Origin of the sequence: Prevotella merdae (genome assembly GCF_900290275.1) — a bacterium.
In the GTDB taxonomy this organism is placed as follows: domain Bacteria; phylum Bacteroidota; class Bacteroidia; order Bacteroidales; family Bacteroidaceae; genus Prevotella; species Prevotella merdae.
This window is the reverse complement of record NZ_LT985326.1, coordinates 288,357-346,027: the sequence shown is the minus strand read 5'-3', so window position 1 is coordinate 346,027 and position 57,671 is coordinate 288,357. Positions and strand designations below refer to the sequence as shown.

The window sequence follows — 57,671 nt, the reverse complement described above, 5'->3', positions numbered from 1 at the left end:
TGCCTCAAAGAACTTGTTGCATGCTCCAAGGAATTCGTTCCAAAGCTGGTCGCCAAGTTTCTTTGGCACCATGCCTATAGTCTTCCATTCCTTCTGCAATGCAATGAGCTTGTCGCTTGTCGACTTCCATTCTGTAGAGTCGGCCAGTTCCTTAGCCTTTTCAACAAGAGCGCGCTTCTTGTCAGCATTCTCTGCAAATGTCTTCTTCATCTCCTTGAAGTATTCGGCTTTACGGCCAAAGAAGTCGTCACAGGCAGCACGGAAGCGTTCGAATATCTTTACATTCATCTTCTGTGGTGCAAAACCTATGGTCTTCCATTCATTCTGCAATTCGATAATCTCCTTAGAGCGCGACTCCCAATCGCTGGCTGTCTTGTTCTCCACTTTACCCAGCTCTTCAACCTTCTCGCATAGAGCTGTCTTGCGTGCAAGATTCTCGTCTTCCTTAGCGCGAATCTGCTCGAAGTGCTGCTGATGGCGCTTGTTGATAACTGTAGAAGCAGCCTTAAAGCGTGTCCATATCTGCTCGCGAAGCTCCTTTGCTACCGGACCTATTTCGCGATATTGCTGGTGCAACTCCTGCAACTGATGGAATGCGCTGATAACATCCTCCTCATTGGCAAGGTTTTCTGCAGCCTCACACAGCTTGGTCTTAAGCTCAAGGTTCTTCTTGAAATCATATTCGCGAGCCTCTGAGTTTAGCTTCAGCAAGTCGTAGAACTGCTCTACATACAGCTGATAATTGCGCCAAAGCTCATTTGCCTTGTCGGCTGGTACGGCCTTGATGTCCTTCCACTGCTGCTGCAGTTCCTTGAATTCATTATATGATTTGTTGGCTTCATCGGGCGATGTAGCCATAGCCTTTATCTTTTCTATTATCTCGAGTTTCTTTTCGAGATTAGCCTGTTTTTCAGCCTCTTGCTCTTGGAACACCTTTTGTCTTTTTTCGCGTACGATAGCCATTTCTGCCTTGAATGCTTCTTCATCTTCATCAGGCAGAATCTGATAGGTTGCAGGGTCGCCGCCACCATCAATGTATTCCTTAAGTTTGGCTTCACGCTCTGTGATGTGCAGTTTGTAGAACACGGTCTTTAGAAGGTCTATCTCGTCCTTGTTAGGATTCTCGTCGCTTGCGGCGATTTCCTTAAGGCGTTCAACCACCTCTTTCTTGTTCTTGTACACTTTGGCGTTCTCTACTTTTTGAGCGTCAGCAGCCTGTGTGGTCTGCTCTACGTTCTGTTCTTCTTGTGCACCTTGCAACAGGGCGTTTTCTTGAGAGTCCATCATTTAACTGTTTTAAGTTTATGATACGGGTAATTCAAATACACAACACTTAGCCATCAATATTGATATTGTTTTGTTGTTTGTGGTTAACGGCTTCGTGTTATTTCACGTTTAAATAGGTTGCAAACTTAATAAAAAAAATTGAATATAAGCGAAAAAAGTAATTTTTTTTCGCTTATATCCTATAGTACGCTCGGCATGAGCATTGTCTAACGGGTGAAAGTCCCGAGCAAGCCCTAATAGCGGGAATTGCATAGTCAAAGGCAAGGGTGTTCATCGCGAGATGAAATCTGAAGGAAGCCCAAGACAAACATCTGACCTAACGGACAGAAACTTCATATAAGGCATGTGACCGTGGGTGAGGTTGCTATTCAAACCAAAGCCCAATAGCTATTCGGAACGGTCGGTGTAAATGAAGTAGGTATAAGATGGAAAGACAACGCCCTTATCCGAGGAGGTCTCACGGACGCTTCAAATAGTTGTTTTTACGAAAGAAGTGGAGTAAAGCTTGCCGTGAGAAGTCAGCAGACGTCATAGTAGTGCAACAATCGATAACGTTGCACGAAGGGCTGAACCTAACAATTAAACGATAGTAATTGAAACATACCTTATGAAGGAAAGAATGCAGAAAACATTATCCCAAGTTAATGGCTGCCCCCAAAGAAATAGGTCGGAAACCGAATGGTATGGGGGAGTGCAGACCTTCATGTGGATGTGTGAAGACAACATCGTGGAAGTACCATTCGACAAGGAACACCTTTTCGAGCAAATTCTTAGTCCCACAAATCTCAATCGAGCATACAAAGCAGTTATGAGAAACAAGGGCTGTGGTGGTATCGACAAGATGTCGTGCGAGCAATTGTTCCCATGGCTCCTGACCAATAAGGATGAACTCACCCGTTCCTTGATGGACGGTTCTTACCGTCCGAACCCAGTAAAAAGGGTAGAAATACCCAAGGACAATGGCAAGATGCGCCTGTTGGGAATACCTACAGTAGTAGACCGTCTGGTGCAACAAGCCATCAACCAAGTATTGACTCCCATCTATGAGAACCAATTCTCCAAGACGAGCTACGGCTTCCGTCCGAGAAGAGGATGCCATGACGCACTACGAGGAGCGCGAAGGATAGTCAACGAAGGCTACATATATGTAGTCGACCTTGACCTTGAACGCTTCTTCGACACGGTGAGCCATAGCAAACTCATAGAAATCCTCAGCCGTACGATAAAAGACGGCAGAGTGGTCAGTCTTATACACAAATATCTCCGAAGTGGTGTAATGAACAAAGGTTTGTTTGAAGCGAGCGAGGAAGGAACTCCCCAAGGCGGTCCGCTAAGTCCATTGTTGAGTAACATAATGCTCAACGAATTGGACAAGGAACTTGAACGCAGAGAACTCCCCTTTGTGCGCTATGCCGATGACTCGATGATATTCTGCAAGTCCAAAAGGGCTGCAATGCGAGTGAAGGAGTCTATAACCCGATTTATAGAGAATACTCTATATCTCAAAGTCAACAAGGAAAAGACCGTAGTGTCGTATGTGCGCGGAGTGAAATACCTCGGCTACTCCTTTTATGTGATGAAAGGCGAATGCCAACTCACGGTGCACCCAAAGTCCAAAGCCAAGATGAAGTCAAGGTTGAAAGAACTGACAAACCGCAGCAATGGATGGGGATATGCCAAGAGAAAGCAGAAGCTGAAAGAATACATACGAGGTTGGGTCGGCTATTATCACTTTGCCAATATGAAGCGTCTCTTGCTTGTAACAGACGAATGGTTAAGACGTAGAATACGCATGTGTATATGGAAAGCTTGGAAGAAAGTCAAGACAAAAGTGGCAAACCTCATTAGATGCGGTATCAATAAATACCAAGCATACGAATGGGGTAACACTCGCAAGGGCTATTGGCGAATAGCTGACAGCCCTGTTCTAAAAAGGGCGATAGATAACAATAAACTACGCTCCGCAGGGTATGCTACTTTAATGGAGGCGTATCTCGAATGGTATCCAAAATAGGAACCGCCGTATGCGGAACCGCACGTACGGTGGTGTGAGAGGTCGGAAAACGAAAGTAGGAAGAAAACTGCTTCGTTTTCCTCCTACTCGATTAAACAAGCTTTATAGCAGTCGTTTGTGGCGTAGTATGACCCACGACAGCACCGATACCACAACAGATATGATTAGTGCTACGGGGAATCCCCAACGATAATCTTCCATGCCGTTGATTAGGTTCATACCAAAGAGTGATGATATTAGCGTAGGCAACATCATCACGATAGACACTGACGTGAGGGTACGCATCACGGTATTCATGTTGTTGTTGATGATGCTCGAGTAGGTGTCCATTGTCGATTCAAGGATGTCCGAGTATATGCTTGTTGTTTCTCTTGCCTGCGACATCTCGATGTTTACGTCCTCGATAAGGTCGGCATCAAGCTCGTCCACTTGCAACTTAAACTTCAGTTTGGCAAGCAATGTCTCGTTGCCTCGGATGGATGTTGTAAAGTATGTAAGCGAGTCTTGCAGTCGCGACAATGCTATAAGCGACTCGTTGTTCACGTTATGGTCGAGGTTGTGCTTGGCCTTCTCTATAAGTGTGTTGATTTGCTTCAATCGCTTAAGGTACCAAACAGCCGATGATAGGAACAGTCTGAAGATCATGTCCACATAGTCGGTAAATCCCTCTCCGCGCTTTTGATGGTACGACACAAAGTCAATCATCATGTTGGTCTCGTAATAACACACAGTGATGGTTACATCACGCTTGTGTATTATACCGAGAGGTACAGTGGTGTATGGCGTACGCGAGCGTATCTCCTTGACGTATGGTATACGCAAGATGATAAGCATCCATCCGTCGTCGTACTCATAACGGGCACGTTCGTCGGCGTCGCTGATATCGGATAAGAAATAGTCGGGTATATTGAATCGTTCTTCCAACAGTTGCTGGTCTTCGTCAGTTGGACATGTTACTTGAATCCAGCAGTTGGGCTGCCATTCCTCGATTTGCTTGAGTGTAGAGTTGGTGTTCCAAAATGTTCTCATAAAGATAATCTCCATGGGTTTAATAATGCGGGGAGACCAGCTTTATGATGCCGTCCTCCTGCACTACAAGTTCATATTTTCCGCGTGATAATCGTCCATAAAATGTTATGATTTGATTTTTCGACTGCAAAGGTACGCAAAATCGTTTACATATTATTATAAGTTTTCGTATTTCTTTCGGTTTTTAACAGGATTGCAACAAATAACTACAGCACGTAATGGCTGTGGCATTGGCGCTGGCTTTTATAAAATAACTGAAGTTTCGCAAGTGAAAGTAGTTAAGAAGTTAAGGAGTTGTCGCACCCTATGGTCACTAAGGAGTTAAGTCATTAGCTTTTTACTTTATTTATAGCACTAAAAGCATTTGGCTTAACTTCTTAACTCCTTTAACTACTGAATTCTCTGAACTTGCGAAAGTTCAGTAAAATAAATAAAAACAAGCTTGTTTGTTTTGTATTGTCTTTGAATTCCATTAACTTTGTACTTAATAATTTAAATTTATAATATAGCAAGAATTTGGAACTAAAGAAGACCATAAACAATACGCTTAAGGTAAGTCTCTCGCTGCTGCTTGGCGGACTGATTCTGTACTGGATGTATCGCGGTTTCGACTTCGGTAAGGTTGAGCAGGTGTTGCTGCACGACATGAACTGGATGTGGATGTTGCTTTCATTCCCGTTTGGCATACTTGCACAGATGTTCCGTGGTTGGCGATGGCACCTTACACTTGAACCAGTTGGCGAACATCCGCGCACTTCTACCAGTATCAACTCTATATTTCTTTCTTATGCCGTTAGCCTGCTGGTTCCTCGCATAGGCGAGTTTGCGCGTTGCGGTATATTAAGACGTTACGATGGAGTTTCTTTCCCTAAAGCTTTGGGTACCGTAGTGATGGAGCGTGCTATCGACTCGCTGCTTGTAATGCTTATTGCCTTGCTCACATTCATCTTCCAAATTAAGATATTCAATATCTTCTTCAATCGCACCGGTACCAATATCGATACCATACTTGCCGGATTCTCCACAACCGGCTATATCGTTACTGCCGTGTGTGGCATTGCGGTGTGTGTGCTGTTATGGTATATCATGCGTAGGTTTGCTATATATAATAAGGTGAAGTCTACTGTCAAGGGAATATGGCAGGGAGTGATGTCTATACGCAATGTCAAGCACCCTGTTCTCTTTGTGGCTTTTACCCTTGCTATATGGGGCAGCTACTTTCTTCACTATTATCTTACGTTCTTCTGCTTCGAGTCTACAGCCCATCTTGGTATGGCTTGCGCTCTCGTTACCTTTATCGTGGGTAGTATTGCTGTTATTGTGCCTACTCCTAATGGTGCTGGTCCGTGGCATTTTGCCGTTAAGACTATGCTTATACTGTATGGTGTAGCCGATACCGACGCTCTTAACTTTGTGCTTATTGTACATAGTGTGCAAACTCTGCTTGTTGTGGCTTTGGGTGTTTATGCCTGGGCTGCATTGGCTCTTACCAAGAAGAGAATTACGAATTAGGAGTTACGAATGACGAATTATAGATTTTTTTAATACATATTACTATGAGTGAAATCAAAAACCTAAACCCCGAGTGTATTTGGCGCAACTTTGATGCACTGACACAGGTGCCGCGCCCATCTGGACATCTTGAGAAAGTACAGCAGTTCTTGCTCGACTTTGCCGCACGTGTTGGAGTGGAGGCATTCAAGGATGCTGCCGGAAACATTGTTATGCGCAAACCTGCTTCTCCGGGTATGGAGAACCGTAAGGGTATTATTCTTCAGGGACACATGGATATGGTGCCACAGAAGACAAAGGAGTCGACCCATAACTTCGAGACCGACCCTATTGAGACATATATAGATGGCGATTGGGTACGTGCCAAGGGTACTACACTTGGTTCCGATAACGGTATGGGTGTTGCTGCTATTATGGCTGTTATGGAAGACAAGACATTGGTACATGGTCCTATCGAAGGTCTTATCACAGCCGATGAGGAGACAGGCATGTTCGGTGCTAACGACCTTCCTGCCGACGAGCTTAATGGCGATATACTCCTTAATCTCGACTCGGAGACTTGGGGCAAGTTTGTTATCGGCTCGGCTGGCGGTATAGATATTACTGCTACTCTCGCCTATAAGGAAGTGGCTACCGACAAGGAGGACGCTGCTGTAAAGGTCGTTATCAAGGGCTTGAAGGGTGGTCACTCTGGTCTTGAGATACACGAGGGACGTGGCAACGCCAACAAGCTTATGGCTCGCTTCGTTCGTGAGGCTATCGCCGAGTATGGCGCACGTCTTGCTACATGGCATGGTGGCAATATGCGTAATGCCATTCCTTTTGAGTGCGAGGTAGTGCTCACATTGCCTAAGGAGAATGTTGAGGCTTTGAAGGAGAATGTTGAGGAATGGTGCAAACTGTTCAACCACGAGTATCGCACAATCGAGGAGAATATCCAGTTCTTTGCCGAGGATGTTGCTACTCCAGAGAACGAGACTCCTGAGGAAATTCAGGACAACCTCTTGGACGCTATCTATGGTTGCCACAACGGTGTACTGCGTATGATTCCGGTGTTCCCAACTGTTGTAGAGACATCATCCAACCTTGCTATTATCGATATCGAGGGTGGACATGCCTACTTCAAGCTGCTTGCCCGTTCGGCTAACGAGAGCATGCGCGACTATATTGCCAAAACTCTTGAGTCGACATTCTCTATGGCTGGCATGAAGGTTGAGTTTAGCGGAGCATACGGTGGATGGGATCCTAACACCGACAGCGAAATTTTGCACCTGCTTGAAAAGAACTATCTTGAGCTGTTTGGCGAGGAGGCTATCGAGCAGGTAGACCATGCTGGTCTTGAGTGCTCGGTTATCCTTGAGAAGTATCCGCACCTCGATGTTGTGTCTCTTGGTCCGACGCTTCGCTCACCGCACACCACTATTGAGCGTTGCAACATCTCTACAGTTGCTCCTTTCTGGGAACTGTTGAAGAAGACTATGGAGACAGTGCCAGTTAAGTAATTTCGCTTGCGAATTTTGAACACCTTATTACATATACAACAAAAAGCCCAGAGCATCAATGCTCTGGGCTTTTTGTTAGCATCTTAGAAGATGCCCCATTTTTTCTTGCGTTTGGGTTGTTCGTGTTGAGTCTCAAACGAACCTTCGTTTATAATGTCTTCCCACGTTTGGCGTTTCTGTATCATGCGATATATCTGTCCCCAGTCGGGTAAACCTCCCAGGTTGCGGTCGTCAATAAATAAGTCTGCCTTTAGCTTGCGCGAGAAGTGGTTGTTGTTGTCAAGCGTCTCTTCTGGATAGTCCTTGTTGACAGCATAAAACTCAACACCACGATCCTTGCACCATTTAACGGCATCGTCAAGCAACTTACCCTCTCTTACACTCCACATTATCAGCTTGTGGTTCTGCTTCATAAGCATTTTCAGTGTCTCGGTGGCAAATGGAATCTCGCGTCCTATTGCTGGGTATTTGTGTTCAACGATAGTGCCGTCAAAGTCAACAGCTATAATCATATTCTTTTGTTATTGTTACTGTTTAAAAGAGTTATTACTTCTTTAACGAGTTGTCGTTCTTGTTGCCGTAGCCACTGCTTGTGTAAGTTCCGTATGTGCCATACGAACCATATGAAGCCATCTGGCGGTTGTTGCTATGTCCGTATGTGCCATATTTGCCATATTTGCCATACTTGCCGTAGCCATAGTAGTAGCCATACTTCTTCTTCGACATGTCGATGCCGTTGATTACGATGCACATGTTAGGCAACTTCTTCTGCTGGTTGAAACCATTAATAAGATCGAAGCTTGACTTTGCTGTGTAGTCGGCACGACACATATATATAGTAATATCGGCGCAACGACCTATCTGTATGGTGTCTGTTACAAGACCTGCAGGTGCGGTATCCATGAGTATGTAGTCGTAGTCTTCCTTCAGCAAGTCGATAATCTGCTGCAATGCCGGACGCGATACAAGCTCTGCCGGGTTTGGAGGAATAGGACCTGCCATAAGAAGGTCAAGATTGTCGTTAGCACCCGACTTTACAATCTGCTCTCTGATATCCTCCTTTGTAGGATTGCCATGTACAAGCAGGTTGGTGATGCCATGCTTGCGGTCCTTAAGGTCGAACAACTGAGCCAGACGAGGCTTACGTATATCCAAACCGATAAGTATAACCTTCTTGCCCAGCAATGCAAAGCTCATGGCAAGGTTGGATGTGATAAATGTCTTACCCTCGCCCGATGTTGTAGAAGTGGTCATAATAACCTTCTGTCCGTCCTTCAGCATAAACTGGATGTTTGTGCGTATAGAGCGGAATATCTCCTCCATAATGTTGTTGGTGTTCTCGTGTACCACGATACCAGCCTTCGACTTAACCTCTTCGCTTGCAATAGCCACATCGCCAATGATAGGCAGATTGGTAAGTGTCTCTACATCGTCGTGTCCCTCAATCTTATAACGGAAGAAGTTGATGAGGAACAGCACACCTATAGGCAGTGCAAGTCCAAGAACAAGCGCCATAAGCAAGATGATAGAGGTCTTTGGGCTTGTCTTGCCCATAACCAATGGATCGTCTATAAGCTTGCCCTTGTCTGCTGTAGCTGCCAGAGAAATAGAGTTCTCCTCGCGCTTCTGCAGCAACATAAGGTACAGACCCGACTTAACCTCTTGCTGACGTCCAATCTGTGTAAGCACGCGCTCCTGCTCTGGACTAGATGATATCTGTCCTGCGTATGTGTTATACTGCTGTTGTATGCTGTTGCGCTGTATGTCTGCGTTGCGTTGAGCCTGGCTCATGGCGCGGCGTATGCTGCTTATAAGGTCGTCGAGTTGTGCTGTAAGTGGAGTTACAGCAGGCGAGTTCTCACTTGCGCTACGCAATAGGCGGTTGCGCTCAATAGCGATGTCGTTGTACTTGTTTATAAGAGCCGAGGCTGTAGGATCGGTCAAGCCCACGTTGGTAGGCAGAGTCTGATACTTGTTTACAGGCTCGTTCATATAGTCGTCGATACTTCTCAGAAGCTCAATCTGCATATTTGTCTCGGCCAACTTCTGTGTGTAAACATCCGAGCTGGCTATAGTCTGAGCCGAGTTGATCTTCGGGTCGATGATGTTGTAGCGACGCTTTGTCGACTCAAGATCGCCCTCTGTAGCACCCAATTCATTGTTTATCTTCTCAAGACGCGAGTTGATAAACTGCTCTGTGCGCATTGCTATCTCGTTCTTATCCTCGTTGGCTTGGCGGTTGTAGCAAACCGACAGCTGGCGCAGATAGTCTACGGCACGCATAGGCACAGCGTCTTTCAATACAAGTTCGGCTATTGTTGTGGTCTTTGATGTCTGGCTTACCGCCATTGACTTGGCATATATCTTACCAGCCATCTTAGGTGATACGATGACAGCCTTAAGCGAGCGATCCTCTGGCATCTGGTACCCAGGGTTTGCATTAAAGCTTATAATACCCACGCTGGTGTTGATGCTGAAAGGTAGGCGCGCTGTGGTGCGGTCTATCTTGTGCTTAATAGGCAATTTGTCGGGGTCGTTAGGCACATACACGTAGGTACCAGTGATGTGATACTGACCTTTCTCAAGCTTGATGTTAAGCTTGATAGGCATCTTCAGGTTTTCAAGACTGTTTGCATCCAAGTCTACATTCACCGGCTGAGTGCGGTAGATGATGTGGTCCTTTATACGTCCTGATATCCAATAGTTTACGTATAGCTTGAGGTCTTTTACAGTCTCGCTTGCAAGGTTTGACGATCCAAGAATAACCATCTCGTTGTCTATTCCAGCCGAGTTGGTCATAATGCCAAGTGTAGACGAGGCAAGCAACTGGCTCTTTCCGGCATATCCTCTGTTAGAGTTGCTTTGGTCTTCCTTAATCAGCAGCTTCACGTTGGCCTGATATATAGGTGTGGCTAACTTAAGGTATACCATAGCCAAGCTAAGGCAAACGATGAGCGACAATACGAACCACTTCCAGTTGAGCACAACCATTGTGTAAAGCGTCCTAATGTCGAACGACGACTTCTCGGTTTCGTTTTCTTGCTGGACATTGTACAATCCTGCGGTTTTGTTTTCTTCCATTTTTTATTATCAGCAATAATTTGTTTGCACTTAATAGTCTAAGTGTTTATGTTATGTTTCTTGTTATATAAATCAGCTTTTCTTACTTCTTCTCGCCCTCAGCCAGTTGCAGCAGATACTTACCGTAGTTGTTCTTGCACATAGGTTGAGCTATGGTCTTAAGCTTCTCGCTGTCAATCCATCCCTTCTTGTAAGCTATCTCCTCAAGGCATGCCACCTTTAGTCCCTGTCTCTTCTCAATTACCTCTATAAAGGTGCTTGCCTCCGACAGGCTGTCGTGTGTGCCAGTATCAAGCCATGCAAATCCGCGTTGCAAGGTCTTTACCTTTAGGTCTCCCTTGGCAAGATATTCCTGGTTTACGGTTGTTATCTCCAGTTCGCCACGCTTGCTTGGCTTTATATGGTTGGCTATATCTACCACACTGTTAGGGTAGAAGTATAGTCCCACCACGGCATAATTGCTTTTTGGATGCTCTGGTTTCTCCTCTATGCTAAGGCAGTTGCCGTTGCTGTCAAACTCAGCCACGCCATATCGTTCGGGGTCGTTAACATAGTAGCCGAATACCGTAGCCTTGCCTTCCTTTTCAACATTCTGCACACTCTCATGCAGCAACTGTGTAAATCCGGCTCCGTAGAATATGTTGTCGCCCAATACAAGGCATGCCGAATCGCCGTTAAGGAAGTCGGCTCCTATGATAAAGGCTTGTGCCAAACCGCCCGGATATGGTTGCTCGGCATATTCAAACTTCACCCCCAAGTCGCTGCCGTCGCCCAACAGTCGCTTGAATGATGGCAGATCGTCTGGAGTTGATATAATGAGTATATCCCTAATATCCGCCAACATGAGCACGGAGATAGGATAGTATATCATTGGCTTGTCAAATATAGGGATAAGCTGCTTGCTTATACCCTTTGTGATGGGGTAAAGTCGAGTACCCGAACCACCCGCTAAAACAATTCCTTTCATAGTCGTGAGGTGTGTTGTACTAATTAATGATTCGAAAACGCATAAATGCGTACAAAGATACTAATAATTGTTGGAATAAGCCCATATGCAGACCTAAAAAATGCCTGTTATTATATTATTGTCAAATATTTATGCGTATACCTCCAAAACTTTTGCGAGATTGGAATAGTTTTATTAATTTTGCATATGATAGGCTTTGCCCTCCGTTCGCCTAAATACATGGAGACGACATTATGGCGCGAAGCCTTTCCTCAAGGTTAAATTTAAAATATAAACATTACACAAACATGGGATTCTTATCAAAACTTTTCAACAGAAAGGACGATAATAACAAGACAGGCGGAATGGAAGACTACATGCAGCTTGTGCGTGTTTACTTCCAGGCTTCTATAGCCGCAAACGTTGGTATTACCAATCTTGCCATGCTACCCGATCTGCGTGTGTTCAAGTCTACGCTTCATGTGCAGACTGTCAACAACAAGCTGGGACTTGGCGAAAAGAGCGCATGCCGCAAGATGTTAAAGGATATCTATGGCACCGACGACCTATTTTTCAAGGAGGTAGATCAAAGTATTCGCAAAAACTGCCGCAAGATGCAGGACGTCCAGGTTTATCTCATTCAGTTCCAGGGATTCACACAGGACATAATGATGCTTATGGGCAACCTTATGAAGTTTAAGTTGCGTCTGCCTTCTATCTTCAAAAGTGCTTTGTACAAGATGACAGAGAAGACCGTTGCCGAACTATTTACCAAGAACGACTATACCGACCCTGCCGTGCTTAAGGCTGTTGTGGCTATACGCCAGTACAATAATCGACTTGGTTTCTCGCAGAAGTGGATATCCGACTTTGTATATCAGGTGGTGATGCTTGCCAAGAAAGAACCTAAGCCAACCGACGACCAAGAGGCAAAGAAATAAGCTAACGACTCAAAAAACTGTTACATTTTTTTGTGCCGTTCACAGAAATAACTTAATTTTGTAATCAAATAGTAGCATAATGGAAGCTGATGCCAAATCTATCGACCTTTTCACTACCCGTGTCAGGCAGATGATTCTTCAGTACGAAGAATTAAGGGGGCATAATGCCGCGCTTAATGCAACAATCGAACAGCAAAAAGCTCGCATTAGTCAACTTGAGGCACATGTCATTCAGCTACAAAACGATTACAAGAGTCTGAAAGTAGCACGTATGGTCGAGATTGCCAATGGCGATATGGAGGCTGCCCAAAAGCTTCTTGCCAAACTGATAAGAGACGTAGACAAGTGTATTACGCTTGTAAGCGAGGGCAAGTCGACTGAATAACACTTCAATATTATGGCAGAAGAAAATCAAGACAAGTTGCGCATCAGGCTTCATGTTTACGACACCGAGATACCAGTCAACGTGCGTCCTGAGGACGAACCCTTCTATCGCGATGCCGCACAGCTCATTACGAGTACCGTTAATGCCTATGCCTCGAGATACAAAGGGCCAAAGAACGAGAAAGAACTGCTCTATATGGCGCTTATCGATATTGCCTTGCGCTATCAGATGGAACTGTCGCGCAACGATACTAAGCCTTATAAGGACATCATCGGCAAACTGACACAGGAAATTGAGGATGTGCTGAAGAAGGAGTAAGCCACCAAACCCAAAATTGTGAACAATTACGTATATAACAAATAATGTATAATAAAATATAATAATGTTAGGTATCATAATTAGTGCCGTGCTCGCCCTCATAATAGGCGCAGCAGCAGGCTATACTATTTTCCGCTACGTAATACAGGGAAAATATAATGAGATGATTGCAGCCGCCAACAAGGAGGCTGAGGTTATAAAGGAGAAGAAGCTCCTTGAGGTCAAGGAGAAGTTCCTCAACAAGAAGGCTGAGCTTGAAAAGGAGGTGCAATCGCGCAACCAGAAGATACAGCAGAGCGAAAACCGCTTGAAGCAACGCGAGATTTCGCTCAATCAGCGTCAGGAGGAACTTGGCCGACGCAAGCAGGAATGCGACCAGAGTGCTCAACGCATAGAGAACGAGAAGAAACTTATTGCGCTTAAGCAGGAGGAACTTGAGAAAATGCAGATTAAGGAGCGCGAGAAACTCGAGGAACTCTCAGGTCTTAGCGCCGACGAGGCTAAGAATCGTCTCGTTGAAAGCCTTAAGGACGAGGCCCGCACCGATGCTGCTTCTTACGTTAACGAGATTATGGATGAGGCTAAGCTCAATGCCAACACTCAGGCCAAGAAGATTGTTATCCAGACTATACAGCGTGTGGCTACCGAGACAGCCATCGAAAACTCTGTATCTGTATTCCATATCGAGAACGACGAGGTTAAGGGACGTATCATCGGACGCGAGGGTCGCAACATTCGCGCACTTGAGGCAGCTACCGGAGTTGAGATCGTTGTAGACGATACCCCAGAGGCTATCGTTATATCTGCATTCGACCCCGTTCGTCGTGAGGTATGTCGCCTTGCTTTACATCAGCTTGTTGCCGATGGACGTATACATCCGGCACGTATCGAGGAAGTAGTGGCCAAGGTTAAGAAGCAGCTCGACAACGAGATAATCGAGACTGGCAAGCGCACAGCTATCGACCTTGGTATCCATGGCTTGCATCCTGAACTTATCCGTATCATCGGTAAGATGAAGTATCGTTCGTCTTACGGACAGAATCTATTGCAGCATGCACGCGAGACAGCTAACCTTTGCGCCGTTATGGCAGCCGAGCTTGGCTTGAACCCAAAGAAGGCTAAACGTGCCGGACTATTGCATGATATAGGCAAGGTACCAGATGAGGAGAGCGAATTGCCACACGCTCTCTATGGTGCCAAGATTGCCGAGAAGTACAAGGAAAAACCAGATATCTGCAATGCTATCGGCGCTCACCACGACGAGATGGAGATGAACACTCTCCTTGCTCCTATTGTACAGGTGTGCGATGCTATATCTGGCGCACGTCCTGGTGCTCGCCGCGAGATAGTAGAGGCCTATATCAAGCGTCTTAACGACCTTGAAGCTATCGCAATGTCTTATCCTGGCGTTACAAAGACTTACGCTATTCAGGCTGGTCGCGAGTTGCGTGTCATCGTCGGAGCAGACAAGATGGACGATAAGGAGACCGAGAGCTTGTCGGGCGAGATTGCAAACAAGATTCAGACTGAGATGACTTATCCGGGTCAGGTTAAGATTACCGTTATTCGCGAGACTCGCTCGGTTGCATACGCTAAATAAGCAATTTGTATCTTATATCAATATAAAGAAAAGTCCCCAAGAAGCAACCGCTTCTTGGGGACTTTTCTTTCTGTTTTTATCAACTTGTGTTTCTACTTTGTTATCTCTCCACAAAGGTTTGTATTCATCAAATTGCGTATGGTGTGGCAGTCGGAATACCTTGCCTGTAAGAACATCAACTTGGTTACGGCACTCTCTACAGTAGAGTCGTAACCGCTTACTATTCCGGCATCCTTTAGCTGATAGCTTGCCTCATAGCGTCCCATCTTTACGTTGCCTGCCACACATTGTGTAATGTTTACCACAGTTACGCCACGCTTTGTAGCGTCCATAAGCAGCTGCCTAATCCATGGTTTTTGCGGAGCGTTGCCACTACCGAACGAGCGCATAACGATACCACGCAACTCAGGAGCCTCAAGCACATGGCGCACAATATTCTGTTGAATGCCTGGGAAGAGCGAGAACACCACTACGTTAGGGTCCATGGCATAGTGCGGAATCATCGGACGACTATAGTCGGGCTTCAATATAAAGTGAGGGTTAAACTGAAACTCTACACCGGCCTCGCATAGATGCGGATAGTTGAATGTATTGAAAGCGTTGAAACCATCGGCACTTTCCTTGGTACTGCGGTTTCCTCTAAGCAGTCGACCACCAAAGAAAATGCACACTTCAGGTACCATTGGACGACCATTGTCATCGTAAGCCGAAGCCAACTCAATACTTGTTACCAGATTCTCCTTGCCGTCTGTACGCAACTGCCCAATAGGCAACTGTGAGCCAGTAAGTATTACAGGCTTCGTAAGGTTCTCGAGCATAAACGACAAGGCACTTGCTGTGTAAGCCATAGTGTCTGTGCCGTGCAGGATAACGAATCCGTCATAACGGTCGTAGCCATCGGCTATAATGCGCACAATTTGTGCCCAACGCCTAAGCGAGATGTCCGATGAATCGATCGGAGGAGTAAACTGATAAACGTCTACATCCGTCTTCAGGTAGGCATATTCGGGCAAGTTGGCAATGAGGTGTTCGAAGTTGAGGGGTTCGAGAGCACCAGTTTGTGGATTGCGTCCCATACCAATAGTGCCGCCGGTATATATCAGCAGCACCTTGTGTTGGCGCAAGTTAGCATTGTCGTTGTTCATGTGGTGTATTGTTATTATATGGCAAAATTAATATAAAAATATGACATCCTACATTGTTTGTCTATATTTTTATCATTTAAATGCATTGAAATAACAATATTTCGTTTTTTAGCCCCAAAAACTAATATATTCGTATCCATATGTGGCGATATGTAAGCTATTCCGCATCCGTACCCACCATCCACGGTCATCTAACTTTCGTTTTGACATGTCAGCGCCTCTTCTACACACCCCTCTTAAATAGCTAGAAAAACGATAACATTATCGTTGGCAAAGTAATATATATTACTTGCCAATTTAATATAATATACTTTGCCATTTAATACAATATACTTTGCCATTTAATATATATTACTTTGGCATTTAATATATATTACTTTTGGGAGGCGTATTTATGGCTCTTTTTACCAGTGTATATTTCTGCTGCGCCATAACCGTCTTTACTTTAATAAGTTTCTGCCTCCTGTATCTTCGAGGATTCTCATTTGTTGGATAGCAATCTGATTCAGTTTGATGAGTCTTTCAGATTGTGCCATACCATCGTTGATAAACACAGCATTGAGATTCTCCATGTTCGATAGGCAGATTAGCTCATTTATATTGGCATAATCACGAATGTTACCTTTCTTATCGGGATTCTGCTCACGCCATTGTCTTGCCGTCATACCAAACATAGCCATGTTGAGTACATCCGCTTCATCGGCATACTTCATAGCTGCTTGTTCACGTGTCACCTCGTTTGGAATAAGATTTTCCTTGATTGCATCTGTGTGAATACGATAGTTTATCTTTGATAATTCACGTTTGGCAGACCAACCTATCTGTTTTTGCTCATCTTCTTTCAGTCGTTGGAACTCCTTTATCAAATACAATTCAAATTCTACTGAAACCCAACTTGCAAACTTAAACGCAATGTCCCTTTGTGCATAGGTTCCTCCATTTGCCCCACTTTTACAAATAATACCAACCGCATTTGTTATTTCTACCCATCGAGTTGGACTCATTGTAAAAGCATTGGAACCTGCTTCTTTCAAAAGGGGGTCGAATTCGACCCCTTTGAAATTCGGGTTATTCAACTGCTCCCAAAGTCCAAGATATTCCAATGTGTTTTTAGAACGCAACCAATTCTTTACCACATCTTTTGGTTCTATTGCATTCTTTTGTCTCGCTATATCTGTGATACAGATATAATCGACTCCATTTTTAGATAGGGTCTTTATCGTTTGGTTCTTTACTATTATTTTTGCCATAATATTATACTTCTAATTGTATTGTCTGTACCATATGATTAGCTCGTAATATATCTAAAATCGGATATTATGCCACTACTTTGGCTGAATATGTTTCAAGTGACGCTTGATTAGTCAAGTACGATTTTTCTTGCAAGCAGACATGTGCCTATTATTCCACCACGTTCATTAAGTTTGGATAGGCACAAACGTGTGTCACGATTTACTATGCTGAGTGAGTATTTCCTAACAGAAGCACTTACTGCTTGTAGTAGGAACTCTCCTGCGCGTGATAGTACGCCTCCAATAACGACCAACTCTGGGTTGAATAGGTTGATGAGGTTTGCCACACTTTCGCCAAGGCGCAAACCGACATGCTCTACAACATCAATACAAAGAGGGTCTTCATCGTTTATTGCATCTAAAATGCTTTCCAGAGAGTATATGTCTCCTGTATGATTAGTAAGAAATGATGATTCACCTTCTTCGATACGGTTGCGCACTATACGTTGCAATGCACTTCCTGAAGCTTCTGTCTCTAGACATCCTTTTTTTCCACAGTGGCATAATATGTCGTTGTCGAACATATGGGTATGGCCAAATTCACCAGCAAAGCCTGACTTGCCACGGTATAATTCGCCATCTATAATAATGCCCAAACCAAGACCCCAACTGGCATTTATGAACAGTACATCGCGTTCGCCTCTTACAACACCTTTAATGTACTCGCCATAGGCAAAGGCGCGAGTGTCGTTTTCAATATCTACTTGATATCCAAGGCGGTCTGATAATAATCTAGTTAATGGTTGCTCCGAAAAGTTGTAAATAGTATGACTGTAGCCACTTGACGAGTTTACACGTCCAGAGATACAGAACATCACTTCTTGTATTCGGCTCTTGTCAATTTCTGATTTGTCTATGAATTGTTTAACAAGTCTACATAATTCGTCAACCGACTCCATTGTATTCTCTGTATGGCAAGGTACGTTGTCGTCAAGTTCTACGAGGTCGCCACGGAAATTCATTAGTCCGAGGTTTATGAAACCAACCTTTATCTCTACTCCGACAAAGAATCCAGAGTCGGGATTGAGTCCATACAGTATAGGTCGTCGACCTTCATTTGTTTCTTGCTTGCCATATTCTTCTATATAGCCCAACTCTAATAGTTCGCTCACAGCTTTTGTTACTGTGGGTATACTAAGCGAGATATCTTTGGCAAGCTCTTGGATTGTGGAGTTTCCATTAGTAACAAAGTACTTTATTATGTCTTTTTTGAATGTGGCATTCTTGCCTTCGCCACATAGATTAAATGTATTTGGCATATAGGTTGACTAAATAATATAATAAGGTAAGTTTATTTTGTTTTTATTCTATTTGTCTTGTTGGTTTTACATTGCCACTAAGGCTAAGCAAGACAAAGATAGTAATTATTATGCAATTAACCAAACTTTCAACATGATTAATTATTTAATGTGTCTATTTTAAAGGTATTTTTTAATGGTTTTATGTTAAATTCGATATTAGTTGGCAATAATAATGAAATATCTTTGAAAATACTTGGTAGTTATTAAAATAATTTATAAATTTGCCGACGTAAAACCAAATCATTTTAATAACTTAAACTATATGGAAAAAATTAAAGGACTGATTGACGCACCGTTTACTCCTTTTTATGAGAACGGCGAGGTAAATCTCGAGCCAATCGAGCGTTACGCAAACATGCTTGTAAAGAATGGTCTTAAGGGTGTATTCATCAACGGATCATCAGGTGAGGGTTATATGCTTACAGAAGAAGAACGTATGGCTTTGGCAGAGCGTTGGGTTAGCGTTGCTCCAGAAGGCTTCAAGGTTTTGGTTCATGTAGGTAGCTGCTGCGTTAAGTCAAGCCGTAAGCTTGCCGAGCATGCACAGAAGATAGGTGCATTTGCTATTGGTGCTATGGCTCCTCCATTCCCTAAAGTAGGCCGTGTAGAAGAGCTTGTTAAGTATTGCGAGGAGATAGCAGCTGGTGCTCCTAATCTTCCATTCTACTTCTATCATATCCCAGCATTCAATGGTGCATACCTTTCAATGGTTGACTTCCTTAAGGCTGTTGACGGTCGCATTCCTAATTTTGCCGGTATCAAGTATACTTACGAGAGCTTGTACGAGTACAATCAGTGTCGTCTTTATGCTAATGGCAAGTTTGATATGCTTCACGGTCAGGATGAAACTATACTTCCTTGCCTTGCAATGGGCGGTGCACAGGGTGGCATCGGTGGTACAACCAATTATAATGGACGTTGTCTTACAGGCATCCTTGATGCTTGGAAAGAAGGTGATATTGAGAAGGCACGCGAACTTCAGAATTATGCACAGGACGTAATCAATGTTATCTGTCACTTCCGTGGCAATATTGTTGGTGGTAAGCGTATCATGAAGCTTATCGGTCTTGACCTTGGCAAGAACCGCACTCCGTTCAACAATATGACAGATGAGGAAGAGGCTCGTATGAAGAAGGAACTCGAGGATATCGACTTCTTCAATAAGTGCAATGTCTTTTAGTTTTCATTAAGCTAATAAGAGGTACGACCAAGAGTCGTACCTCTCTACAATAATAGTATACAAATGATGGATACAAACAAATACTTAGGCTATTGGGCAGAGTGCTATCGCGAAGACCTTGTCCAGAACATTATGCCTTTTTGGATGAAGTACGGCCTCGACCGTGAGAATGGTGGTGTGTATACATGTGTTGCTCGTGATGGCGAATTAATGGATACCACAAAGTCTGTATGGTTTCAGGGTCGTTTTGCCTATATCTGCTGCTTTGCTTACAATAATATAGAGCGACGTCAGGAATGGCTTGATGCTGCAAAGTCGACTATAGACTTTATTGAAGCACATTGTTTCGACACCGATCGTCATATGTTCTTTGAGGTTGCAGCCGATGGAACACCTCTTCGCAAGCGTCGTTATGTGTTCAGTGAGAGTTTTGCAGCAATAGCAATGGCAGAGTATTGCAAGGCTACTGGTGATCGTCAGTATGCAGATAAGGCAATGCAGATATTCAAAGATATGCGTCATCGTCTTACTACTCCAGGACTTCTTGAGCCTAAATATCTGCCTACAGTTGAGTCTATAGGCCACAGCATAACGATGATTCTCATCAACGTTGCCAACGTATTGAAGCAGGTGATAGACGATCCTGAGCTTGACGAGCAGACCGACATCTCTCTTAAGTCGCTTACAAAGAACTTTGTTCATCCCGAGTTTAAGGCATTGCTCGAGACCGTTGGTCCTAACGGCGAGTTTATCGACAGCATCAATGGTCGCCTTATAAACCCTGGTCATTGTATCGAAACCTCTTGGTTCCTTATGGAAGTAGCAGAGCGTCGTGGTGACAAGGAATTGTTGAAGTTTGCTTTGCAAGTACTTGACTGGTCTTGGGACTGGGGTTGGGATAAGGAGTTTGGTGGTATCATCAACTTCCGCGACTGTAAGGGTTATCCTCAGCAAGACTATTCACAGGATATGAAGTTTTGGTGGCCTCAGTGTGAGACAATTATTGCCAATCTTTATGCATATAAGCTAACTGGAGATGAGAAGTACTTGGAGCGTCACCGCATTATAAGTGAGTGGACCTACGCACACTTCCCAGATCATGAGTATGGCGAATGGTATGGCTATCTGCATCGTGATGGTTCAGTAGCACAGCCAGCAAAGGGTAATATCTTCAAGGGACCATTCCATGTTCCTCGTATGATGATACGCTCGTACATGCTCTGTAATGAGATTTTGGTCAATAAGAAATAAGGTTCATTTTGGTTATAGGGAAAAGTTAATTAAGATGGGTAAGTTAAGCCGTATGCCATGTGTGCCAAGATACATTTGTCATTACAACGGCATTAATGGTTACGGCTTAACTACTAAACTATAGAACTTACAATCCTTTATTCATTATATATATATCAAACTTAAATAGATTAACACCTAAACTTTTTATGAAGAATTCAAAGATTTATCCCTGGGTAGTTGTTGGTCTTCTTGGAGGCGTAGCTCTACTCAACTACATGGACCGCCAGATGCTCAGCACAATGAAGGATGCCATGCAGATGGATATACAGGAGTTGCAGTCGGCTACAAACTTTGGTCGACTTATGGCTGTTTTCCTCTGGATATATGGTTTGATGAGTCCTGTGTCTGGTATCATTGCCGACCGTCTTAGCCGTAAATGGCTCATTGTCGGCAGTCTCTTGGTATGGTCATCTGTAACCTACCTTATGGGCTTAGCTACTACTTTCGACCAAGTGTTTTGGTTGCGTTCGCTTATGGGCATTAGCGAAGCACTCTACTTGCCAGCTGGTTTGGCTCTTATAGCCGATTATCATACTGGTGGTTCACGCTCTCTTGCAGTTGGCATACATATGACTGGTTTGTATATAGGACAGGCAGTCGGCGGTTTTGGTGCTACACTTGCAGCTGCATATTCATGGCATACAACATTCCACTGGTTTGGAATTATCGGTATTGTATATGCAATTATTCTAGCAGTGTTCCTTCGTGATAAGCAACGTGAGGAAATTGCAGAAGCGGTAAAGGCTACCAAGCCAAAGTCTATGAGTGTATTTGCAAGCATGAAATCGTTATTCAGCAATGTGGCTTTCTGGGTTATTTTGCTTTATTTCGCTGCTCCAAGTTTGCCAGGATGGGCAACAAAGAACTGGTTGCCAACACTCTTTGCAGAGAATCTTAACTTGCCTATGTCACAAGCTGGACCAATGGCAACTATCACAATTGCAGCATCATCGTTCATTGGTGTGTTACTAGGTGGTACATTGAGTGACCGTTGGGTAAAGCGCAACATACGTGGACGTGTATATACTGGCGCTATAGGTCTTGGTCTTACAATACCTTCGCTTCTTCTGCTTGGCTTCGGTCATAGTGTGGTAGGTATTATCTGTGCAGGATTGTTGTTCGGTATAGGTTTTGGTATGTTTGATGCCAACAATATGCCTATTCTTTGCCAGTTTGTTGGAGCACGCCAACGTGCAACAGCTTATGGCATTATGAATATGGTAGGTGTGTTTGCTGGAGCTGCCATAACAAATGTTTTGGGTCAATGGAGCGATAATGGTGACTTAGGACTAGGTTTTGCAGTGCTTGCTGCAGTAGTGGCAGTAGCTCTTGCAGTGCAACTGTTCGCCTTGCGTCCAAAGACAGATAATATGGATTAGAGTTCGTATTTAGGTTTATTAATTTCAAATATTGTTTAACAATGATAATATCAAGTCTACAACACAGCGAGCGTATAGAGTCGCTTCATCCGTTGTTTAAGATGGCGTTCGATTACATAAAGTCGCACGACTTACTTAACACACCATGCGGACGTATCGAACTTCAGGGCGACGACTTGTTCATAAATAATGTCAACCCCGAATGTATTGCTGCAGAAAAGCAAGTGCTTGAGATGCACCGCAAGTATATAGATATTCACGTGTTGTTGGAAGGCGAGGAAACTATAGGTTGGAAAGACCTTGCTGATACTGGCTTGCCTACTAAGCCATACGATGAGGACGCCGACTGCGCCCTATATGCAGAGCCTGCTTCGGTATATGCCAAACTTCATCCAGGACAATTTATGATTGTTTGGCCAGAAGATCCACATGCTCCTGTTATAGGCAACCGCAAGGTGAGAAAGCTCATCGTAAAAGTAAAGATATAATAACAAACCAATTACTAACAATAAACAATCAATTTATGGCAACTAACTTTAAGTCAATTAGTTTTGCTCTGCTTGCAATTGGGGGGGGTACTAAATCCTCAAATAGCAGGAGCAGCCACAAATCAGTCCGTACATGTACAGGCACAACAGGCTGGCGCATGTAAGGGTATAGTTAAAGATTCAACTGGTGAACCACTCATTGGTGCATCAGTTATGGTAAAAGGTACCAAGACTGGCACAGTGACAGGTATTGATGGCGACTTTGCTCTTGACAAAGTAAACAAGGGTGATGTGCTTGTCATTACTTACCTTGGTTTTGAGCCTACCGAAGTTAAATGGAATGGACAACCCCTTAATGTAACGATGCAAAGCGATTCACATTCGCTAGAAGAGCTCGTTGTTGTAGGTTATGGTGTTCAGAAGAAGTCGAGCCTTACAGGTTCGGTGGCTTCAGTGTCAAGTAAGGATATTGTTAAACAGACTTCATCCAATGTTGCGTCTACTCTTCAGGGACGCACTCCAGGTGTTGACATTATTCAGCAGGCAGGTGTTGCTGGTGCTGATGTTAACATCGTTATCCGTGGTGCTGCTTCTTTTGGTGCCACAGAACCTCTTTATGTTATTGACGGAGCTTTCAGTAACAATGGTCTTACCACCCTTAATCCTAACGATATTGAGTCGATAGAAATTCTTAAGGATGGTGCCGCTGCTGCTATCTATGGTTCGCGTGCTGCTAACGGTGTAGTTATTATTACCACTAAGCGTGGTAAAAAGGGAAAGCCATTAGTTGAAATTGATGGTTCGTTTGCAGCCCAGACTCCAACCAATGTACCTGACTTCCTTAATGCGGCACAATGGCGTGAGTTTGCCAATATGGTAGCAGATAACTCTGGTCTTGCACATGCTCCAGAGAACGACAATCCTACAAACCCAAATGTAGATACCGATTGGGCTGACCAGTGGTTGCAGTTTGCTCCAATGTGGAATCTTAATGCTTCTATTTCTGGTGGTGGTGAGAATTCAACATTCTCTACAAGTGTTGGCTATCTTGATCAGAAGGGTATGACAATTTATTCTGGTTATAAGCGCTACAATTTCCGTGTCAATTCTTCATACAAGAAAGGTATATTCTCATTGTCTGAGAACCTGTCGCTGTCACATCGTGATAAGACACCAACAACTCCTTTCAATATCTCATTGCCTACATTGCCAATACATGATGCACAAGGACGACTTGTATCAGGCGGTCCTGATTACTATATCAATCCTGAGGACGGTAAGGCTGTGAACAAGCTTGCTCCGCTGAAATATACAGATCGTTACAATCGTACAACTGATGTTATCGGTGCAATTAATGCTCAACTTGACCTTTGGGATGGTTTGAAGTATAAGGCTACATTCAGTGCAAACTGGAGTAATGCACACTCTTATACACATACTCCTACTTATAATACAAAGTGGAATGCAGATGGAACGCCAGATGTAGACTTCGGTAATACTCGCAACAGTATATCAGAGTCACGTGGTGAAACATTCACTTATACTATCGATAACCTTTTGTCTTACAACAAGACATTTGGAGGTCACAGTATAGATGCTCTTGTTGGTACAAGCTGGATGCGTGAGTACTATCGTTCGATGGGTATTTCAACCATCAATGACATAGGTGGTACAGAGATCACAGGTTTCCAAAGTATTGATGGTAAGATTTCTGCAGGCGATGAGAATGCAGCCCTGTTGTCATTCTTTGGTAGATTGAACTACGACTACAAGAATAGATATTTGCTATCTGCAAGTATTCGTCGTGACGAGTCGTCTAAGTTTGCAAAGGATTGTCGTGTAGGTTACTTCCCTTCTGTATCTGTAGGTTGGAATGTACAAGAAGAGTCTTGGTTTCCGAAGCAGACCATAAGCAAACTTAAGTTGCGTGCCAGCTATGGTGAGCTTGGTTCTAACTTCCTTGATCCATACAACTTTGACGATATTGCATACGGTCCTATAGCTTATACTCTCAATGGTAAGCGTTTTACCAGTGGTCGTGCTGCTTATCTTAAGTCAAAGAATTTGAAGTGGGAAACTGCTAAGACAACAGACATTGGTCTTGAGTTGGGATTCTTTGACAACGCGCTTACATTCCAGGTAGAGTATTTCTATAAGAAGAATGTAGACTTGTTGGCACAGATAGACCTTAACCTCTCAAGTGGTCAGGTATTTGAGATCAACTCATCACGTGAGAAGCCTTACGTCAATACAGCATCTGTAGAGAATAAGGGTTGGGAGTTTATGTTAGGCTACCGCAAGCAGCTAACACGTGACTTCTCAATTGACGCTTCATTGAATGTTTCTACACTAAGCAACAAGGTACTTGCTCTTGGTGACAATGTACAGCCTATCACTTCAGGAGCTATGTCGAGCTTCTTCAATGATTCGCCATCTATTACTATGCCAGGTTATCCAATCGGTTCGTTCTATGGATATAAGATTGACGGATTTGATGCAGACGGAAACTTCATGTTCAAGGATACCGACAAGAATGGTATTATAAATGCAGATGATAAGGTTATACTTGGCAATCCAATTCCTGACTTCTCATATGGTTTGAACGTCAATGCATCATACAAGAACTTCGACCTTACATTGTTCTTGCAGGGTGTTCAGGGCAACGACATCTTTAACCAGATGAAGTATACATACTATTTCGACTACTCAAACAACTGTGTAACAGATGTATTGAATGCTTGGAGTCCGACAAACCACAATACTGGTATACCTGTAATGAAGACTCAGAATACAAATGGTGGCAACTCTCTACCAAGTGAGTTCTATATTGAGGATGGTTCGTACTTGCGTTGTAAGAATCTTCAGTTGGGTTATACATTCCCAGAGAAGATTATCAGCAAGTTAGGTTTGTCACGTCTGCGCGTTTATGGCGGTGTACAGAATCTGTTTACTATAACCAACTACTCTGGCTATGATCCTGAGGTAAGTTCTAATGCACTGTTCTCTCGTGGTATAGACAGCAAGTCATATCCAAATGCCCGTACCTACACATTAGGTTTCAATGTCTCATTCTAAACATTAAATTCATTATGAAAATCAATTATAGAATATTTGCAACACTGTTGCTTGCCGGTGGCTTGACACTTCAGAGTTGTGATAGCGTCTTCGACGATTTGGCTACAAATCCTAATCAGCCTAGTATGAAGACATACTTTTCAACACCAGAAGGTGTGAATGATGCTGTGATGACAATGTACGGATACATTTCTACACAGCGTTGTCTCGGAGCTTCAGGTTCAAAGACCCAGTTAATACGTGGCGATGAAGGTAACTCAAACTCTGATTATGGTAAGCCAGGTATGTTTGGAGAAGACCTCAACTCGAGCTACTATACAATTGAGCAACCTTACACACTTATGTACACCACTGCTTCACAGGCATCGTATATCATTGAAGAAGCTTCAAAGGTAGACTTCTCTGGCAATACTCAGTTGCTCAATGCATATATGGGCGAGGCTTACTTCTGGCGTGCATTTGCTCACTACTATCTGTTGGTTAACTTCCGTCAGGTATCTCCTATACGTCAGATGCCACGCGGTTCTGAGGATTATGTTCGTAAGCCAGAGGACCCAGAGGCAGTATGGGACTTTATACAAGATGATCTTAAGCATGCAAAGGAGTTGCTGCCAGTTAAGGGATATTGGACTGGCAATAATCTGGGACGTGTAACAAAAGCTGCTGCTGCTGCTTTGCAGGGTATCTGCTATATGTATCGTACCGGTATTGAAAGCCACTATGGTACAAGTACCAAGACATATTATAACGAGGCTGCTACTGAGTTTGGTGAGATTCTTGATGGTAAGTTGGGAACATATGAATTGGCTCCTGACTACTCTTGGAACTTTGATGTAGCTCATGAGAATGATGCCAACCCAGAATCCATCCTTGAGATTCAGTTCCTTGGTGATGTTAATAATACTGGATTTAACCCAGGTCTTGCAACATCTGGTCTTGCCTTCGACTCTCGTGGTCTTATGCTGCCTGGTGCAGGTGTAGGTTATGAGGGTGTTGCCAATAACTGGTTGTATAACGAATTTGTCAACTCTATAGATAAGGATGGATGCACAGACATTCGTATGTTCTCTACATTGATGTTTGACGACCTCAAGCCTGAGATTAAACTACATACAGATGCTGAAGGTAACAAGCAGCGTCTTGAAGGTCCTGGTGGTTTCCATTGGGAACAACTCTATCCAGCTACAGCCTCTGCTGAAGGCTTCCAAACTGTAGCCAATACTTTGGCACATTCGTTTAAGGCTGGTATCAAGAAGGGTCTTGACTATTCTTTGCCTATGCTTACCAATGCTGATGGTACGCCTAAACTCAATGGTGTAGGTGGTGGTACAAAAGAGATGGTTTACAACCAGCCACGTGCAAACGGTGTTAATTGGCGATATATTCGTCTTGCTGATATATATCTGCTTTATGCTGAGGCTGTACTCAATGGCGCAACACAGGGAACCTTAACACCTGCTCAGGCTGTTAATAAGGTACGTGAGCGTGCTAATATGGCAGATCTTTCGCAAGTAACTCTTGAGGATGTTAAACATGAGCGCGTTCTTGAACTATCATTCGAGGGACATCGCTTCTACGACTTGTTGCGTTGGGGTGAACTTTCATCACGCTTCCAGCAGTTAGCAGCAGAGGATTCATCATTCAAGAAGTTTGTCTCTGCATCTGATTTCAAGGGATTTGTTAGCAACAAGCATGAGTGGTTGCCAATTCCTATCAACGAGATGAATTCTAACCCGTATATCACAACAAACAACCCAGGATACTAAATAAGTAATCATGAGAAATGTTTTATCAACCATCATGTTCTGCGCTGTCGCCTCTATGGCGACAGCACAGACATTGAATAATGGCATAACATTGCCAAAGGTATGGCCACCGCAGTATCAAGAGCCAACTGAACGTCATGAGATGCCAGTACCTTACTTGCAGAATAAGCCAGCAGTATTGCCTATCAATAATGGTCGTCAGCTGTTTGTAGACTCGTTCTTAATTAGCTCTACCAATTTGCGCAGTGTATATCATACTCCTAACTTCTATAAAGGCAACCCTGTGTTGGAACCTACAGAGAAGTGGGAGAATACAACAGAAGGTGCACCATACGCAGCTCCGTTTAGTGACGGTATATGGTATGACGAGAAAGAAGGCATATTTAAAATGTGGTATCTTGCAGGAGCGGGCACAATGCATAAGCAGAGTAATCAAACATTCTATACTTGCTATGCCGAGTCAAAGGATGGTAAGAATTGGAAGAAGGTAAATCTCGACATTGTACCAGGTACAAATATTGTTGACACATGTGACCGTGATGCTGCTACTATATGGCTCGACCGCACAGAGAAGAATCCTGCACGTCGTTGGAAATTGTTTAATATTCAGCGTCGTCCTACAGACAAACGTTGGCAGATTATACTTAAATATTCTGCAGATGGTCGTAAGTGGAGCCGTGGCGTAGCACAGTCAGGTGATGTATATGACCGTTCAACAGCGTTCTATAATCCGTTTACTAATCGTTGGGCATTGAGTTTGCGTTGGTCAACACCAGTATCATCACGCTCAAGAGCATACGCAGAGAACGAAGATCCAGAGCTATTGGTAAGCCTTACACACCGCGTACGCAAGGATGCAGCTGACCGAAATCTTCACTATTGGTTTGCTCCTGACGACAAAGAATTGCGTCATCCTAAGTATCCAGAGGTAGAACCTGGTATCTACAACTTCGATGCCATTGCTTACGAGAGCATCATGATTGGCCAGTATGCCGCATGGTGCGGACCTGAGAACAACATCTGCAAGCGCGACGGTATACAGAAACGTAATGTTGTATCGCTTGGTTATAGCCGTGACGGTTTCCACTTTGCCCGTCCTACTCACCAACCATTTATGGATGTCAATGAGACTGAGGGTGCTTGGAACTGGGGTAATATGCAGTCAATCAATGGTACACCGCTTATTGTTGGTGATTCGCTTTACTTCTACAGCTCAGGCAGACGTCTTAATAAAATAATGTGGGATAGTTATACTTCTACAGGTCTTGCTATCTTGCGTCGCGATGGTTTTGTTTCAATGCATGCAGATAAGAAGGAAGGCTACCTTACAACAGAGAAACTCTCTTTCGATGGCAAGTACTTCTTTGTTAATGCAGATGTAAAGGCAAAGGGTGCACAGCTTAAAGTTGAGTTGCTTGATGCTGATGGCAAGCCAATACCTGGTTTCACCAAACGTGACTGTGTGGTAATGCGTGGTGCAGACAAGACCAAGCAGCAGATAACATGGAAGGGTAAGCAGGACCTTACAGAACTTGCAGGACGTACAATTCGTGCAAAGTTCTATCTTACACAAGGCGACCTCTATGCCTTCTGGATATCTCCTTGGAAGTCAGGAGAAAGCCGTGGCTTTACTGCCGGTGGTGGTCCAGGACTTAGCGCAAGCGGAGTTGATTGCCCACAGAAGTAATAATTAATTTATTAAAGAAGATTATTATGCGACATAAGTTTTTATATTCTGTAGCTATCATCGCAGCTTGTTCTCTAACAGGTTGTGGTTCAGATAGTCCGTCTGGTGGCGAAGAGCCAGTTGTTCCACCAACTCCAAATCCAGAACCAGACGAACCTACAACACCAGATGATTTAGTGGGAACAATATACAATGGTATTAAGTTGCCGGCACAATGGCCAATATTGCGTTCTGCTACATCTGATATACGTAAGGGAATGTCGCCATTCTATCTGTCAACACGCCCCACAACTGTCAATATTGCAGTTGGTAGACAACTATTTGTCGACAATTTCCTTATTGAAACCACAACACTGAGTCGTAAGTTTCATTATCCAGAATATTATTCGGGTAATCCAATTCTCTCACCAGATAAGGATTGGGAGAAGACCGGTACTAAGGGCGCAGCATTTGCTGCCCCATTTAGTGACGGTGTATGGTATGATGAACAAGACCAGAAATATAAGATGTGGTATATGGCTGGTGGCGGAAGTTATTCTACCAACTCGGGAGGAATAACATGTTATGCAGAGTCAACTGACGGCATATCTTGGACTAAGCCATCGCTTTCAATTGTATCGGGCACAAATATTGTGGACAAAGGTCTTCAGCGTGATGCTTCTACGGTATGGATTGACAAGCAGGAGACAAATGCTTCAAAGCGTTATAAGATGTTCCAAGTGGCTGGTGGAGCTGGCAAATGGAAGTATATATACAAGACATCTGCCAACGGTATACAATGGCGCGACAATAATACTCCATCGCAATCTGTAACCGATCGTTCTACAGTTTATAAAAACCCATTCCGTGATGTTTGGACATGGAGTATGCGTCATAATGTACGTGTTAATGCAAGTGACCCGTATACTGTGCGTGCCCGTGACTACTATGAGAATAGCGACCCTGCTAATGGCAACCAAAATGCCAAGGCAGAACTAAGCAAATTCTGGTTTGGTCCATGGCCTAATGAACAGAAGCATCCTAAGTATAACAATAACGATGGTGCTCCAGGTATATATAATCTTGATGCTATCGCATACGAAAGTATTATGCTTGGTTTCTTTAGTGTTTGGCAGGGACCTGAGAATGATGTTTGCTCAAAAGACAACGTGATTAAGCGCAACCAAATTATGGTTGGTTACAGTCGTGATGGTTATAGTTGGCAGCGTGACGATATGAATCCGTTTATGGCTGTCAGTGACAATCGTTCAGACTGGAATAATGGCAACTTACAGTCTGTAGTTGGTGCTCCACTTATAGTTGGCGACAAACTTTATTTCTATTTAAGTGGTCGTCGTCTTGAGGGAACTAATGAGATAACATCAACAGGATTGGCCATTCTTCGTCGTGACGGATTTGCATCTATGTCAGGCACTGGTGAGCTAACAACCGTAGGCATTCGCTTTACAGGTGAGAACTTCTTTGTTAATGCTAAGGTTGATGGCGAGTTGCGTGTTGAGATACTTGATGCAAACGGCAATGTAGTTAGTGGTTTCTCAAAAGCTGATTGCAAGGTTGTTAAGGGTGACAACTGCAAGGCAAAGGTAGAATGGACAAGTGGCAAAACATTGTCGTCGCTAAAGGGACAGAAGATAAAGGTAAAATTCTATCTTACAGATGGTGACCTTTATGCTTTCTGGATATCTCCTGAGAGTACTGGAGAAAGTCAGGGCTATACAGCAGGTGGTGGTCCTGGTCTTAACAAGTTAGGCATAGATAAGAAATAACAAAAAATCATTAAACCAAAAATCAGACAAAACAATGAAAAAGATACTGTATTTTCTGACAATGGCATTGGCGTTTATTGCCGTGTCGTGCAGCGATGACGACGTTGTTTACAAGACAGCACCAAGAGCTGCTTTTACACTAAGTGAGGCACCAGAAGGTTATGAGATAGGTTCGCCTATTTCGTTCACAGATGCCTCTACACCAGAAGCAAACACTAATATTGTTTCTTGGTTGTGGAGCTTTGGTGATGAGGCTAATACCACATCAACCGAGCAGAACCCATCGTTCACATATACAAAAGAGGGTGTGTACACTGTATCTCTAACTGTAAAAGATAACAATAACCTTACAGCAACATCTTCACAGAGTATAACTGTACTTGATCCTACTGCTGCGATTTCTGTACAATGGGCATCAAATATTAATGGTAGTGTAACAGGTGGTTCGTCACCAGCAGTATCTGCTGATGGTAAGGCTGTCTATATGCTTACTGGTGGTAATGCTACAGATCCAGGTAGACTTACTGCCTACAATATCTCAACTGGCGGTACATCATGGGTACTTGATATTGATGCTGCTATGGTTAGCAATCATAATGGTGGTAGCTCTGCAGCAGGATGTAAAGATATCTATTCAAGTCCATCTGTAGGTGCTAATGGCAATGTTTATTTTATTGCACGTGACCTTAAAGATGCTGGTGCAAACCGTCGCCTCTTTGTCTTTGCTGCCACACCTAAGGGTAATGTAGCTTGGGCTTATGCAGGTACTGATGCTAACCTCTATTCTATTACTCCTGCTGTTGATGCTGATGGCAATGTGTATACGGCACAGCGTAAGGGTAAGATTTGGAAGTTAAACAACGGTACATGTACAGAATATGCTTCTGGTCTTGGTGACATCACTGGTGGCCTTACTGTTTCAAAGACCGGACACCTCTATGGTGCAGGTAAGGGTAATACAGGTTACTTCGGTTTTGATACAACAGCAGGTGCAGGCTTGTGGGTATATAATTCTGAATTCGGTGGTGCTTCTTCTGCATTTACTGGTGCTTTGCGTAGCAGCACACCTGCTATTGCAGCAGATGGAACTCTTTATGCTGTAGCTGATAAGGCAACTGGTGGTATGGTAATGGCTCTTAATGCAGATGGTACTCTTAGATGGAAGTATGATACAAACACAGCTATCGCTGATGGTGGTGTTGCTATAGCCAAGGATGGTACTGTATATGCTAACCTTGGTGTTGCTACAGAGGCTAATCCTTCAGGAGTTGTTGCCCTTAACCCAGATGGTTCGGTTAAGTGGACATACTCGGTAGAGGCAAGTGTTCAGACAACACCTATGATTGACAATCGTGGTTATATCCACTTCATTGATGCTAATGCTACATATTATATATTGAAGGCAGATGGCACATTGTTCTCGTCACTTAGCCTTGGTGAGTCGTGCAAGTCAACACCAGTTATGGATGCTGAGGGTAACACATTTGTTGTTGTTACAAAGGATGGCGCACTACAGATGCTTTGCGTGACAACACGTGCCGCATCTTATGCCACAGATGCAGCTTGGCCAATGCGTGGACAGAATCCACAGCGTACAGGATTGCAGAAGTAATATCTGCTTATCTGTATGAAATACCTCTAATTAAAGACAGACACTATGTCCTATTAAGGACGTGGTGTCTGCCTAATTCGCTAATAAATCTATTTCTTTTCTTTATATTCATCCCTATGAGAAAACTTATATTTTTATTGACGCATTGTTTTGTATTGTGCATACAGGCTCAATCGTATCAAAATTACTCTTCTGTCAACCCTGGATTGTTTATGTATAAAACACAGGATGTGCATATTACATCTCCAGTTAAATATGAGAATGGACGTAATATCATTAAACCTAGTCCACAAACCTATCCTTGGGAGAAAAACCTTGGCAATGGTATGCCTAATGTTATAGTTGACAATAAAGGAAATCTATCACTATATGTATCTTGTTTCTTAATTCCTTCACCAGTACCATGGTCTAAGGTTGGTGTTATGGCTTATACAAATAAGACTAACGACCCTGTACAATGGACACGTCCTAATGCAGGATTATATTGGTATAATGCCGATGACCCTGTTGTTGAAACTCGTTTATCTCCAACCTTCCAACCTGGATATCAAGTGACAAATGTTGTTGCTGTCGATATTGAAAGTCTTGGCATATATGAGGATACAGACCATGGTGTGACAAATCCATATAAACTGGTTTATTTGCCACAAAGAGAAAAGTTTAACCAACTTGTTGCTGGTTATGAAATGGGACGAAGTTTTACAACAGAAGGTATATTGAGTGGTTTCTCACAAATGAAACTCAATAGAAAGGAAAAACAAATAGAATATAATTTCGACTTTATAAATGGTGATACTCATATGGGCTATCTTAAATATAAAGGCGACTATTATTTATTTTCTAGGATCAATGCAAAAAGATCCACATTACGTTCTGGCGAAACACTACCATTTCCTCCACCAGCAGATCCTCGTGATAGATATAGACGTGAAACTGTAACAAAAATAGGAAAAACATTAACCTCAGGACATTATGATTTTGATATAGCACTTGATCGTTCTACTAATAAATGGGAACCGTATAGTTTGCAACCATTTCAGTTTCCAGACTTTAAGTCTGATATATGGTGGGGTATAGCAACAATGTTCGGTTCTACAGCTGTATCCGATGTGAATAGTAAGCAACGTGCAGAATTGGCAATATCTAATGACGGTATTCATTGGCAATGGTTGAAACCTGGTGTACCTTTTTTAGATAATGGTATAGATCCGCAGAGTGATGACTATGGATGTATAAATATGGGTAAACCTGTATTTGCTGGAAAGTATTCTGCTTCACCAAATGATCTGCTTTATTACTATGTTGCATCTAATCAACGCCATGTTGGAGGACGTATTGCTGGAGTCTCACTTGCAACAGGAAAGTATGGAAAATGGGCAGGCTTGGAAGCAAGTAATACTGAGAAACAGTTTATTTCGCCTGTTCTGCCGGAGCAACAGAGCTTAATGATAACCCGAATGTCTTTATATGAGGCTTTAAGACACAATGCAATATATCAACCTTCTATATTGGCAGATGTAACTGATGATCCTCGTGGGAAACGTTTATCTGAATTAAATAGTTATGTGACAACGATGCTTTACGCATACGAACAACTTGAAAACGGGCAAATAGAAGTAACTCCTTTAGGAGGTAGCATGGGAAGTGCAGTGAAAGGAAGCCATGTTGTATCTGATAATTATGAGTCTGTAAGTACTATAGATGGGCAAAACTATCATTCTAAGAATTTGATTTTCAACTTTATGAAAAGTCTAGCTAATCAGACACCAAAACGTGTTGTATCCCTAAAGGATGATTTACAGAATATTCCTGTAATTTGGGAGGCTAGAGTTAAAAATGCTGTCTTTTACGGTATGCAATATCGTAATGGTAGTGGGAATGCTAAGGATATCTTTGACACTTCCTCTATTAATGATTATAAAGGAAAACGATATTGGGTTTATAAACCTAAGTCTCCGTTAATTTCATGTTATACCGAAAGCTTTGACAATATAGAGAGAATTCCTAACCAATTTTCTCCAGCAACAGCAACTAAGGGAACTATAGCAATAAAAGCAATACCATCAGCTACTACAGCAAATTATCAGACTCTTATAAGACTTTATGGGGATGATGGTAACAATATAAGTATATACTATCTACCAAATGGAAGTCTACAATACAGAGTTATGATACATAATATGGAATTTGCATCTATGACAATATCTCCGCCACAAGGAAAATCATTTGCTGGTAAGAACTTGGTTATAACTGTAGAGGCTCTTAAAACCAATGAACGAAAATACGGAAAGAGTACTAATGAAGATGCAACAGTTTTCAGAGTGAGTTGTCCTGATATACAATTTGAAAAGACCGTACAACAGGATATCTTATGGCGCTGGAAACGTGATGTTCCAACTGATGCTGATAAGGCAAATGCAAGATGTTTTGCTTATGCCCAATTTGCAGCATTTGTATCTGATATTGTAAATGTTACAGTAGGAGCAGCCGATGATAATTGTAATCTACGATTTAATGGACAAATAAATCAAGTGGAGATAGCCGAACGGTTGCCTTCAACTGTGGGTAATGACTTTTGGGAATAATTTAATCGTATCTATTATGAAAACGTTATTAATTACACTTTTGACGTTCATGACAACAAGTCTTTGTCATGCACAGACATATTATTATATGTGGAGAGGACCTGGTGAATCGGGAAAGCCTGAATGGATTGCTAATTCTCGTTTAGGATATGATTTTACAGGTATACAGTTTACCACTGCAGATAGTTTTCGTGGAGCAATAAGTGGAAATGGACGTTGGGTAGTATGGGACCCACAAGATCCCGTTACTACACAACAGAATGTCGGCTTTATACTTAATAACCTTTCTCAGGTGGATCATTCATCTCTTGGAACACAAGGTACAATTGTTGCAAACAGATATGTTATGACAGATCTTTCAAGCTCAGGCAGCATAGACTCTTACTACGGCTATGGACGTAATGGTGATGTCATATTCTCTTGCCAAATGCAAAAATGGTTGCGATTGAATTCATATAGTGGAATAGCTATGTGGGGAAATGGTGGAGGCGAAAGTAATGATACTCCCGCTCTTCTAATAGCTAATAATTATATTGAGGCTAATACGCCATTTGTGCAAAAAAATGGAGCAATAACCCATATTAAAAATAACATAACAACGACACTTAATCTCAACTCGACAAACAATGCTGCGTGGTTTGGAACAACCACACAACATGGAATAGAGATTGGTACAAATGGAACATCAGCATTGTACATTGGACCAGGTCAAAATTCTTTCTTTGGGTTTGATAAAACAAGTTCCGATAATATAGATAATAAATTAAAAGGCACCTACAATGTATTTGTAAAGAAGGGTATTCTTTCTGCTGACTATGCGGTAGTACCAACTGGTACATGGGCAGATTTTGTTTTTGACAAAAATTATAATTTGCCTACAATACAAGAACTTGAGAATTATATAGATAATAATCATCATCTTCCTGATATACCATCTGCTGATGAAGTTGCTACTAAAGGATATTCACAGCATGAGATAAATAAAGCTTTGTTGCAGAAAATAGAAGAGTTGTCTTTATATATTATTCAGCAGCAAAAGGAAATAGATGATTTAAGGATAAAATTAAAAACTAAAATACAAAATAAATAAACAACAAAAAGTATGAAAAAATTAATTGTTTCAATTATTTCTTTATTTTCACTTACTGTCTCTGCTCAGCCAGGACGTCATATTGCAGCTTATACGCAGTTTGAGCAATGTAAGGGGGTTGAACGTGTATGGCATACACCTACTTATTATGATCAGAATCCAGTGTTGAAAGCTGATCATAAATGGGAACTTAATGCGACAGGTGACCCATACGCTGCTCCGTTTAGTGGAGGTGTATGGTATGATGAAACTGTTGGTAAGTTTAAGATGTGGTATTCGGCAGGTGGCGAAAAGACATATGGACTTATAACATGTTATGCAGAGTCTACAGATGGAAAGACATGGCATAAGCCTATGCTAGATGTTGTGCCTGGAACAAATATAGTTGATACTCTTGAGCATGACTGTGTTTCAGTGCTTCTCGATAAGGCAGAAAAAGATCCCCAAAAGAGGTATAAGATGTTTGCTGTGGTGTTTAATGGTAAGGCTACAGTTAGTATGCATTTACGTTATTCGGCAGATGGTATTCATTGGAGTGATACCAAGGCTTTGTCTGGTGAGCTTTTTGATCGCTGTGCTGCTTATTACGATCCGTTCCGTAAAAAGTATGTACTGTCTCTTAAGACAATTAATGGTAAGAAATACCGTCGTTCGCGCAGTTATCTAGCTGGTGAAGATCCTGAATTGACGGTGAGTCTTGCTCATCGTGTATACGATAACCATAGCGACAAATTTATTAAGTATTGGTTTAATGCAGAGGATGATGATCCTCGCAACCCACAATTCCCAGACATTCGCCCTCAGATATACAACCATGAAGCTATGGCATACGAGCGTAGCATGCTTGGTTATTTTACTGTTTGGCAGGGTCCTGAAAACAATGCGTGTGATAGTTTAAAGATACAGAAACGTAATGAGGTGCTTATTGGATGGGCAAACGATGGCTTCCATTGGGATAGAGAGTTTAAACGTCCTTTTATGGGAGTAAGCTCTGACTTTAATGCATGGAATGCGGGTAATGTACAGTCAGTAGCCGGCTGCCCAATTATTGTAGGTGATTCTTTATATTTCTATTGCTCTGGTAGATATAACAGCAAGCCAGTACATGACTCAAACTTTGCTACTGGTCTTGCCATCTTGCGCCGTGATGGTTTTGTTTCAATGCACACTGGCAACAAGGAAGGTTACTTTGTAGGTGACAATATATCTGTAGATGGCAACTATTTCTTTGTAAATGCTGATGTTAATGGTAAGGGAGCACAGCTTAGAGTAGAACTTCTTGATGCTAATGGAAATCCAATTCCTGGTTTCACCAAGCGCGATTGTATTGTTATGAGTGGTGTTAATAAAACTAAGATGCAAGTTGCTTGGAAAGGTAAAAAAGATCTTTCTGAGCTGAAAGGCCGTACCATACGTGCAAAGTTCTATCTTACACGTGGTGACTTGTATGCTTTCTGGGTTTCACCTTGGACATCAGGAGAAAGCCTTGGATATACAGCAGGTGGTGGTCCTGGTCTTAATGCAAGTGGCATAGATACAAAGTAGTAAATATCGGTCATAGGGTATGGCATTCCTACCATACCCACTAAATTGACTGAATAATTATGGCAGAGTGGGTATGGCAGGGATGCCATACCCTCCTACAGATTGCCGCTCATATATAATGATAAATATGAACATTTACTATTTATATCTCACAAACCCATTCGTAAACAGGTTTGATAGTTATAGGAACTCCTTCGTATTCTGTCTCTTCGTATTCGTGATCGGTTAAGAGCAGAAGGTTTTCGCACTTAGTTTGACGGTATGCCATAAGCAAACCGTTTATTTCTCGTTTGCGAGTCTTAGGGTTTGATATGTCGTATGAAACTTGAATGCATTGTACAACTTTATTGTTGTTACATACTACAAAATCACATTCTGCCGTGCGGTCTTTTAAATAGTATACATCCAAGCCTTTGTAATGGCAACGACGAATCAGATGGTTTAGTACTATTGTTTCAAGTCGCCAACCAAGATTCTCTCCAGCAAAAGCATTTTCACGTTGATTCATCAATGCTACATCAACAGCATATACCTTTTCTTGTGTTACACGTATTTTGCTTTTTGCAGAATATTTTTTTATACCTACAAGTATAAAGGCTTGTTTCAGATATTCTATATAATTGCGAGCGGTGTGTGATGATTTAAATCCAAAGATTTCTGCAAGTTCACCGGCATTAATAATAGCTGGAGATATATTAAGAAGGTGGTTTGCCATATTCTCAAAGCCAGCCGAAAAAGCAATATTGTATCGTTGCTCAATGTCTCGCTTAAGAATATTGTTGACAAGATTGGCTACATATTGTTTTTGGTTCTTTATAAGCATAAGCTCAGGGAAGCCTCCTTGTTGCATATACTCATCAAAAGCACCTCTGCGTATTGCAATGTCTTTAGTGGTAAACGACTTTGTGTCTATAGACTTCATTGTGCAATACTCAGCGAAAGAAAATGGATATAGTGCAATTTCGCTGCTTCTTCCAGTTAGGTGTGTTGACAAATCATTGCTAAGGAGCTTGGCATTGCTTCCCGTCAATACTATATGTATCTTGGTTCTAAGCAATCTATTTACAAACAATGGCCAACCTTCAATGTTCTGTATTTCGTCGAGAAACAGATATTTAAAGTCACCATATATTTTATACAGAACTTCTAATATATCGTTTAGTTGGCTTGTTTGAAGTCCTGCAAGACGCTCGTCGTCAAAATCTACATAGGCAAATTTAACTCCAGCATGAAACAGAGTTTGAAAACATAAGGTAGACTTGCCGCATCTGCGCACGCCTATTACAACTTGAGCTTGAGGGCTGCTCAAGTCTACAAGTTGTTCTTCTTGTCTGTAGCAAAGAGTTTCTTCTTTTCTACTTTCTATTTCGCTTCTTTGGTCACTTAATATTGTTTCCAAAGTTCTTTTGTCTATTATAGCCTGTTTCATAATGCAAAAATACATATAATTATGCTTGTAATGCCTTATTTTACATAATTTATATGTTCTCTAATGCACTATTTTACATATTTCGAGCGTTCTCAATGCCTTATTTTACATATTTTGAGCATTTTCAATGCCTTATTTTACATATTTCGAGCATTTCCAATGCCTTTAAAAAGGAGGTACGGTCTCCGAACCGTACCACGCAAGTTAATATACAGTATTGTAAATCAAGCTGTTTGCGTGGTACGGTTCGGAGACCGTACCTCCTATTGGTTGTTTTAATCTCTTCTGAATATATCTCTTGTATATACCTTGTCCTCAACATCGTTGAGGCAGTTGTCAAAGCGGTTGGCAATGATAGCTTTGCTAAGACGCTTAAATTCGTCAAGGTTGTTAATCACACGACTGCCAAAGAATGTAGTGCCATCCTGAAGCGTAGGCTCGTAGATGATAACCTCGGCACCTTTAGCTTTTACACGTTTCATAATGCCTTGAATAGCAGACTGGCGGAAGTTATCTGAGTTGCTCTTCATTGTCAAACGGTAAACACCTATTACCGGAGGACAGGCTGCGGTGTCGGCATTACTGTATTCATTGTTCTCTGAATAGCCATACCATCCGGCTTTGCGCAATACAGCATCGGCTATATAATCCTTGCGTGTCTTGTTCGACTCCACTATAGCTGTCATCATATTCTGCGGAACATCGGCATAATTGGCAAGCAATTGCTTGGTGTCTTTAGGCAGACAATAGCCTCCATATCCAAATGAAGGGTTGTTGTAATGGGTGCCAATACGTGGATCAAGACCAACACCTTCGATAATAGCCTGGCTGTCGAGACCCTTAACCTCGGCATATGTATCAAGCTCGTTGAAGTAGCTTACACGAAGAGCCAGATAGGTATTGGCAAACAGCTTTACTGCCTCAGCCTCCTTCATGCCCATAAATATAACGGGTATGTTCTTGTTGAGTGAAGAGTGAAGAGTGAAAAGTGAAGAATCCATTTGCTTTGTGTCGCCATGATGACCTATTGCTCCTTCTAACAATAAATCGGCAAAGGTATGGGCTGCTTCTTCAAGCATCTCAATATCGGCAATTGACTCTATTGCCTTGTTGCCCTCGTGCATTTCGGGATGGTCTATAAGCTTAGGATAACCAACGATGATGCGACTTGGATAAAGGTTGTCGTACAAAGCCTTGCTCTCACGCAGAAACTCAGGAGAGAACAGAAGGTTGAACTTTTTTACGCCACGTTGTGCGTACTTAAGGTATAGGCTGCGGGTGTAGCCTACGGGAATGGTAGACTTGATAACCATTACAGCATTGGGATTAACCTCAAGCACAAGGTCGATAACCTCCTCAACATGACTGGTGTCAAAATAGTTCTTTACTGGGTCATAATTGGTAGGTGCCGCAATAACCACAAAGTCGGCATCGGCATAAGCAGCTTTTCCGTCAAGTGTTGCTGTAAGATTGAGTTGTTTCTCGGCGAGATACTTCTCTATATATTCGTCTTGTATAGGCGAGATACGCTTGTTAAGTTTCTCTACCTTTTCGGGTATTACGTCCACAGCCGTAACCTTATGGTGCTGCGAGAGAAGAATGGCAATGCTAAGTCCTACGTAACCCGTTCCAGCTACGGCAACCTTAATATCTTTAAATTCACGCATAATGCAGTAGGTTTTATTTATAAGTATTGTTTTAAAGTAAGTTACGTCAGTTCGAGTCCCATTGACTCGACAAACGATCTTACCTCCTTTTGTTTCATAAGTTCGTCGAACACTTCTTTCTTAGTAAGTTTTCGGCTTATCTCCTCAGCCTCGGCAAGTCGAAGTGTAAGGTTGACGCTACCATTATGCAGAGCTTTGGCAAGCGTAACGCGGATGCGTCCCTTTATCTCGTTAATCTGGTCGAGCAGAATCTGATTATCAACCACAATCTCTATTTCGGGAAAATTGGAAATATGTGGTTTAACGTTCTTCATTCGCGAGGCAAGCGCAATCATCTTTTGTGGCATGCGGTTGCACATAGACAGCCATTGCAGCTCGAGAAGCTCTTGTGTAAACTCCTCGTTCTCCTCCTTATTGGTTATTTCAGCTTCTTGCTTTACGGCAGCCTCTTGCTTGCGCTTAAGACTTTGGAAGGTAATGCCCAGTCCAGACAGCTTGATAGCCTTAGGTTTAGGCTTGTTGTCGGTTTGTGCAGACGCAAGAGAAGCGGCAGACGTAATGGTATTGGCAGCCGCAGTCATAGCCTGGCTAAGAGCCTCGGTATCATTAGACACGACAGACATGGCTGCGGTACCAGTCTTATTAGTGCCGTAGCCAAGATTCTTGCCCGGGGTAGCCACCTGCTGAGCTGCCGTATTCCGGGCTGTAGTAAGATGTATGAACAGGGATTTCAGACGTTTAGGGCTGCGCCCCGCACCATCGGCTGTATCTTCTGGTTGAGTAATTTGTGCTACCTGAATAAGAGTAAGCTCTACCAGCAGACGCTTATTGCTGCTCTGTCGGTAATTGAGGTCGCACTGGTTCATAATCTTTAATGCTGTATAAAGGAATCGGGTAGGGCAGCGTTGTGCTTGCTCGGCATATTTGTCGCGTTGTTGCTTGCTAACCTCGAGCAATGTAAGTGTAGACGCGTCCTTGGCCATAAGTACATTGCGCACATGCGAGGCCAATCCGTTGATAAGGTTGCCTCCGTCGAATCCTTTTTCTATAATAGAGTTGAGCAGCAACATGATGTCGCTCACCTTATTCTCCATAGCCAGATCGATGATGCGGAAATAGTTGTCGGCATCCAGCTCGTTAAGGTCCTCGATAACCTTCTGATAAGTAATATTGCCTTGGCAGAAACTTGCAGCCTGATCAAATATGGACAGAGCGTCGCGCATTCCACCATCAGCCTTTTCGGCAATAATGCCAAGTGCTTCCTCCTCGTATTTAATACCCTCCTTATCGGCCACGTGCTTTAGGTGAGCAATTGTGTTCTCCACCGTCATACGCTCAAAGTCGTATATTTGGCATCGGGATAGAATGGTTGGCAATATCTTATGCTTCTCGGTTGTGGCGAGAATAAAGATGACGTGAGCAGGTGGTTCTTCGAGTGTTTTCAGAAATGCGTTGAATGCAGCAGTAGAAAGCATGTGCACCTCGTCGATGATGAACACCTTATAACGTCCTACTTGTGGCGGGATGCGAGTTTGCTCCATTATCTGCTTGATATTTTCAACAGAGTTGTTGCTTGCTGCATCAAGTTCGAAGATATTGTACGACCTTTGTTCGCTAAAAGCGCGGCAACTCTCGCATTGTCCGCATGCCTCACCGTCGGCTGTTGGATTAAGACAGTTGATAGCTTTGGCAAAGATGCGCGCACATGTAGTCTTACCTACACCGCGAGGTCCGCAGAACAGGTAGGCATGAGCCAATTTGCCGCTCTTTACGGCATTACGCAATGTTGTAGTAAGTGCATTCTGTCCCACTACCGAATCGAATGACATCGGGCGGTACTTGCGTGCTGAAACTATGTATTCTTCCATATTGCTAAATGTGAGCTGTAGTTAGATGCAACCCCTCGCCAATGGGGCTGAGGTTCGTTGCAACTGCAAACTTACTATAAAATTTTCTATTTTCGTGTATGAATACGAAAAATTATGAGTAAGTTTGCAGTCAAAATAAATAATAATGGGTCGTCTCAAACTTTTTATGGCTCTTGTAAGCCACTACAAATACGCAATCACCATTGTCGTAGGCATACTTCTTGTGGGGTTTGTCGACGAGAATAGCTTCATGCATCGTGTTCAATTGGAGATGCGCATAAGCGATTTGACCGAAGAGATAGAACGCTACAATGCACAGAATGAAGCAGACCTAAAACAACTAAAAGAATTGCGCCGTGGTCCAGAGGCATATAAGCAGATAGCTCGAGAACGTTATATGATGAAGACTGATGATGAGGACATATACGTGTTGAGTGACGACGAAAAACCAGTAACAAATAATAATGAAACAACTGAGTAAAATCCAAAGCATCTTGTTCCTGATAGGAGGCGTGCTTATGGTAATAGGAGCAGGCTGCTATGCCTTTTTGTTAGGGCAAAAGGTGGTTTGCTGGGTATATCTTGTAGGTGCTTTGCTGTTTGCCTGGATGCAGGTGAACCAAGCATACGAGGGTGCAAATACTACCATAAAGCGCCTAAAGCGCATTATGACAACTGCCGACATCTTCTTTGTATTGTCGGGTTTGTTGATGGTGGATAGTGCCTATCAGTTTATGCGCTATTCGTTTGCCGATGTAAGCACATACTTTAATCTGATATACAACAAATGGGTGCTGATGCTGCTTGTGGCTGCTATTTTGGAGATGTATACAATGCACCGCATGAGCTCGGAGCTGAAGAAGGAAGTTGAGAGTTGAGAGTTAGGAGTTGAGAGTTAGGAGTTAGGAATTGGAAATTGGGAGTTTGTAATTACGAAATTTTCCTAAATAAGAATAATCATAACTTAAAACTCATAAAAAATCATCCGTTATTCAACAATACATATTAACTTTGCCTTTATACAAGAACGCGAATTAAAGAATCTATGAACAAAATTATATACGCTTTTCTAACTATTCTGGTGTTTGCATCGTGCGCAAGCCAGTACAATATCCAAGGTTCGTCAAATATATCGACACTTGACGGCCGAAAACTGTATCTGAAAATCTTAAAGGACAATGACTTTAAGAATATTGACTCGTGCGATGTGGTTCACGGACAGTTCCAGTTTAATGGGACTTTCGACACCGTACGTATGGCAAACATATTCATGGAAGACGAGAGCGTAATGCCTCTTGTTATAGAGCAAGGCGATATAACAATAAAGATAGACAATACTCAGCAGACTGTCAGTGGCACTCCATTGAACGATGAGCTGTTCAAATTCTTTAATAAGTACAACCAGATTAAGAACCAAGAGGCAGAGTTGGTGCACACACACGACCGTGCCATAATGAATGGTCAGGACATGAATGCGGTTACGCGCCACCTTAATGCTGAGGCACAACGCCTGACAGAGCTTGAGGATAAGCTTGTGACAACTTTTGTAACCGACAACTTCGACAATGTACTTGGTCCGGGCGTATTCTTTATGGTGACAATAGGCAATCCATATCCTGAGCTTACACCGTGGATAGAGGACATCATGAGCAAGGCTACAGACAAGTTTAAGAACGACGCTTATGTGAAGGATTACTATAAGAAGGCACAGGAAAATCAGGCCATAATGAACGGTATGAAGTCTCCGAATATGCCTCTACCACAAACAGGAGCACCTGGCATGGGACAGCCAATGCCACAGCAGGCACCTGACGGTCCGACACCAAACGAAATGGCAAAACCAGCAGAATAGCATAATATGAAAACACTGATATTTGGAGGAAAAGTTGTAAATGAAGGTGTGGTACGCACTGCATCTGTTGTAGTGGACAACGACCTCATTACAGATATTATAGAAGGCACAGAAGCTCCCCGTGGCAACTACGATCAGATCGTAGATGCTACGGGGTGTTTTGTATTGCCTGGAGTAATTGACGACCATGTTCACTTTCGTGATCCGGGTTTGACACAGAAGGCTGACATGCAAACAGAAAGCCGTGCGGCAGCATATGGCGGTGTTACATCCTACTTTGATATGCCTAACACCAATCCGCAGACTACGACAAAGGAGGCTCTTGAGGCAAAGCTTGATGACGCTTCACGCAAGTCGCATGTCAACTATGCCTTCTTTATTGGCGCCACAAACGATAATACCGAAACCGTTTGCAGCGTAGACCCGCACCGTGTACCTGGTATTAAGCTCTTCATGGGCTCAAGTACAGGCAACATGTTGGTAGACAAACGCGACGTTCTACAACAACTCTTTAGCAAGGCAGAGTTGCCTATTATGGCACATTGCGAGGATACCGACATCATAAACAACAATATGGCAGAAGCCAAACGCTTATATGGCGACGACCCGTCTGTGGAGCATCATCCCGAGATAAGGTCGGAGGAGGCTTGTTGGCAGTCGACTAAGCTTGCAGTGGAACTTGCGTCAGAGACAGGTGCACGTCTGCATGTGGCACATCTCACAACGGAGCGCGAGTTACAATTATTCGGAAATAATCCACGTATAACAGCTGAGGCGGTGATAGCTCATCTCTTCTTCTGCGATGCCGACTATGCTACACTTGGCACACGCATTAAGTGCAACCCCGCTATAAAAACAAAAGCCGACCGCGATGCCTTGCGTCAAGCCCTTACAAACGGAAAGATAACAACTATTGGTACCGATCATGCTCCACACTTGTTAAGCGATAAACAAGGAGGATGCGCACGTGCGGCGTCGGGAATGCCTATGGTTCAGTTCTCGCTTGTGGCTATGCTCGAGCTTGTAGACAAGGGGGTACTGAGCATAGAGCGCCTTGTAGAGCTGATGTGCCATAATCCAGCACGACTGTTTGAGGTATCAAAACGCGGATTCTTGCGTAAGGGATATAAGGCAGACATAGTACTTGTGAAGGATGAGTCATGGACTGTTACACCAGAATGCATACAAAGCAAGTGCGGATGGAGTCCGATGGAGGGTCATACCTTTAATTGGCAGGTGCGCACTACAATATGCAACGGACACATTATATATAATAATGGGGTCTTCGACAGCAATAGTCGTGGCGAAGAACTCCAGTTCAGAGAGCCTAACGCATAATGCCAAAATACATCGACTACAACATCTCGCAACTGCGGCCCTATATCAACTGGCTCTACTTCTACTTTGCGTGGGGACTATCTGGTAAACCGCAGGAGGAAAAAGATAAGTTGAGGACAGAGGCAGAGGCGATGCTTGACCTATTTGAGTCGCGCTACAAGACTCATGCAGCCTTTGAGCTGTTTGAGGCAAACGGCGATATGGACGATATAATAATAGGTGGCACACGTCTGCCTATGCTCAGGCAGCAACGCAAGGCCGATGATGGCGAGCCAAACATGTGCCTTGCCGATTTTGTAAGACCAGTGTCGCAAGGCATTGCCGACCATATTGGTGTGTTTGCAACGTCAATAGATTCGGCTGTAGAGCACGACTTTGTAAGCGATGACTTTAAGCGTATGCTCTCGCAGACACTTGCCGACCGACTTGCCGAAGCTACTGCCGAGGTGCTGCACTTACAAGTAAGACGCACGTTTTGGGGATATGCCCCCGACGAGCAATTATCTATAGAGCAGCTTCTGCATGAGAATTTTCAGGGAATAAGACCTGCTGTGGGCTATCCGTCAATGCCCGATACCAGTGTCAACTTCATTATTGACTGTCTGATAGATATGAAGAGCATTGGCATTCGACTTACAGAGAGTGGGGCTATGAAGCCGCATGCATCTGTATCAGGACTGATGTTTGCACACCCAAAAGCACGCTACTTCGACATAGGGAAGATAGATGAGGAACAACTGCGCGACTATGCACAAAGACGCCATACGCCGGTGGAATTGATGCGCAGGTTTCTTGCTGTCCGACTGCAATAGCAAAAAAGAAATGATTGCACGAATATTCTTTCTGATTATACTGGCGGCTATTCTGCCAGATATCTATATATACCGCCGCTACTTGCGCCGTAGATTCGACCTTGGATTATGGCAGCGTTTGATGTGGTGGTTGCCTGGAGCGGCTATGATAGCCGTTACCTTGGTGTACGCAATGATAGACAATTTTGCACCCGATAACCTAACCTGGTTCAACATATATCTGTTTATGCTTGGACTGATTGTGGTACCTAAGGTGCTGTTTGTTATGTCGTCGATTATGGGCAGACTATTACGCCGCTTGTTTAAGTTGCGTCGCAATTGGGGCAATTACATAGGATTGGTGCTTGTACTTGGACAGTTGTACGTGCTCTTTACGGGGTCGATGACAGGTACAGACCGACTGGAAGTAAAGCAAGTTACCATTGAGTTTGACGATCTGCCATCTGCCTTCGACGGTTATCGCATAGTGCAGTTCTCGGATATACATCTGGGTTCAATGCGTACAGAACTTATGGAACGTGCTGTTGTTGAGATAAACAAGCAACATGCCGACCTTATAGCCTTTACGGGCGATATACAAAATATGCGGTCACAAGAGTTGACAAGGTTTGCACCATTGCTCTCAAGGCTAAGGGCTAAAGATGGAGTATACTCGGTTCTTGGCAACCATGACTATTCACAATATATGCCCAAGCTTGATGAGGCACAAAAAAAAGCCAACGAAATGCAGACATGCAACTTTCAAACATCGGTTGGGTGGAACCTTCTGCTAAATGACAACCGTATAGTAAGACGTTCGGCCGACTCAATTGTTATAGCTGGCGAGGAGAATGATGGTCGTCCTCCATTCCCGCAGAAAGCCAATTTAAGCAAGACGTTGCATGGCATATCTGCCCAATCATTTGTAGTTATGTTGCAACATGATCCTTCGGCATGGCGACGCTCAATACTGCCTAAATGCAAGGCACAGCTAACATTGAGCGGACATACACATGGTGGTCAGGCAAGTATTTTTGGGTTGCGTCCTACAGAATTGTTGGGTAAGGAAGACGCCGGACTCTATAGAGAAGGCAATCGTGCCCTATATGTGTCTACTGGACTTGGCGGTTTTGTGCCATTCCGATTCCATATGGACCCAGAAGTAGTGGTAATTACACTGAAAAAATCAAGAAAATAATCGACAAATAATAATAACCAATAAACAAGCATTAATTATATGAAGTACATATATCGTATATATCAACTCTTTATAGCACTGCCGTTGATAGCTATCTACACCGTTGTGACCTGCTTTATAGTAATAGTAGGTTGCGCTATAGGTAACGGTCATTTTTGGGGTTATTTCCCAGGCAAATGGTGGGCTCAATTTATTGTGCGCGTGCTAATGTTGCCGGTAAAGGTAGAGGGAAGAGAGAATCTGGAGAAAGGACAATCGTATGTATTCGTGGCCAATCATCAAGGTTCGTTCGATATATTCCTTATTTATGGATTCCTTTGTCGCAATTTCAAGTGGATGATGAAGCGACAGTTGCGCCAGATGCCATTCGTTGGAAAGGCATGTGAGGCAGCTCATCATATATTTGTAGATAAAAGAGGACCGAGCAAGATACGCCAAACATACGACCAGGCACGCAAGACCTTGCAAGGAGGAATGTCGTTGGTAGTGTTTCCAGAGGGAGCACGCAGCTTTACAGGACATATGGGCGTGTTCAAGCGAGGCGCCTTTATGCTTGCTGATGATATAGAACTGCCTGTTGTGCCATTGACCATCAATGGATCGTTCGACGTTATGCCACGTCAGCGCGATATGCGTTGGGTGACATGGCATCCGTTGCGTCTTACAATACACAAGCCTATCAAGCCAATAGGCAAGGGAGCAGACAACATAAAGTATCTTGAAGAAGAGAGCTACAAGGCTGTGATGTCGGGACTTGTGGATGAGTATAAAGGTTTTGTGGAAAATCCGGACCAATAACGATGATAAAAGGGTGCTCGACACATGCAATAAGTGTTTGTGCCGCCCTTTTTAGTTTTTTTATTCTTTTAAAAGTATGCCATTAGAATAATCTTTGTATTTTTGTATTCGCATACGTCAACATTAATGTTATTAAACTAATCAGTGTATTATGAATACCAGCGACAGCATAGTTATAATCCCCACATACAACGAGAAGGAGAACATAGAGAAGATAATCCGTGCGGTGTTGGCTCTTGAAAAGGGGTTTAACATTCTCGTAATCGATGATGGCAGTCCTGACGGAACAGCCAAGATAGTTCACCGACTTATCGATACTGAGTTTCACAACCGTCTCTTCATAATAGAGCGTTCGGGTAAGTTGGGTTTGGGTACAGCCTATATCACCGGCTTTAAGTGGGCATTAGAGAATGGCTATGACTACATATTCGAGATGGATGCCGATTTCTCTCACGATCCTAATGACTTGCCCCGATTATATGCGGCTTGTCATGATGAAGGTTACGACGTAGCAATTGGCTCGCGTTATGTAAGTGGTGTGAATGTTGTGAACTGGCCTATTGGTCGTGTGCTTATGAGCTATTTTGCTTCTAAGTATGTACGCTTTGTAACAGGCTTCAATGTACACGATACAACTGCTGGTTTTAAGTGTTATCGCCGTTGTGTTCTTGAATCTATACCACTCGATCAGGTTCGTTTCAAGGGTTACGCATTCCAGATAGAGATGAAGTATACAGCCTACAAGATGGGCTACAAGATAAAGGAAGTGCCAGTGATATTTGTAAACCGTCGCGAGGGTGTAAGCAAGATGAGCGGTGGCATATTTGGTGAGGCTTTCTTCGGGGTGATGCGTCTGCGTTGGGACGGATGGTTCAGAAAGTATCCAAAGGCAAAGCATTGATAACATCCGTTTCTTATGGAAATAAAAGAGATAAGCAATATATATTCAGCCCTGCCACAGTGCGGGGCTTTTTTGAAAGCATTAAGCGATAAGTCGATGAGGCATATATTCCTTAAGGGAATGTATGCTTCATCGGCTTCTGTGTTTTTTGCGGCGGCCAGTGGAAGTGAAGAACGAAGAACGAAGAGTGAAGAACGAAAAGGGAAAAGTGAAAAATTAAAAGGGAAAAGTGAAAAATCCATATCCCTTACAGCTGTTTTTGTACTACAAGATAACGATGAGGCTGGCTATTTCTATCATGACCTTACGCAGATATTGGGCACCGATAACGTGCTGTTTTATCCTTCCTCGTATCGCCGAGCAGTAAAGTATGGACAGAGAGATGCTGCCAACGAGATACTTCGTACTGAGACATTGAGCCGACTTGCAGCTCAATCGGACAGCTATATGTATGTAGTTACATGTCCAGAGGCATTGAGCGAGCTTGTTGTGTCAAAACGCCGACTCGATGAGCGTACTATAAATATAGGTGTAGGCGATATAGTGAACCTTGCCGACTTGGGTAGAAAGTTGCGTGAGTTTGGATTTGTTGAGGTAGACTATGTATATGAACCTGGCCAGTTTGCTATGCGAGGCAGCATTGTAGACGTATATTCTTATTCTTCCGAACTGCCATTCCGCATCGATTTCTTTGGCGATGAGGTAGACACAATACGCACATTCGAGGTAGCCGATCAGCTGTCAAAGGAGGCACGACAGTCGGTTGCCATTGTTCCAGAACTGGCACAAATAGTAGAAGACAAGCAACCTTTCACTGCTATGCTTCCCGATGATGCTGTGCTTGTGGTAAAAGATAGCCTGTATCTATGTTCTACAATAGAGCAGATATACAATGATGGATTCTCGCATCAGGCACTTGCCGAGCGTCTTGAAGGTGCAACCGAGATGGAACAACAGCAAATTGTGCGTGACATGCGCAAGGAAAACAACCTTGTTTCGGGTGTACGTTTCCGCGAGGAGATGTGCAAGTTCCGCATCGTTGAGTTTGGTACGCAGCCTACCGTAACTCCACAGGCAACCATTTCATTCAATGTTTCGCCACAGCCTTTGTTTCATAAGAACTTCGAATTGCTTGCCCAATCGCTCGAAGACTATTTGCTTAAAGGCTATAAGTTATATATTCTTGCCGACAGCGAGAAACAGACACGCCGCCTTAAGGAGATATTCCAGAGCGACGAGTTAAAGCAGATGCGCAATATACACAGCGTAAAGTCGGCCAATTCGGAAGCACTTTCTGTTGCCGACAACATCGATTTCACTCCCGTAGACCATACCATTCACGAGGGATTTGCCGATAACGACCTGCGACTGTGCTTCTTTACCGACCACCAGATATTCGACCGTTTCCATAAGTATAATCTTAAGAGCGACTCTGCACGTACGGGCAAAATGGCTCTGACAATGAAAGAATTGCAGGAGATGGAACCTGGCGACTTCATTGTACACGTGGATTTTGGTATAGGCAAGTTTGGTGGACTTGTGCGTGTGCCCGTAGGCGACAGCTATCAAGAGGCTATTCGTATATATTATCAGCGAGGCGACATTGTAGACGTGTCAATACATTCGTTGTACAAGATATCTAAGTATCGCCGTTCGGATACTGGTGAGCCACCACGACTAAGCACTCTTGGCACTGGAGCATGGGATAGACTGAAGGAACGCACCAAGAAGCGTATCAAGGATATAGCAAGAGACCTGATAAAGTTGTATGCCAAACGTCGTCATGAGAAAGGATTTGCCTTTTCTGCCGACTCGTATATGCAGCACGAACTTGAGGCTTCGTTCCTATACGAAGATACGCCCGACCAGTCGAAAGCAACTATGGATGTGAAAGCTGATATGGAATCGGCACGTCCGATGGACCGTCTTGTATGCGGAGATGTTGGCTTTGGCAAAACAGAAGTGGCAATAAGAGCTGCCTTCAAAGCCGCTGTTGACGGCAAGCAGGTTGCTGTGCTTGTGCCTACAACAGTGCTTGCCTTCCAACATTATAAAACATTCCAAGACCGATTGAAGGATATGCCTGTACACATAGACTACCTTTCGCGTGCCCGAACTACTAAACAGACACGCCAAGTGCTTGAGAATCTTAAGGAAGGAAAGATAGATATCCTTATTGGTACGCACAAGCTTATAGGCAAGTCGGTTGAATGGCACGACCTTGGACTGTTAATCATCGACGAGGAACAGAAGTTTGGTGTAGCCACTAAGGAGAAGTTGCGCAAGCTAAAGAGTAATGTTGACACCCTGACAATGTCGGCAACACCAATACCCCGAACCTTGCAATTCTCGCTTATGGGCGCACGTGATATGAGCATCATACGCACACCGCCACCTAACAGATATCCAGTACAGACCGAAATTGGCGTATATAGTCATGAGATAATAGCTGATGCCATAAACTTTGAAATGTCGCGCAATGGTCAGGTATATTTTGTAAACGACCGCATAAGCAACCTTCCCGAGATTGCCGCACTTATACACAAGTATGTGCCAGACGCACGTGTGGCGATAGGTCATGGTCAGATGAATCCCGAAGAACTTGAAAATATTCTCATCGGTTTCATGAACTACGACTACGATGTACTGCTGTCTACATCCATTGTAGAGAATGGTATCGACATATCCAATGCCAATACCATCATCATCAATGACGCTCATCGGTTCGGATTATCCGATCTACATCAGATGCGAGGCCGTGTAGGACGTTCAAACCGCAAGGCTTTCTGCTATTTGTTGGCGCCACCAAAGTCGGTTCTAACACCAGAGGCACGTCGTAGACTTGAGGCTTTGGAGAATTTTTCCGAACTTGGCAGTGGTTTCAATCTTGCAATGCAAGACCTCGACATACGTGGTGCGGGCAATTTACTTGGAGCTGAGCAAAGCGGATTTATGGAAGATCTTGGCTATGAGACTTATCAAAAGATATTGAATCAAGTCGTTACCGAGCTAAAGAACGATGAGTTCCAGGACATATATGCAGAGGAGATAGCGCAAGGCAAGGAGATTTCTGGCGACGAGTTTGTTGAAGACTGCGCCATAGAGAGCGACCTTGAGATGTACTTTCCCGAGACTTATGTGCCTGGCTCGTCAGAACGAATGCTGCTATATCGCGAACTCGACAACATAGAAGACGATAGTCAGCTCGATGCATATCGCCAGCGTCTTATCGACCGCTTTGGCAAAATGCCTCACGAGGCTGAGGAGCTCTTGCAGGTAGTGCCGCTTCGACGTCTTGGCAAACGCCTTGGTTGTGAGAAGATAATACTTAAGTTGGGACGTATGCAGATGCAATTTGTGTCAAATACAGAGTCGGCTTACTATAAGAGTCAAGCTTTTGGCAAGGCACTCAACTATATTGCCACGCACACACGTCGATGCAACCTTAAAGAGGTAAAAGGCAAGCGTTCGATGGTTGTTACAGGTATCCCAACTGTAGGCGATGCTGTGGAGGTGTTGAAGGAAATGTCAGAATGAAAAAACTGAAGTTGTTTGGTCATATGACATAAATTTCATACCTTTGCCAACTCATTTTTGAAAAACTCCCCCCGTATATTAAATAGTAAGTAAAAATAATAAAAGCATTCCACTCAAACCTGTCATTAAGGGGGAGGGCAAGGTAGGGTGGTGCTTTAGATAACAGCAATTATGCAAGGACAAAGATTCAAGGCTTGTCAGCAGGCACTGCACTTCAAGCACTTCACACGTCGAGGCTACGCTCTATTCAGCTGCATCGGCCGTGAGGTTCTAATCTGCACTCTCAGCGTAGCTACATTGACCTACGCAAAGGCAGAAGGCATGAGCACAAAGCCAGCAACAGCGACAGCCCTGACCGACTCTTTGGGACAAGGCGAGGTACGTCTTGACGAGGTAACAGTTACCTCATCGCGTGCCCCACTTACGGCTCTGCAGTCGGCAAAGATTGTGTCTGTCATCTCGCGCGATGATATTCAGCGTGCGGAAGCAGCGAGTGTAAACGATCTCTTAAAGTTAGCCACGGGCGTAGATGTCCGTCAGCGCGGTGGCTTTGGTGTACAGACGGACATCAGTATCAACGGTGGAACGTTCGACCAGATTACCATTCTATTGAATGGCGTCAATATTTCAAGTCCACAGACTGGTCATAACGCAGCCGATTTTCCAGTTTCGCTTTCTGATATAGAGCGCATCGAGGTTCTCGAAGGTGCTTCGGCACGTGTGTTTGGTTCGTCTGCCTTTAATGGCGCTATCAATATAGTTACGCGTTCGGACAGCAATTCCAATCTTCGCCTTTCGGCTGAAGGAGGTTCGTTTGGTACATTTGGCGGTGACTTTGGACTTACTGTTAAGACCAACAACCTAAGTCAGAAGCTTAGCGGAGGCTATACCCAAAGCGATGGAGGTACACAGAATTCAGACTTTAAGCGTCGTCGTGCCTATTATATGGGCAATTACACATCGCGTTATGCCGACCTAATGTGGCAGGGAGGCGTATCATCTCAAGACTATGGCGCATCTACATTCTACAGCGCAAAGTTTAATAATCAATGGGAAGCTACGCGTCGTATCATTGCTTCCGTACAAGCCGATGTCAAGCCATTGGGCAACGACAACCTTGTGTTTACACCACAACTCTATTGGCACCGCGATGTAGACCACTATCAGCTTACACGTGGCAAGGAAGGAGCAAGTAATGGCGAGAACTATCATCGCATGGATGTATACGGAGCATCGCTAAACGCTCATGCAACATGGTTGCTTGGAAAGACGGCTCTTGGCTTTGACCTTCGCAAGGAGCATATCATGAGTACTGCTTATGGCGACTTGCTGCCAGAGAATAAGTGGGCTGATATACACGGAACAGACCGTCGCTACAATCATAGAGGCGACCGTACCAATACAAGTCTTTTTGTTGAACATAACGTTATACTTGGTGGATTCACACTTTCAGCCGGTATGCTTGCCAACCGCAATACAGCTCTCGATGGCGACTTTCGTTTCTATCCGGGTGTAGACATTAGCTATCGACCCAATGATATGTGGAAGTTCTATGCCTCATGGAATAAGGCTCTGCGTGTGCCTACCTATACTGACTTGTATACAAGCAATTCGGCTCAGCAAGGCGACATCTCACTTCGTCCCGAGAAGAATTCTACATTCAAGATAGGAACACGTTTCCGTACTTACGGTGTTGAGGCTGTTGTCAGTGGATTCTATTCTAAGGGAACTGATATTATCGATTGGGTTTACACCACCGAAGAGCGTGGCAAATACCACGCTATGAATATAGGTAAGCTCGACAATATGGGCTATTCGGCTGATGCAACCCTTAATCTCAATGAGTTGTTGCCAGGCTCATTGCTCACCCGTTTCAAGGTGGGATATGCCTATATATATCAGAAGCACGATACTGAGCGACCTGTCTATGGCTCGCTTTATGCACTCGAGTATCTGCGTCATAAGTTTACAGCCCAGTTAGACCACCGTATCTTCAGTCGTCTATCTGCATCTTGGGCTGTGCGTTGGCAAGAGCGCATGAACAATTATTCGCCTTATACCAAGGTAGATGTCAAATTGCAATGGACAGCTCCTACCTATACTTTGTATGTTAAGGCCGACAACCTTACTTGCCATCGCTACTACGACCTTGGTGCTGTTAAGCAGCCTGGATTGTGGATAATGGCTGGTGGAAGCATAAAGATAGGATTGTAAGAACAATGTATTTCCAGAATTAATTCTGGAAAGTGACTTTTATAAAAACAAAAAACATTTGGATGCTGGCAATAACCGTGCATCCAAATGTTTTTTGTTTATATCCGTATGTGTTTTATTCAGAGTTAACCCCTCTTTCTACCAACAATTCCCGAGGCATAAAGTCCCATGAAGGTCAACAATCCATTAATCATCAACAATTCGTAGCCGAACTTGTATCCCCAACATTGCATAGCTGTCTTTTCAAGCGCAAAGCATACAATTGGCGAAGCTACCGCTATATAAGGCACAAGTTTGTCGCATGGCTTGCGGCGGGTAAATAGACCAAAGGCAAACAATCCCAATAATGGTCCGTAGGTATACGAGCATAGGATGTATATGGCATCGATGACACTTGTTGAATTGAGCGTCTTAAACAACAAGATGAACAGACCGAACACAACGGCAATGCCTATATGTGCACGGCGGCGCAATTGTTCGTCGCCCTCGCGTTGACGTATATCCACGCAATAGCTTGTTGTAAGAGCAGTCAATGCAGAGTCGGCACTCGAGAACGATGCAGCTACAATGCCTATAGTGAATAGTACCACAACTGTAGATCCTAATCGGCCTGTGGCAGCAAACATAGGCAATAGCTCGTCGCCACTTGCCGGTAATGCAATGCCATCCTTTTGTGCCAACTGCATAAGCAAAACACCAAGTGCCATAAACAGTATATTGGCAGGAACAAAGGCAAATCCGTAGGTACACATGTCTTTCTGTGCCTCGCGTAGGGTGCGGCAAGTAAGATTTTTCTGCATCATATCCTGGTCGAGTCCGGTCATAACTATTACTACAAAGGCTCCGCTTAGAAACTGTTTCCAGAAATTTTGCTTGCTAATCCAGTCGTCCATTACAAACATGCGGCTGTGCTCGTCGGTTGCTATAGCCTTGACAGCGTCTGTAGCCGACATTCCCAGCTGTCCCATTACATTATATATAATAAGTATCAAGGCAGCAAACATGCAGGTAGTTTGGAAAGTATCGGTCCATACCAGTGTCTTTATTCCTCCACGTCGGGTGTATAGCCATATAAGCGCCACCATAGCCACTACGGTTAAGGCAAATGGCACACCAATAGCGTCGAGCACAAAACGTTGCAATATTATGCACACTACATAGAATCGCACGGCGGCTCCAGTCATCTTGGATATAAGGAAGAACCATGCTCCCGTCTTGTACGACCTCATACCAAGCCTCTCCTTAAGGTATGTGTAAATGGTTGTAAGATTTAACTTATAGTATACAGGCAGCAAAACAAAGGCGACAGCAAAGTATCCAAGGATAAAACCAATGCACATCTGCACGTACGTCATACCGGTAAACATTGTCATACCAGGCACACTAACAAACGTAATACCCGATATTGAAGCCCCAACCATACCAAATGCCACCATATACCAAGGCGAGCGTCGGTTGGCACGAAAGAAGGTTTGGTTGTTGTCGCCATGTCGGGCTGTGATGCGACTAAATAGCATAAGTGCCGCAAAATAAAGCAGCACGGTGATGATTATAAGCATAATGTTGTTAGAATTATTGGTGCAAAGTTACGGTTTTTCGTCAAATTATTTCTTCTCCCGTGCAACTTTCTATACTCCTTGCGCGTCATACTATCAGAAACAAGAAACAATAACATTGAACAACGAATAAAAAACATACGCAACAATGAAGAAAATACTTCTCTCTATGGCAGCGCTTCTCGTGCTTGGAAGCTCTGTTTCGGTAGATGCTCAACGTCATCGACACACCCCACGCACCGAAAATGTAGTGTCTGCTTCGTCTGCTAAAAAAGATGATGCATCAAAGAGTAGTTCGGCATCAAAGAGTAAGGATGAGGGTATAGAAGCATTCTCTGACACCTCGTCTGTAGACACCAGTAGTTCTGTGGTATACAATGGCAATGGTGCCATGAACGATTCCGACAGCTACGATTCCGACAGCGACACCTATCCGTTCGCAATGTTCGAAAACATCTTTGCTTCAAAATTTTGGGGCATAACGATTTTTGTGATAATTATATTATTAGGTATAACGATATCCTTAATGCCGTTAATAATAGTGGTGCTACTTATACGCTTTTTGGTAAAACGCCACAACGACCAGATGCGATTGGCAGAAAAGGCAATGGAATCAGGACAACCGATTAGTGATGAACAAATGCCGTTGAGCAAGAAGTCGCCCGACTATATGTGGCGACGTGGTATAAGGAATGTTTCAATA

The 57,671-nt window shown here is 43.4% G+C and carries 42 protein-coding genes (2 of these 42 cut by a window edge); 30 read left to right on the top strand and 12 right to left on the bottom strand.

Going from position 1 to position 57,671, the window contains the following annotated elements; all coding sequences use genetic code 11:
* Positions 1–1,287, bottom strand: partial view of a DUF349 domain-containing protein gene (locus C9991_RS15385; protein ID WP_106813354.1) — the 5' portion only. Its footprint begins 519 nt before the window's first position; only the first 1,287 of its 1,806 coding nucleotides appear in the window; its start codon is at positions 1,285–1,287; its stop codon lies off the left edge, out of view.
* 607 nt (positions 1,288–1,894) lie between these two features.
* Between C9991_RS15385 and ltrA the strand changes: the two genes are divergently transcribed.
* A complete protein-coding gene (gene ltrA / locus C9991_RS15380) occupies positions 1,895–3,301 on the top strand; it encodes a group II intron reverse transcriptase/maturase (RefSeq protein ID WP_106810824.1) in 1,407 nt (468 codons plus the stop codon).
* A 102-nt stretch (positions 3,302–3,403) separates the two neighbouring features.
* Here ltrA and C9991_RS15375 read toward each other — a convergent pair whose 3' ends face one another.
* The gene (locus C9991_RS15375; RefSeq protein WP_106813385.1) at positions 3,404–4,330 is read right to left on the bottom strand and encodes a magnesium transporter CorA family protein; all 927 of its coding nucleotides are present in this window, start codon (positions 4,328–4,330) and stop codon (positions 3,404–3,406) included.
* A gap of 516 nt (positions 4,331–4,846) precedes the next feature.
* Between C9991_RS15375 and C9991_RS15370 the strand changes: the two genes are divergently transcribed.
* Together C9991_RS15370 and C9991_RS15365 are read left to right on the top strand one after the other, a co-directional pair.
* Positions 4,847–5,842: a lysylphosphatidylglycerol synthase transmembrane domain-containing protein gene (locus C9991_RS15370; protein WP_106813353.1), complete on the top strand. Its 996-nt coding sequence runs from the start codon at positions 4,847–4,849 to the stop codon at positions 5,840–5,842.
* A 44-nt stretch (positions 5,843–5,886) separates the two neighbouring features.
* On the top strand, positions 5,887–7,344 hold the full coding sequence (locus C9991_RS15365) for an aminoacyl-histidine dipeptidase (protein WP_106813352.1): 1,458 nt from the start codon (positions 5,887–5,889) through the stop codon (positions 7,342–7,344).
* Positions 7,345–7,427: 83 nt separating this feature from the next.
* On the opposite strand, the gene C9991_RS15360 is transcribed toward C9991_RS15365, so the two are convergent.
* From C9991_RS15360 to rfbA, 3 genes are all read right to left on the bottom strand, one after another.
* A complete protein-coding gene (locus C9991_RS15360; RefSeq protein ID WP_106813351.1) occupies positions 7,428–7,856 on the bottom strand; it encodes a BT0820 family HAD-type phosphatase in 429 nt (142 codons plus the stop codon).
* Between the two features lie 34 nt (positions 7,857–7,890).
* On the bottom strand, positions 7,891–10,425 hold the full coding sequence (locus C9991_RS15355; RefSeq protein WP_106813350.1) for a GumC family protein: 2,535 nt from the start codon (positions 10,423–10,425) through the stop codon (positions 7,891–7,893).
* An 82-nt stretch (positions 10,426–10,507) separates the two neighbouring features.
* Positions 10,508–11,392 (bottom strand): glucose-1-phosphate thymidylyltransferase RfbA, encoded by an 885-nt coding sequence (rfbA, locus tag C9991_RS15350; RefSeq protein WP_106813349.1) that lies wholly within the window; start codon positions 11,390–11,392, stop codon positions 10,508–10,510.
* 287 nt (positions 11,393–11,679) lie between these two features.
* Between rfbA and C9991_RS15345 the strand changes: the two genes are divergently transcribed.
* The 4 genes from C9991_RS15345 (at position 11,680) to rny (ending at position 14,615) form a co-directional block, all read left to right on the top strand.
* Positions 11,680–12,312 carry a DUF8491 family protein gene (locus tag C9991_RS15345; protein ID WP_106813348.1) on the top strand — a complete coding sequence of 211 codons (633 nt, stop codon included), beginning with the start codon at positions 11,680–11,682 and terminating at the stop codon, positions 12,310–12,312.
* Positions 12,313–12,391: 79 nt separating this feature from the next.
* Positions 12,392–12,697 carry a coiled-coil domain-containing protein gene (locus C9991_RS15340; protein WP_106813347.1) on the top strand — a complete coding sequence of 102 codons (306 nt, stop codon included), beginning with the start codon at positions 12,392–12,394 and terminating at the stop codon, positions 12,695–12,697.
* Between the two features lie 12 nt (positions 12,698–12,709).
* Positions 12,710–13,015, top strand: coding sequence for a cell division protein ZapA (locus tag C9991_RS15335; RefSeq protein WP_106813346.1), 306 nt, complete (start codon positions 12,710–12,712; stop codon positions 13,013–13,015).
* A 64-nt stretch (positions 13,016–13,079) separates the two neighbouring features.
* Positions 13,080–14,615 carry a ribonuclease Y gene (rny, locus tag C9991_RS15330; RefSeq protein WP_106813345.1) on the top strand — a complete coding sequence of 512 codons (1,536 nt, stop codon included), beginning with the start codon at positions 13,080–13,082 and terminating at the stop codon, positions 14,613–14,615.
* Positions 14,616–14,707: 92 nt separating this feature from the next.
* Here the strand turns inward: rny and C9991_RS15325 are convergent, their stop codons facing one another.
* The 3 genes from C9991_RS15325 to C9991_RS15315 all read right to left on the bottom strand — a co-directional run bounded on the left by C9991_RS15325 (position 14,708) and on the right by C9991_RS15315 (position 18,311).
* Entirely contained in the window at positions 14,708–15,760 is a 1,053-nt protein-coding gene (locus tag C9991_RS15325; protein WP_106813344.1) for an asparaginase, read from the bottom strand.
* 440 nt (positions 15,761–16,200) lie between these two features.
* Positions 16,201–17,010 carry a KilA-N domain-containing protein gene (locus tag C9991_RS15320; RefSeq protein WP_106813343.1) on the bottom strand — a complete coding sequence of 270 codons (810 nt, stop codon included), beginning with the start codon at positions 17,008–17,010 and terminating at the stop codon, positions 16,201–16,203.
* A gap of 110 nt (positions 17,011–17,120) precedes the next feature.
* Positions 17,121–18,311: an ROK family transcriptional regulator gene (locus C9991_RS15315; protein ID WP_106813342.1), complete on the bottom strand. Its 1,191-nt coding sequence runs from the start codon at positions 18,309–18,311 to the stop codon at positions 17,121–17,123.
* 304 nt (positions 18,312–18,615) lie between these two features.
* Between C9991_RS15315 and C9991_RS15310 the strand changes: the two genes are divergently transcribed.
* The 12 genes from C9991_RS15310 to C9991_RS15255 all read left to right on the top strand — a co-directional run bounded on the left by C9991_RS15310 (position 18,616) and on the right by C9991_RS15255 (position 37,819).
* Positions 18,616–19,533, top strand: a complete 918-nt coding sequence (locus C9991_RS15310) for a dihydrodipicolinate synthase family protein (protein WP_106813341.1) — start codon at positions 18,616–18,618, stop codon at positions 19,531–19,533.
* A 66-nt stretch (positions 19,534–19,599) separates the two neighbouring features.
* Entirely contained in the window at positions 19,600–20,784 is a 1,185-nt protein-coding gene (locus C9991_RS15305) for an AGE family epimerase/isomerase (protein ID WP_106813340.1), read from the top strand.
* A gap of 188 nt (positions 20,785–20,972) precedes the next feature.
* Complete coding sequence (locus C9991_RS15300) at positions 20,973–22,205, top strand: MFS transporter (protein WP_106813339.1); 1,233 nt, start codon at positions 20,973–20,975, stop codon at positions 22,203–22,205.
* 41 nt (positions 22,206–22,246) lie between these two features.
* Positions 22,247–22,693, top strand: coding sequence for a NanQ anomerase/TabA/YiaL family protein (locus C9991_RS15295; protein WP_106813338.1), 447 nt, complete (start codon positions 22,247–22,249; stop codon positions 22,691–22,693).
* A 168-nt stretch (positions 22,694–22,861) separates the two neighbouring features.
* Complete coding sequence (locus C9991_RS15290; RefSeq protein WP_255414810.1) at positions 22,862–25,768, top strand: SusC/RagA family TonB-linked outer membrane protein; 2,907 nt, start codon at positions 22,862–22,864, stop codon at positions 25,766–25,768.
* A gap of 14 nt (positions 25,769–25,782) precedes the next feature.
* Positions 25,783–27,534, top strand: coding sequence for a RagB/SusD family nutrient uptake outer membrane protein (locus C9991_RS15285; protein ID WP_106813336.1), 1,752 nt, complete (start codon positions 25,783–25,785; stop codon positions 27,532–27,534).
* A gap of 10 nt (positions 27,535–27,544) precedes the next feature.
* A complete protein-coding gene (locus C9991_RS15280) occupies positions 27,545–29,221 on the top strand; it encodes a hypothetical protein (protein ID WP_106813335.1) in 1,677 nt (558 codons plus the stop codon).
* 26 nt (positions 29,222–29,247) lie between these two features.
* On the top strand, positions 29,248–30,987 hold the full coding sequence (locus C9991_RS15275) for a hypothetical protein (RefSeq protein ID WP_232823366.1): 1,740 nt from the start codon (positions 29,248–29,250) through the stop codon (positions 30,985–30,987).
* Positions 30,988–31,021: 34 nt separating this feature from the next.
* Positions 31,022–32,599, top strand: a complete 1,578-nt coding sequence (locus tag C9991_RS15270) for a PKD domain-containing protein (RefSeq protein WP_106813334.1) — start codon at positions 31,022–31,024, stop codon at positions 32,597–32,599.
* A gap of 116 nt (positions 32,600–32,715) precedes the next feature.
* The gene (locus tag C9991_RS15265; protein WP_106813333.1) at positions 32,716–35,184 is read left to right on the top strand and encodes a hypothetical protein; all 2,469 of its coding nucleotides are present in this window, start codon (positions 32,716–32,718) and stop codon (positions 35,182–35,184) included.
* Positions 35,185–35,200: 16 nt separating this feature from the next.
* On the top strand, positions 35,201–36,274 hold the full coding sequence (locus C9991_RS15260) for a hypothetical protein (protein ID WP_157949507.1): 1,074 nt from the start codon (positions 35,201–35,203) through the stop codon (positions 36,272–36,274).
* A 12-nt stretch (positions 36,275–36,286) separates the two neighbouring features.
* Entirely contained in the window at positions 36,287–37,819 is a 1,533-nt protein-coding gene (locus tag C9991_RS15255; RefSeq protein WP_106813331.1) for a hypothetical protein, read from the top strand.
* Positions 37,820–37,961: 142 nt separating this feature from the next.
* Here C9991_RS15255 and C9991_RS15250 read toward each other — a convergent pair whose 3' ends face one another.
* The 3 genes from C9991_RS15250 to C9991_RS15240 all read right to left on the bottom strand — a co-directional run bounded on the left by C9991_RS15250 (position 37,962) and on the right by C9991_RS15240 (position 42,783).
* Positions 37,962–39,248, bottom strand: coding sequence for an ATP-binding protein (locus C9991_RS15250; protein ID WP_232823365.1), 1,287 nt, complete (start codon positions 39,246–39,248; stop codon positions 37,962–37,964).
* A gap of 275 nt (positions 39,249–39,523) precedes the next feature.
* The gene (locus C9991_RS15245; RefSeq protein ID WP_106813330.1) at positions 39,524–40,915 is read right to left on the bottom strand and encodes a UDP binding domain-containing protein; all 1,392 of its coding nucleotides are present in this window, start codon (positions 40,913–40,915) and stop codon (positions 39,524–39,526) included.
* Positions 40,916–40,956: 41 nt separating this feature from the next.
* A complete protein-coding gene (locus C9991_RS15240; RefSeq protein ID WP_106813329.1) occupies positions 40,957–42,783 on the bottom strand; it encodes a DNA polymerase III subunit gamma/tau in 1,827 nt (608 codons plus the stop codon).
* Positions 42,784–42,928: 145 nt separating this feature from the next.
* On the opposite strand from C9991_RS15240, the gene C9991_RS15235 reads away from it, so the two are divergent.
* From C9991_RS15235 to C9991_RS15190, 10 genes are all read left to right on the top strand, one after another.
* The gene (locus C9991_RS15235) at positions 42,929–43,264 is read left to right on the top strand and encodes an FtsB family cell division protein (protein ID WP_106813328.1); all 336 of its coding nucleotides are present in this window, start codon (positions 42,929–42,931) and stop codon (positions 43,262–43,264) included.
* Positions 43,248–43,661 carry a hypothetical protein gene (locus C9991_RS15230; RefSeq protein WP_106813327.1) on the top strand — a complete coding sequence of 138 codons (414 nt, stop codon included), beginning with the start codon at positions 43,248–43,250 and terminating at the stop codon, positions 43,659–43,661. The genes C9991_RS15235 and C9991_RS15230 overlap by 17 nt, the downstream gene beginning before the upstream one ends.
* A gap of 167 nt (positions 43,662–43,828) precedes the next feature.
* Positions 43,829–44,635, top strand: a complete 807-nt coding sequence (locus C9991_RS15225) for a DUF4369 domain-containing protein (protein WP_106813326.1) — start codon at positions 43,829–43,831, stop codon at positions 44,633–44,635.
* Between the two features lie 6 nt (positions 44,636–44,641).
* Positions 44,642–45,973, top strand: coding sequence for a dihydroorotase (locus tag C9991_RS15220; RefSeq protein ID WP_106813325.1), 1,332 nt, complete (start codon positions 44,642–44,644; stop codon positions 45,971–45,973).
* On the top strand, positions 45,973–46,785 hold the full coding sequence (locus C9991_RS15215; RefSeq protein WP_106813324.1) for a vitamin B12 dependent-methionine synthase activation domain-containing protein: 813 nt from the start codon (positions 45,973–45,975) through the stop codon (positions 46,783–46,785). Before C9991_RS15220 ends, C9991_RS15215 begins: the two co-directional genes overlap by 1 nt.
* A gap of 10 nt (positions 46,786–46,795) precedes the next feature.
* Positions 46,796–47,962 (top strand): metallophosphoesterase, encoded by a 1,167-nt coding sequence (locus tag C9991_RS15210; RefSeq protein ID WP_106813323.1) that lies wholly within the window; start codon positions 46,796–46,798, stop codon positions 47,960–47,962.
* A 39-nt stretch (positions 47,963–48,001) separates the two neighbouring features.
* The gene (locus tag C9991_RS15205) at positions 48,002–48,760 is read left to right on the top strand and encodes a lysophospholipid acyltransferase family protein (protein WP_106813322.1); all 759 of its coding nucleotides are present in this window, start codon (positions 48,002–48,004) and stop codon (positions 48,758–48,760) included.
* A 151-nt stretch (positions 48,761–48,911) separates the two neighbouring features.
* Positions 48,912–49,661 (top strand): polyprenol monophosphomannose synthase, encoded by a 750-nt coding sequence (locus tag C9991_RS15200; RefSeq protein WP_106813321.1) that lies wholly within the window; start codon positions 48,912–48,914, stop codon positions 49,659–49,661.
* A 15-nt stretch (positions 49,662–49,676) separates the two neighbouring features.
* The gene (gene mfd, locus C9991_RS15195) at positions 49,677–53,198 is read left to right on the top strand and encodes a transcription-repair coupling factor (protein ID WP_106813320.1); all 3,522 of its coding nucleotides are present in this window, start codon (positions 49,677–49,679) and stop codon (positions 53,196–53,198) included.
* 171 nt (positions 53,199–53,369) lie between these two features.
* Positions 53,370–55,412, top strand: coding sequence for a TonB-dependent receptor (locus tag C9991_RS15190; protein WP_106813319.1), 2,043 nt, complete (start codon positions 53,370–53,372; stop codon positions 55,410–55,412).
* A gap of 125 nt (positions 55,413–55,537) precedes the next feature.
* On the opposite strand, the gene C9991_RS15185 is transcribed toward C9991_RS15190, so the two are convergent.
* Positions 55,538–56,971, bottom strand: a complete 1,434-nt coding sequence (locus tag C9991_RS15185; RefSeq protein WP_106813318.1) for a sodium:solute symporter — start codon at positions 56,969–56,971, stop codon at positions 55,538–55,540.
* 145 nt (positions 56,972–57,116) lie between these two features.
* Here C9991_RS15185 and C9991_RS15180 point away from each other — a divergent pair, with 145 nt between their 5' ends.
* Positions 57,117–57,671: the 5' portion of a DUF6249 domain-containing protein gene (locus C9991_RS15180; RefSeq protein WP_106813317.1), read on the top strand. 168 nt of this gene lie beyond the right edge of the window; the window shows 555 of its 723 coding nt (coding positions 1–555); it begins with the start codon at positions 57,117–57,119; the stop codon falls past the right edge of the window.

What these genes read in the sequence shown, in the direction of transcription:
- ltrA (WP_106810824.1), top strand. Translation starts at nt 1,895, where the DNA reads ATGAAGGAAAGAATGCAGAAAACATTATCCCAAGTTAATGGCTGCCCC.
- C9991_RS15305 (WP_106813340.1), top strand. Translation starts at nt 19,600, where the DNA reads ATGGATACAAACAAATACTTAGGCTATTGGGCAGAGTGCTATCGCGAA.
- rny (WP_106813345.1), top strand. Translation starts at nt 13,080, where the DNA reads ATGTTAGGTATCATAATTAGTGCCGTGCTCGCCCTCATAATAGGCGCA.
- C9991_RS15185 (WP_106813318.1), bottom strand. Translation starts at nt 56,971, where the DNA reads ATGCTTATAATCATCACCGTGCTGCTTTATTTTGCGGCACTTATGCTA.
- C9991_RS15225 (WP_106813326.1), top strand. Translation starts at nt 43,829, where the DNA reads ATGAACAAAATTATATACGCTTTTCTAACTATTCTGGTGTTTGCATCG.
- C9991_RS15295 (WP_106813338.1), top strand. Translation starts at nt 22,247, where the DNA reads ATGATAATATCAAGTCTACAACACAGCGAGCGTATAGAGTCGCTTCAT.
- rfbA (WP_106813349.1), bottom strand. Translation starts at nt 11,392, where the DNA reads ATGAAAGGAATTGTTTTAGCGGGTGGTTCGGGTACTCGACTTTACCCC.
- C9991_RS15210 (WP_106813323.1), top strand. Translation starts at nt 46,796, where the DNA reads ATGATTGCACGAATATTCTTTCTGATTATACTGGCGGCTATTCTGCCA.
- C9991_RS15320 (WP_106813343.1), bottom strand. Translation starts at nt 17,010, where the DNA reads ATGGCAAAAATAATAGTAAAGAACCAAACGATAAAGACCCTATCTAAA.
- C9991_RS15340 (WP_106813347.1), top strand. Translation starts at nt 12,392, where the DNA reads ATGGAAGCTGATGCCAAATCTATCGACCTTTTCACTACCCGTGTCAGG.
- C9991_RS15250 (WP_232823365.1), bottom strand. Translation starts at nt 39,248, where the DNA reads ATGAAACAGGCTATAATAGACAAAAGAACTTTGGAAACAATATTAAGT.
- C9991_RS15355 (WP_106813350.1), bottom strand. Translation starts at nt 10,425, where the DNA reads ATGGAAGAAAACAAAACCGCAGGATTGTACAATGTCCAGCAAGAAAAC.
- C9991_RS15205 (WP_106813322.1), top strand. Translation starts at nt 48,002, where the DNA reads ATGAAGTACATATATCGTATATATCAACTCTTTATAGCACTGCCGTTG.
- C9991_RS15200 (WP_106813321.1), top strand. Translation starts at nt 48,912, where the DNA reads ATGAATACCAGCGACAGCATAGTTATAATCCCCACATACAACGAGAAG.
- C9991_RS15220 (WP_106813325.1), top strand. Translation starts at nt 44,642, where the DNA reads ATGAAAACACTGATATTTGGAGGAAAAGTTGTAAATGAAGGTGTGGTA.
- C9991_RS15325 (WP_106813344.1), bottom strand. Translation starts at nt 15,760, where the DNA reads ATGAACAACGACAATGCTAACTTGCGCCAACACAAGGTGCTGCTGATA.
- C9991_RS15280 (WP_106813335.1), top strand. Translation starts at nt 27,545, where the DNA reads ATGAGAAATGTTTTATCAACCATCATGTTCTGCGCTGTCGCCTCTATG.
- C9991_RS15215 (WP_106813324.1), top strand. Translation starts at nt 45,973, where the DNA reads ATGCCAAAATACATCGACTACAACATCTCGCAACTGCGGCCCTATATC.
- C9991_RS15315 (WP_106813342.1), bottom strand. Translation starts at nt 18,311, where the DNA reads ATGCCAAATACATTTAATCTATGTGGCGAAGGCAAGAATGCCACATTC.
- C9991_RS15300 (WP_106813339.1), top strand. Translation starts at nt 20,973, where the DNA reads ATGAAGAATTCAAAGATTTATCCCTGGGTAGTTGTTGGTCTTCTTGGA.
- C9991_RS15190 (WP_106813319.1), top strand. Translation starts at nt 53,370, where the DNA reads ATGCAAGGACAAAGATTCAAGGCTTGTCAGCAGGCACTGCACTTCAAG.
- C9991_RS15270 (WP_106813334.1), top strand. Translation starts at nt 31,022, where the DNA reads ATGAAAAAGATACTGTATTTTCTGACAATGGCATTGGCGTTTATTGCC.
- C9991_RS15285 (WP_106813336.1), top strand. Translation starts at nt 25,783, where the DNA reads ATGAAAATCAATTATAGAATATTTGCAACACTGTTGCTTGCCGGTGGC.
- C9991_RS15265 (WP_106813333.1), top strand. Translation starts at nt 32,716, where the DNA reads ATGAGAAAACTTATATTTTTATTGACGCATTGTTTTGTATTGTGCATA.
- C9991_RS15230 (WP_106813327.1), top strand. Translation starts at nt 43,248, where the DNA reads ATGAAACAACTGAGTAAAATCCAAAGCATCTTGTTCCTGATAGGAGGC.
- C9991_RS15375 (WP_106813385.1), bottom strand. Translation starts at nt 4,330, where the DNA reads ATGAGAACATTTTGGAACACCAACTCTACACTCAAGCAAATCGAGGAA.
- C9991_RS15335 (WP_106813346.1), top strand. Translation starts at nt 12,710, where the DNA reads ATGGCAGAAGAAAATCAAGACAAGTTGCGCATCAGGCTTCATGTTTAC.
- C9991_RS15235 (WP_106813328.1), top strand. Translation starts at nt 42,929, where the DNA reads ATGGGTCGTCTCAAACTTTTTATGGCTCTTGTAAGCCACTACAAATAC.
- C9991_RS15310 (WP_106813341.1), top strand. Translation starts at nt 18,616, where the DNA reads ATGGAAAAAATTAAAGGACTGATTGACGCACCGTTTACTCCTTTTTAT.
- C9991_RS15360 (WP_106813351.1), bottom strand. Translation starts at nt 7,856, where the DNA reads ATGATTATAGCTGTTGACTTTGACGGCACTATCGTTGAACACAAATAC.
- C9991_RS15245 (WP_106813330.1), bottom strand. Translation starts at nt 40,915, where the DNA reads ATGCGTGAATTTAAAGATATTAAGGTTGCCGTAGCTGGAACGGGTTAC.
- mfd (WP_106813320.1), top strand. Translation starts at nt 49,677, where the DNA reads ATGGAAATAAAAGAGATAAGCAATATATATTCAGCCCTGCCACAGTGC.
- C9991_RS15240 (WP_106813329.1), bottom strand. Translation starts at nt 42,783, where the DNA reads ATGGAAGAATACATAGTTTCAGCACGCAAGTACCGCCCGATGTCATTC.
- C9991_RS15345 (WP_106813348.1), top strand. Translation starts at nt 11,680, where the DNA reads ATGGGATTCTTATCAAAACTTTTCAACAGAAAGGACGATAATAACAAG.
- C9991_RS15255 (WP_106813331.1), top strand. Translation starts at nt 36,287, where the DNA reads ATGAAAAAATTAATTGTTTCAATTATTTCTTTATTTTCACTTACTGTC.
- C9991_RS15275 (WP_232823366.1), top strand. Translation starts at nt 29,248, where the DNA reads ATGCGACATAAGTTTTTATATTCTGTAGCTATCATCGCAGCTTGTTCT.
- C9991_RS15365 (WP_106813352.1), top strand. Translation starts at nt 5,887, where the DNA reads ATGAGTGAAATCAAAAACCTAAACCCCGAGTGTATTTGGCGCAACTTT.
- C9991_RS15260 (WP_157949507.1), top strand. Translation starts at nt 35,201, where the DNA reads ATGAAAACGTTATTAATTACACTTTTGACGTTCATGACAACAAGTCTT.